The sequence below is a fragment of the Nonomuraea sp. B10E15 genome (assembly GCF_039871615.1).
Lineage (GTDB): Bacteria > Actinomycetota > Actinomycetes > Streptosporangiales > Streptosporangiaceae > Nonomuraea.
On record NZ_JBDPMB010000021.1, the window covers coordinates 114,398 to 172,068 of the forward strand.

At 70.9% G+C, this 57,671-nt stretch carries 50 protein-coding genes (2 of these 50 running past the window's edge); 25 read left to right on the forward strand and 25 right to left on the reverse strand.

The window, feature by feature from the left end; translation table 11 throughout:
- From ABGB14_RS39200 to pgsA, 9 genes are all read right to left on the reverse strand, one after another.
- Window positions 1-575: the 5' portion of a YebC/PmpR family DNA-binding transcriptional regulator gene (locus ABGB14_RS39200; protein WP_132503667.1), read on the reverse strand. 175 nt of this gene lie to the left of the window's left edge; only the first 575 of its 750 coding nucleotides appear in the window; the start codon lies at window positions 573-575; its stop codon lies beyond the left edge, outside the window.
- 3 nt (window positions 576-578) lie between these two features.
- Window positions 579-1,157: a pyridoxal 5'-phosphate synthase glutaminase subunit PdxT gene (gene pdxT / locus ABGB14_RS39205; protein WP_347648924.1), complete on the reverse strand. Its 579-nt coding sequence runs from the start codon at window positions 1,155-1,157 to the stop codon at window positions 579-581.
- A gap of 149 nt (window positions 1,158-1,306) precedes the next feature.
- Complete coding sequence (locus ABGB14_RS39210) at window positions 1,307-2,998, reverse strand: alkaline phosphatase D family protein (RefSeq protein WP_347648925.1); 1,692 nt, start codon at window positions 2,996-2,998, stop codon at window positions 1,307-1,309.
- Window positions 2,999-3,140: 142 nt separating this feature from the next.
- Complete coding sequence (pdxS, locus tag ABGB14_RS39215; protein WP_132336510.1) at window positions 3,141-4,049, reverse strand: pyridoxal 5'-phosphate synthase lyase subunit PdxS; 909 nt, start codon at window positions 4,047-4,049, stop codon at window positions 3,141-3,143.
- A 121-nt stretch (window positions 4,050-4,170) separates the two neighbouring features.
- Window positions 4,171-5,187 (reverse strand): DUF3048 domain-containing protein, encoded by a 1,017-nt coding sequence (locus ABGB14_RS39220; protein WP_347648926.1) that lies wholly within the window; start codon window positions 5,185-5,187, stop codon window positions 4,171-4,173.
- A 62-nt stretch (window positions 5,188-5,249) separates the two neighbouring features.
- Window positions 5,250-5,792 (reverse strand): hypothetical protein, encoded by a 543-nt coding sequence (locus ABGB14_RS39225; protein ID WP_347648927.1) that lies wholly within the window; start codon window positions 5,790-5,792, stop codon window positions 5,250-5,252.
- Complete coding sequence (locus ABGB14_RS39230; RefSeq protein ID WP_347648928.1) at window positions 5,789-6,919, reverse strand: glycosyltransferase family 4 protein; 1,131 nt, start codon at window positions 6,917-6,919, stop codon at window positions 5,789-5,791. The genes ABGB14_RS39225 and ABGB14_RS39230 overlap by 4 nt, the downstream gene beginning before the upstream one ends.
- On the reverse strand, window positions 6,916-7,824 hold the full coding sequence (locus ABGB14_RS39235; protein WP_347648929.1) for a phosphatidylinositol mannoside acyltransferase: 909 nt from the start codon (window positions 7,822-7,824) through the stop codon (window positions 6,916-6,918). Before ABGB14_RS39235 ends, ABGB14_RS39230 begins: the two co-directional genes overlap by 4 nt.
- Window positions 7,821-8,444 (reverse strand): phosphatidylinositol phosphate synthase, encoded by a 624-nt coding sequence (pgsA, locus tag ABGB14_RS39240; RefSeq protein ID WP_347648930.1) that lies wholly within the window; start codon window positions 8,442-8,444, stop codon window positions 7,821-7,823. The genes ABGB14_RS39235 and pgsA overlap by 4 nt, the downstream gene beginning before the upstream one ends.
- A gap of 144 nt (window positions 8,445-8,588) precedes the next feature.
- Between pgsA and ABGB14_RS39245 the strand changes: the two genes are divergently transcribed.
- The 3 genes from ABGB14_RS39245 (at window position 8,589) to ABGB14_RS39255 (ending at window position 14,960) form a co-directional block, all read left to right on the forward strand.
- The gene (locus ABGB14_RS39245; RefSeq protein ID WP_347648931.1) at window positions 8,589-10,727 is read left to right on the forward strand and encodes an elongation factor G-like protein EF-G2; all 2,139 of its coding nucleotides are present in this window, start codon (window positions 8,589-8,591) and stop codon (window positions 10,725-10,727) included.
- A gap of 302 nt (window positions 10,728-11,029) precedes the next feature.
- Window positions 11,030-12,580, forward strand: a complete 1,551-nt coding sequence (locus tag ABGB14_RS39250) for a family 10 glycosylhydrolase (RefSeq protein WP_347648932.1) — start codon at window positions 11,030-11,032, stop codon at window positions 12,578-12,580.
- Window positions 12,581-12,890: 310 nt separating this feature from the next.
- Window positions 12,891-14,960: a hypothetical protein gene (locus ABGB14_RS39255; RefSeq protein WP_347648933.1), complete on the forward strand. Its 2,070-nt coding sequence runs from the start codon at window positions 12,891-12,893 to the stop codon at window positions 14,958-14,960.
- Window positions 14,961-14,979: 19 nt separating this feature from the next.
- On the opposite strand, the gene ABGB14_RS39260 is transcribed toward ABGB14_RS39255, so the two are convergent.
- On the reverse strand, window positions 14,980-15,510 hold the full coding sequence (locus ABGB14_RS39260; RefSeq protein WP_347648934.1) for an HIT domain-containing protein: 531 nt from the start codon (window positions 15,508-15,510) through the stop codon (window positions 14,980-14,982).
- 120 nt (window positions 15,511-15,630) lie between these two features.
- On the opposite strand from ABGB14_RS39260, the gene ABGB14_RS39265 reads away from it, so the two are divergent.
- Window positions 15,631-16,353 carry a PIG-L deacetylase family protein gene (locus ABGB14_RS39265; protein ID WP_347648935.1) on the forward strand — a complete coding sequence of 241 codons (723 nt, stop codon included), beginning with the start codon at window positions 15,631-15,633 and terminating at the stop codon, window positions 16,351-16,353.
- 245 nt (window positions 16,354-16,598) lie between these two features.
- Here the strand turns inward: ABGB14_RS39265 and thrS are convergent, their stop codons facing one another.
- From thrS to ABGB14_RS39280, 3 genes are all read right to left on the reverse strand, one after another.
- Window positions 16,599-18,563 (reverse strand): threonine--tRNA ligase, encoded by a 1,965-nt coding sequence (gene thrS / locus ABGB14_RS39270; protein ID WP_347648936.1) that lies wholly within the window; start codon window positions 18,561-18,563, stop codon window positions 16,599-16,601.
- A 139-nt stretch (window positions 18,564-18,702) separates the two neighbouring features.
- Window positions 18,703-19,317, reverse strand: a complete 615-nt coding sequence (locus ABGB14_RS39275) for a GH25 family lysozyme (protein WP_347648937.1) — start codon at window positions 19,315-19,317, stop codon at window positions 18,703-18,705.
- Between the two features lie 30 nt (window positions 19,318-19,347).
- A complete protein-coding gene (locus ABGB14_RS39280; RefSeq protein WP_347648938.1) occupies window positions 19,348-20,247 on the reverse strand; it encodes a TIGR03564 family F420-dependent LLM class oxidoreductase in 900 nt (299 codons plus the stop codon).
- A gap of 97 nt (window positions 20,248-20,344) precedes the next feature.
- Between ABGB14_RS39280 and pgm the strand changes: the two genes are divergently transcribed.
- The 8 genes from pgm to ABGB14_RS39320 all read left to right on the forward strand — a co-directional run bounded on the left by pgm (window position 20,345) and on the right by ABGB14_RS39320 (window position 29,514).
- On the forward strand, window positions 20,345-21,973 hold the full coding sequence (pgm, locus tag ABGB14_RS39285) for a phosphoglucomutase (alpha-D-glucose-1,6-bisphosphate-dependent) (protein WP_347648939.1): 1,629 nt from the start codon (window positions 20,345-20,347) through the stop codon (window positions 21,971-21,973).
- A 552-nt stretch (window positions 21,974-22,525) separates the two neighbouring features.
- Window positions 22,526-23,644 (forward strand): cytochrome P450, encoded by a 1,119-nt coding sequence (locus ABGB14_RS39290; protein ID WP_347648940.1) that lies wholly within the window; start codon window positions 22,526-22,528, stop codon window positions 23,642-23,644.
- A gap of 26 nt (window positions 23,645-23,670) precedes the next feature.
- The gene (locus ABGB14_RS39295) at window positions 23,671-24,051 is read left to right on the forward strand and encodes a hypothetical protein (RefSeq protein WP_347648941.1); all 381 of its coding nucleotides are present in this window, start codon (window positions 23,671-23,673) and stop codon (window positions 24,049-24,051) included.
- Between the two features lie 2 nt (window positions 24,052-24,053).
- Window positions 24,054-25,043 (forward strand): MvdC/MvdD family ATP grasp protein, encoded by a 990-nt coding sequence (locus ABGB14_RS39300; protein WP_347648942.1) that lies wholly within the window; start codon window positions 24,054-24,056, stop codon window positions 25,041-25,043.
- Between the two features lie 43 nt (window positions 25,044-25,086).
- Window positions 25,087-27,036: an ABC transporter ATP-binding protein gene (locus tag ABGB14_RS39305; RefSeq protein ID WP_347648943.1), complete on the forward strand. Its 1,950-nt coding sequence runs from the start codon at window positions 25,087-25,089 to the stop codon at window positions 27,034-27,036.
- Window positions 27,037-27,087: 51 nt separating this feature from the next.
- On the forward strand, window positions 27,088-27,486 hold the full coding sequence (locus tag ABGB14_RS39310; protein ID WP_347648944.1) for a PPOX class F420-dependent oxidoreductase: 399 nt from the start codon (window positions 27,088-27,090) through the stop codon (window positions 27,484-27,486).
- A gap of 195 nt (window positions 27,487-27,681) precedes the next feature.
- Window positions 27,682-28,860: a sensor histidine kinase gene (locus tag ABGB14_RS39315; protein WP_347648945.1), complete on the forward strand. Its 1,179-nt coding sequence runs from the start codon at window positions 27,682-27,684 to the stop codon at window positions 28,858-28,860.
- Window positions 28,861-28,869: 9 nt separating this feature from the next.
- Window positions 28,870-29,514, forward strand: coding sequence for a response regulator transcription factor (locus tag ABGB14_RS39320; RefSeq protein WP_347648946.1), 645 nt, complete (start codon window positions 28,870-28,872; stop codon window positions 29,512-29,514).
- Window positions 29,515-29,630: 116 nt separating this feature from the next.
- Here the strand turns inward: ABGB14_RS39320 and ABGB14_RS39325 are convergent, their stop codons facing one another.
- From ABGB14_RS39325 to ABGB14_RS39340, 4 genes are all read right to left on the reverse strand, one after another.
- Complete coding sequence (locus ABGB14_RS39325) at window positions 29,631-30,944, reverse strand: MFS transporter (RefSeq protein WP_347648947.1); 1,314 nt, start codon at window positions 30,942-30,944, stop codon at window positions 29,631-29,633.
- Between the two features lie 39 nt (window positions 30,945-30,983).
- On the reverse strand, window positions 30,984-32,003 hold the full coding sequence (locus tag ABGB14_RS39330) for an Ldh family oxidoreductase (protein WP_347648948.1): 1,020 nt from the start codon (window positions 32,001-32,003) through the stop codon (window positions 30,984-30,986).
- Window positions 32,004-32,125: 122 nt separating this feature from the next.
- Window positions 32,126-32,818, reverse strand: coding sequence for a DUF2786 domain-containing protein (locus tag ABGB14_RS39335; RefSeq protein ID WP_347648949.1), 693 nt, complete (start codon window positions 32,816-32,818; stop codon window positions 32,126-32,128).
- Between the two features lie 21 nt (window positions 32,819-32,839).
- Complete coding sequence (locus ABGB14_RS39340; RefSeq protein ID WP_347648950.1) at window positions 32,840-34,078, reverse strand: hypothetical protein; 1,239 nt, start codon at window positions 34,076-34,078, stop codon at window positions 32,840-32,842.
- A 422-nt stretch (window positions 34,079-34,500) separates the two neighbouring features.
- Here ABGB14_RS39340 and ABGB14_RS39345 point away from each other — a divergent pair, with 422 nt between their 5' ends.
- The 3 genes from ABGB14_RS39345 (at window position 34,501) to ABGB14_RS39355 (ending at window position 36,815) form a co-directional block, all read left to right on the forward strand.
- Window positions 34,501-35,679: a cytochrome P450 gene (locus ABGB14_RS39345; RefSeq protein WP_347648951.1), complete on the forward strand. Its 1,179-nt coding sequence runs from the start codon at window positions 34,501-34,503 to the stop codon at window positions 35,677-35,679.
- An 18-nt stretch (window positions 35,680-35,697) separates the two neighbouring features.
- Entirely contained in the window at window positions 35,698-36,468 is a 771-nt protein-coding gene (locus ABGB14_RS39350; RefSeq protein ID WP_347648952.1) for an HAD family hydrolase, read from the forward strand.
- An 83-nt stretch (window positions 36,469-36,551) separates the two neighbouring features.
- Window positions 36,552-36,815, forward strand: a complete 264-nt coding sequence (locus ABGB14_RS39355; RefSeq protein ID WP_347648953.1) for a DUF4031 domain-containing protein — start codon at window positions 36,552-36,554, stop codon at window positions 36,813-36,815.
- Here ABGB14_RS39355 and ABGB14_RS39360 read toward each other — a convergent pair.
- Window positions 36,768-37,397: a metal-dependent phosphohydrolase gene (locus ABGB14_RS39360; protein WP_347648954.1), complete on the reverse strand. Its 630-nt coding sequence runs from the start codon at window positions 37,395-37,397 to the stop codon at window positions 36,768-36,770. The genes ABGB14_RS39355 and ABGB14_RS39360 overlap by 48 nt on opposite strands.
- Before the next feature lie 109 nt (window positions 37,398-37,506).
- Between ABGB14_RS39360 and ABGB14_RS39365 the strand changes: the two genes are divergently transcribed.
- From ABGB14_RS39365 to ABGB14_RS39375, 3 genes are all read left to right on the forward strand, one after another.
- The gene (locus tag ABGB14_RS39365; RefSeq protein ID WP_347648955.1) at window positions 37,507-38,667 is read left to right on the forward strand and encodes an alpha-hydroxy acid oxidase; all 1,161 of its coding nucleotides are present in this window, start codon (window positions 37,507-37,509) and stop codon (window positions 38,665-38,667) included.
- 110 nt (window positions 38,668-38,777) lie between these two features.
- Window positions 38,778-39,197: a hypothetical protein gene (locus ABGB14_RS39370; protein ID WP_347648956.1), complete on the forward strand. Its 420-nt coding sequence runs from the start codon at window positions 38,778-38,780 to the stop codon at window positions 39,195-39,197.
- 181 nt (window positions 39,198-39,378) lie between these two features.
- Window positions 39,379-40,644, forward strand: coding sequence for a hypothetical protein (locus ABGB14_RS39375; protein WP_347648957.1), 1,266 nt, complete (start codon window positions 39,379-39,381; stop codon window positions 40,642-40,644).
- 1 nt (window position 40,645) lies between these two features.
- On the opposite strand, the gene ABGB14_RS39380 is transcribed toward ABGB14_RS39375, so the two are convergent.
- Window positions 40,646-41,224 carry a sigma-70 family RNA polymerase sigma factor gene (locus tag ABGB14_RS39380; protein ID WP_347648958.1) on the reverse strand — a complete coding sequence of 193 codons (579 nt, stop codon included), beginning with the start codon at window positions 41,222-41,224 and terminating at the stop codon, window positions 40,646-40,648.
- A gap of 182 nt (window positions 41,225-41,406) precedes the next feature.
- Here ABGB14_RS39380 and ABGB14_RS39385 point away from each other — a divergent pair, with 182 nt between their 5' ends.
- The 3 genes from ABGB14_RS39385 to ABGB14_RS39395 are packed head-to-tail and all read left to right on the forward strand — an operon-like array spanning window position 41,407 to window position 46,638.
- Complete coding sequence (locus ABGB14_RS39385) at window positions 41,407-42,111, forward strand: Crp/Fnr family transcriptional regulator (protein ID WP_347648959.1); 705 nt, start codon at window positions 41,407-41,409, stop codon at window positions 42,109-42,111.
- A gap of 22 nt (window positions 42,112-42,133) precedes the next feature.
- Window positions 42,134-43,435: an oxygenase MpaB family protein gene (locus ABGB14_RS39390; RefSeq protein ID WP_347648960.1), complete on the forward strand. Its 1,302-nt coding sequence runs from the start codon at window positions 42,134-42,136 to the stop codon at window positions 43,433-43,435.
- On the forward strand, window positions 43,432-46,638 hold the full coding sequence (locus ABGB14_RS39395) for an AAA family ATPase (RefSeq protein WP_347648961.1): 3,207 nt from the start codon (window positions 43,432-43,434) through the stop codon (window positions 46,636-46,638). Before ABGB14_RS39390 ends, ABGB14_RS39395 begins: the two co-directional genes overlap by 4 nt.
- Here ABGB14_RS39395 and ABGB14_RS39400 read toward each other — a convergent pair.
- The 6 genes from ABGB14_RS39400 to ABGB14_RS39425 all read right to left on the reverse strand — a co-directional run bounded on the left by ABGB14_RS39400 (window position 46,631) and on the right by ABGB14_RS39425 (window position 52,534).
- Window positions 46,631-47,497, reverse strand: coding sequence for a hypothetical protein (locus tag ABGB14_RS39400; protein ID WP_347648962.1), 867 nt, complete (start codon window positions 47,495-47,497; stop codon window positions 46,631-46,633). The two genes, ABGB14_RS39395 and ABGB14_RS39400, sit on opposite strands and share 8 nt — an antisense overlap.
- A 90-nt stretch (window positions 47,498-47,587) precedes the next feature.
- Window positions 47,588-48,331, reverse strand: coding sequence for an SDR family oxidoreductase (locus ABGB14_RS39405; protein WP_347648963.1), 744 nt, complete (start codon window positions 48,329-48,331; stop codon window positions 47,588-47,590).
- A 69-nt stretch (window positions 48,332-48,400) separates the two neighbouring features.
- Window positions 48,401-49,441: an ABC transporter substrate-binding protein gene (locus ABGB14_RS39410; protein ID WP_347648964.1), complete on the reverse strand. Its 1,041-nt coding sequence runs from the start codon at window positions 49,439-49,441 to the stop codon at window positions 48,401-48,403.
- Window positions 49,438-50,307: an ABC transporter permease gene (locus ABGB14_RS39415; protein WP_347648965.1), complete on the reverse strand. Its 870-nt coding sequence runs from the start codon at window positions 50,305-50,307 to the stop codon at window positions 49,438-49,440. Before ABGB14_RS39415 ends, ABGB14_RS39410 begins: the two co-directional genes overlap by 4 nt.
- The gene (locus tag ABGB14_RS39420) at window positions 50,285-51,106 is read right to left on the reverse strand and encodes an ABC transporter ATP-binding protein (RefSeq protein ID WP_347648966.1); all 822 of its coding nucleotides are present in this window, start codon (window positions 51,104-51,106) and stop codon (window positions 50,285-50,287) included. Before ABGB14_RS39420 ends, ABGB14_RS39415 begins: the two co-directional genes overlap by 23 nt.
- A 396-nt stretch (window positions 51,107-51,502) precedes the next feature.
- Window positions 51,503-52,534 carry a hypothetical protein gene (locus tag ABGB14_RS39425; protein ID WP_347648967.1) on the reverse strand — a complete coding sequence of 344 codons (1,032 nt, stop codon included), beginning with the start codon at window positions 52,532-52,534 and terminating at the stop codon, window positions 51,503-51,505.
- 444 nt (window positions 52,535-52,978) lie between these two features.
- On the opposite strand from ABGB14_RS39425, the gene ABGB14_RS39430 reads away from it, so the two are divergent.
- The 4 genes in view from ABGB14_RS39430 to ABGB14_RS39445 are tightly spaced (each overlapping or abutting the next) and all read left to right on the forward strand, a layout consistent with a single transcriptional unit that may run on beyond the window.
- Complete coding sequence (locus ABGB14_RS39430) at window positions 52,979-54,319, forward strand: glycosyltransferase (protein WP_347648968.1); 1,341 nt, start codon at window positions 52,979-52,981, stop codon at window positions 54,317-54,319.
- The gene (locus tag ABGB14_RS39435; protein WP_347648969.1) at window positions 54,316-55,491 is read left to right on the forward strand and encodes a pyridoxal-dependent decarboxylase; all 1,176 of its coding nucleotides are present in this window, start codon (window positions 54,316-54,318) and stop codon (window positions 55,489-55,491) included. Before ABGB14_RS39430 ends, ABGB14_RS39435 begins: the two co-directional genes overlap by 4 nt.
- Window positions 55,464-56,369 carry a glycosyltransferase gene (locus tag ABGB14_RS39440; RefSeq protein ID WP_347648970.1) on the forward strand — a complete coding sequence of 302 codons (906 nt, stop codon included), beginning with the start codon at window positions 55,464-55,466 and terminating at the stop codon, window positions 56,367-56,369. Before ABGB14_RS39435 ends, ABGB14_RS39440 begins: the two co-directional genes overlap by 28 nt.
- Window positions 56,339-57,671, forward strand: the 5' portion of a protein-coding gene (locus ABGB14_RS39445) for an ABC transporter ATP-binding protein (protein WP_347648971.1). The gene runs 581 nt beyond the window's last position; the window shows 1,333 of its 1,914 coding nt (coding positions 1-1,333); its start codon is at window positions 56,339-56,341; the stop codon falls past the right edge of the window. The genes ABGB14_RS39440 and ABGB14_RS39445 overlap by 31 nt, the downstream gene beginning before the upstream one ends.

Sequence of the window (57,671 nt, forward strand, 5' to 3'; positions counted from 1 at the left end):
CCGGCGTCCTGGAGGGCCTTGCGCACCGGCACCAGGTCACCGGCCTCGGACACGACCTCGAACGAGTCACCGAGGTCGTTGACCTCCTCGGCGCCCGCGTCGAGCACGGCCATCAGCACGGTGTCCTCGTCGAGGCCGTTCTTCGGCACGATGACGACGCCTTTGCGGTTGAACATGTAGGAGACGGACCCGGGGTCGGCCAGCGAGCCGCCGTTGCGGGTCAGCGCCACGCGCACCTCGGAGGCGGCGCGGTTGCGGTTGTCGGTGAGGCACTCGATGAGCACCGCGACGCCGCCCGGCGCGTAGCCTTCGTAGGTGATGGTCTGCCAGTCGGCGCCACCGGCCTCGAGGCCGCCGCCGCGCTTGCGGGCCCGCTCGATGTTGTCGTTGGGCACGGAGTTCTTCTTCGCCTTGAAGATGGCGTCGAAGAGGGTGGGGTTGGCATCAGGGTCAGGGCCACCTGTCCGGGCCGCCACCTCGATGTTCTTGATGAGCTTCGCGAACAGCTTGCCGCGTTTGGCGTCGAGCGCGGCCTTCTTGTGCTTCGTCGTCGCCCATTTGGAGTGGCCGGACATTGGCTAGAGCTCCCTCAGCATGTCTACGAAGTAACGGTGCACGCGAGCGTCTCCGGTCAGCTCGGGATGGAACGACGTCGCGAGCAGCGGCCCTTGTCGGACCGCGACGATCCTATCCCCAGGCTCGCACTTGCCCAGCACGTCGACGCCCGCGCCGACGGATTCGACCCACGGCGCGCGGATGAAGACCGCGTGCACCCGCTGCCCGGCGAAGTCGATGTCCTCCTCGAACGAGTCGACCTGGCGGCCGAACGCGTTGCGCCTGACGACCATGTCGATGCCGCCGACGGTCTGCTGGCCGGAAACGCCGTCCTCGATCCGGTCGGCCAGCATGATCATGCCGGCGCAGGAACCGTAGGCGGGCATGCCCTCCTTGATCCGCATGCGCAGGGGCTCGAACATGTCGAAGGCCTCGGCCAGCTTCCACATCGTCGTCGACTCACCGCCGGGAATGACCAGGCCGTCGACCGCCTCCAACTCGGCGGGCCTGCGCACGGCCGTGGCCCGCGCTCCCGCCTCCTGGAGCATGCGCACATGCTCGCGCACGTCGCCCTGCAGGGCGAGTACACCGATCGTGGGCACGGCAGATCCTTCCGTCCGGGTGCGGGTTCAGACAATTCAACACCACGACCGGCCGGGATCTTCCTGGCAGGGTCCGCGCCTCGGGGCCGGGGAGCCGCGGAGCGCGCCGGCCGGGACACGGCGGGGTGTCCCGGCCGGCGCGCGAGAGTTCACGGACGCTCGGTCTCCAGGCGGACCGTCTCCTCCACGGTCATGGGCTGGCTGCGCAGGGCCGGGTCGACCGGGCGCAGGTACGTCTGCTGCACCCCGGGCGTCCGGTCCTCGATCACGAACGTGGCCCGCGTGTACACCTCGCCTCCGGGTGTCTGCACCTGCGGCACCACCTTGAAGTCGGCCGTCATCTGATCGCGCTCGACCTTCGTCAGCACGTAGCCGCGCTGGTTGTTGTAGAACTTCAGATGCGGGTTGATCTTGAGGAACGGGTGCGTCGCCGGGTCGGAGTCGGCCCCGTTCCCGCCGGTCGAGATCGAGGTGGCCACCAGTTCCGACCCGACGGACGGGCCCGTCGGGTCGTCGTAGTCAAGCTTGAGGTCGCTGGCCCAGTGGGCGTGCACGTCGCCGGTCAGCACGACCGGGTTGCGCACCTTCGCGTCGAGCCAGCCCTGCGTGATGCGCTTGCGGGAGGCGACGTAGCCGTCCCACGCGTCCTGGCTGGTGATCTTGGCCGGGCCGTCGTTGTTGTCGCGCTGGGCGAAGAACACCTGCTGGCCGAGGATGTCCCACTGCGCCCGCGAGTGCCGGAAGCCGTCCAGCAGCCACGCCTCCTGCTCGGCGCCCGTGATGGAGCGGGCCGGGTCGATCGAGGCGGGGCAGTCGCGGTAGCCGTCGCCGCAACCCTGGTCGTCGCGGTACTGGCGGGTGTCGAGCATGTGGAAGGTGGCCATCCTGCCCCACCGGACGCGGCGGTAGAGCTGCATGTCGATGCCGCGCGGGATGGAGGTGCGGCGCAACGGCATGTTCTCGTAGTAGGCGCGGAAGGCGGCCTCGCGCCTGCTCAGGAAGTTCGGCTGGGGGTTCTCGGGCTTCTCGGGCACCTCGTCGGCCCAGTTGTTGTCCACCTCGTGGTCGTCCCACACCACCAGCCACGGCGCGGCGGCGTGCGCGGCCTGCAGGTCGGGGTCGGTCTTGTACTGGGCGTGGCGCTGGCGGTAGTTGGCGAGGGTCTCGGTCTCGGGGCCCTCGTGGTCGCGGACGTTGCCGCCGGGGATGGTGTAGGTGTCCTTGGTGTACTCGTACTGGTAGTCGCCCAGGTGCAGGATCACGTCGGGGCGCTCCTCGGCCAGCCGGCGGTACGCCGTGAAGAAGCCGTGCTCGTACTGTGAGCAGGAGACGAACGCCATGGCCAGGGCGCCGCCGTACGACAGGGGGTGCGGGGCGGTGCGGGCGCGGCCGAGCGGCGAGACGTACGGGCCGACGCGGAAGCGGTACCAGTAGTCGCGGTCGGAGCCCAGGTTCGCAAGCTCCACGTGGACGCTGTGCCCCCATTCCGGCGCGGCCACGGTCACGCCGCTGCGCACGACGCGGCGGGCGCGCTCGTCGGAGTACACCTGCCACAGCACGGGGAACGGCCGCTGCGGCATGCCTGCGAGCCCGTCCTCGGCCATCGGCTGCTGGGCGAGCCTGGTCCAGATGACGAAGCCCTCGTGGTCGGGGTCGCCCGACGCGACGCCGAGGGTGAAGGGGTCGGTGCGCAGCCCGCGCGAGGCGAGGCTCCGGGCGGTTTCCTTACTGGGGTCCGCGGCGGGGTCTGGGTCGGCGTGCGCGCCGGTCGCGGGGATCGCGGCGGCGGCGCCCGCCGCTAAACCGGTGACGAGGAAGTGCCGGCGGTTCAGCTTGGACACGTGAGGCTCCCGGACGATCAAGGGTGAGGGACGTCCGTAGCTTGACTCAGGATCATGACCAGAGGGTGAACAGCAGGACAGAAAAAGGCGACATCCTTCACGGATGCCGCCTTTCTGACGATTTTCGTCGTACGGAGTGTGACTACCAGCCGCGCTCGGCCAGCCGGTGCGGCTGCGGGATGTCGTCGACGTTGATGCCGACCATGGCCTCCCCCAGGCCGCGCGAGACCTTGGCGATGACGTCGGGGTCGTCGTAGAAGGTGGTGGCCTTGACGATGGCCGCCGCGCGCTTGGCCGGATCGCCCGACTTGAAGATGCCGGAGCCCACGAAGACGCCCTCGGCGCCCAGCTGCATCATCATGGCGGCGTCGGCCGGGGTGGCGATGCCGCCAGCGGTGAACAGCACGACCGGCAGCTTGCCGAGCTTCGCGACCTCCGCGACCAGCTCGTACGGCGCCTGCAGCTCCTTGGCGGCGACGTACAGCTCGTCCTCGGGCAGCGACGTGAGCCGCTTGATCTCGGCGCGGATCGTCCGCATGTGGGTGACGGCGTTGGAGACGTCACCGGTGCCCGCCTCGCCCTTGGAGCGGATCATCGCCGCGCCCTCGGTGATGCGGCGCAGGGCCTCTCCCAGGTTGGTCGCCCCGCACACGAACGGCACGGTGAACTGCCACTTGTCGATGTGGTTGGCGTAGTCGGCCGGGGTGAGCACCTCCGACTCGTCGACGTAGTCGACGCCGAGCGCCTGCAGCACCTTCGCCTCGACGAAGTGGCCGATGCGGGCCTTGGCCATGACGGGGATCGACACGGCCTCGATGATGCCGTCGATCATGTCGGGGTCGCTCATCCTCGACACGCCGCCCTGGGCGCGGATGTCGGCGGGGACGCGCTCGAGGGCCATGACGGCGACCGCCCCGGCGTCCTCAGCGATCTTGGCCTGCTCGGGCGTGACGACGTCCATGATGACACCGCCCTTGAGCATCTCGGCCATGCCGCGCTTGACGCGGGCCGTTCCGGTGACGGGGCTGCTTTCTGGCGTGCTGCTGGACACGGTCTTCCTCACGGGCTCTCACGACGAATCGGTATGTTCTCAAGCCCATCGTAGGTCCTGACGGACCCCTCCCCCGACATGCCAATATGTCAGGGTTTATCGCCTTACTTATACAGAAGGACTAGGGGATGACGGGCTTGCGGCTGGCGAGGGCGACCCAGACCTGGCCGGGTGCGAAGTTCATCGGCTCGCCGCTCTCCGTGGTGAACGTCGTGCCGTCCTTCTCCGATTCCCGCTCCCAGTTCGCCTTGAACGCCTTGCCGTCACGCAGCACGATCGCCTTGCCCTTGCCCGTGGTGTGCACGAGCGGCGTGTAGCTGTCGTTCTTGTCGTGGAACTGCGAGCGCTCGGTCTTGGTGTACTGGATGACGACCGTCGGCGCGCCGAGCTGCCCGCCCTCCGCGGCCACGTCCTTCTTGCCGTCCTGCCAGATCATCCACTTCTTCCTCGCCTCGGACCAGGCGAAGGTGAAGCGGGCCGCGGGCCACTTGACCGTGTACGACTTGCGCTCCACGCCGCCCTCGGCCGGAGCGTCGCCGAAGGTGAAGCCGATGTCCTTGGCCTTGCTCGCCTTCGGCGCCGCGGCCAGCAGCCGCTTGGTGTTGGCGAACAGGTTGTAGGGGGCGAAGCGGCCCGGCTGGCGGAAGTACGCGTTGGGGTTGCGCGTGTCGCCGACGTCGAACAGGGACGCCTCGGCGATGAACGGCAACATCTTGCTCTGCGCCCCCGAGTAGGAGAAGGCGGGCTTGCCGAACTGCGGCGCGATGTGCAGGTCGGAGATGCGGGCGCTGCGCACCGGCCCCACCTTGGACGGCAGCTTGGACGAGAAGATCGCCATGAGCCGGGTCAGACCGGCCTCGACCTGCTCGACGTAGACGATGTCGGCGCTCTTCAGGCCCTGCTGCGGCTTGCCCGCCGCGGTGTTCTCGATCTTCACGGCGAGCACGGGCTTGAGGCTGTCGTACGGCCTGCCGGTGAAGGGGTGGGTCTTGACCTCGACGGGCTCCTCGCTCGGCGCGACGGAGGCGGCCGCCTGCGGCACCTTGCCCGGCGCCGGCTCCTCGGAGGAACAGGCCGAGACGGGCAGGAGCACGGCCGCTCCGGCCAGCCAGATCGTGATCGTCCGGGATAGCCGCACCAGTAACACTCCTCGCTTCAGCCGTGAAACGGGATGAAGCTTACTGGCTTCACCAAATTAGGTCATTCAGTTGCCATAGCCGCTGGTGGATTGTCATCGATCTCGAAGAATCGGGGGTACTCGGTGTGGCCGGCCAGGCGGAGGGTCCTGGCGAGCCAGCGGCGCTGCGCCGTACGCGTGACCGCGACCGCGTTGTTGTAGAAGCGGCGGGAGTAGACCACCTTGGCCACGGCGGCGTCGAGCTCTTCGAGCAGGTCACGCCCCCCGGGCGCCTCCGACAGCTTCTCCCTGAACCGCTCCTGGTCGACGACCGCCCGCAGCGCCCGCGACAGGTCGCTCTCGGCGTGCTCGCGCTCGTCGGGGCCCGCCGTCCTCGCCTCGTGGGCGGCGGCGGCCAGCACCAGGGACGTGGCGGGATCGAGCAGGCGTGACCCGGCCAGCTCCAGCACCACGGCCCTGCGCCGCATCAGCGCGGCGTCCAGCGACTCCTGAGCCAGCTCCAGCCGGATGTGCAGGCGGTCGAGCCGGCCCGCGCGCCAGGAGATGTAGACGGCCACGAGCACCACGACGATGCCCACGATCAACACGATCATGGTGGATGTCACAGGTCTTCCTCCACACGCCCCGCGCCGCTCGTGGTGACCGTCTCGTAGACGCGCACGACGTCGCGCGCGACCGTGGACCAGTCGTATTTCCTGACCGCGACCAGCGCCTCGGCGGCCAGCTTGGCCCGGCGTTCCGGAGCGTCGAGCAGCGCGCCCGCCTCGCGTGCCAGCGCGCCCGGGTCGCCGTTGGAGAACAGCGCGCCCGCCTGCCCGTCGCCGAGCACCCTGCGGAAGGCGGGGATGTCGCTGGCCAGCACCGTGGCCCCGGACGCCATGGCCTCGGCCAGCACGATGCCGAAGCTCTCGCCGCGCGTGTTGGGCGCGCAGAACACGTCGACCGAGTGGTAGGCGCGGATCTTGTCGGCCTCGCTCACCATGCCGAGCACGGTCACCCGGTCGTGGAAGCGTTTGGGCACCCGCTCGTAGACGTCCTTCTCGTCGCCTGGGCCGGCGATGAGCAGCTTCACCTCCGCCCGCTCGGCCGCGAGCTTCGAGAACGCGTCGAGCAGGATGGGCAGCCCCTTGCGCTCTTCGTCCATCCGGCCGAGGAAGCCGAGCGTGGCACCGTCGGGCCCCCAGCCGTCGAGCGGCTCGGCCTCGGTGTAGCGGGAGACGGTCACGCCGTTGGGGATCAGCACGGTGTCGCCGCCGAACTGCTCCACCAGGCTCTTACGGGCCGCGTCGGAGACCGCGATGCGCCCGCTGAGCTTCTCCAGCGCGCTCTGCAGCACCGGCTCGGCCACCGCGATCGCCCGCGAGCGCACCCACGAGGCGTGGAACGTCGCCACGATCGGGCCCTTGGCGGCCCAGCAGGCCAGGATGCCCAGGCTCGGGATCAGCGGCTCGTGGATGTGCAGCACGTCGAACTCGCCCGTGCGCACCCATCGCCGCACCCGCGCGGCCGACAGGAAACCGAACGACATCCTCGCCACCGACCCGTTGTACGGCACGGGGACGGCCCGGCCCGCGCCCGTCACGTAGGGGGGCAGCTCGTCGTCGTCGGCCGCCGGCGCGATCACCGACACCTCGTGGTCCTGCGCCATGAGCGCCTGGGCCAGGTCGTCGATGTGCTGCTTGACCCCGCCCGGCATGTCCCACGAGTAGGGGCAGACGATGCCGACCTTCATGACCGCAGGTCCTCCAGCCAGAGCCGCTGCAGCATGTGCCAGTCCTCCGGGTGCTCGGTGATCCCTTTCTCGAACACCTCGGCCATGCGCTGCGCCACCGCGGCGACCTTCTCCTGCCGGGTGCCCTCCTCAGGGACCGGGACCTCCTCGTGGATGTGGATGCCCCAGTCGTCGCCCACGAAGTAGACGGTCGCGGGCAGCAGCGCGGCCCCGGTCTGCACGGCCAGCAGCGGCGGTCCCGCGGGCACCTTGGTGGTCGCGCCGAAGAAGCGCACCTCGACGCCGCTCCTGGTCAGGTCGCGCTCGGCGGGCAGGCACACGACCCCGCCCCTGCGCACCCGCGTGGCCAGGGTGCCGAAGTTGTGCCCGTCGCCTCCGGTGAGCGGCAGCACCTCCATGCCGAGCCCTTCGCGGAAGGCGACGTAGCGGCGGAACAGCGACTCCGGCCTCAGCCGCTCGGCCACGGTGGTGAACGGATGCCCCACGCCCACCAGCCACGCGCCCGCCTGGTCCCAGTTGCCCATGTGGGGCAGGGCCAGCACCACGCCCCGCCCGGCCGCCACGGTGTCGTGCACGTGCTCGGCGCCGATGACGTGGGTGCGGCGCACGATCTCCTCGGTGCGCATCGACGGCAGCCGGAAGATCTCGTGGAAGTAGCGGAAGTAGGAGCGCATGCCGGCCCTGGTGAGCTCGCTCAGCTCGAGGCTGCCCGCCTCGAGGCCGGTCACCCTGGCCAGGTTGGACTCCAGCCGGCGGACGGACCTGCCTCCCCTGCGCCAGACGCGGTCGGCCATGAAGCGGAAGACCGCCGCCGTCGGGCCCTGGGGCAACAGTGGGACGAGCTTCCAGCCGGCCGCGAAGCCCGCGGCCACGATGCGATCGCTGACGGACGCCTTCTCGCTCATGTCTCCCTCGTCTGATGGTAGACCGCCACCACACGCTGCCCCACGGTGATCAGGCTGGTCACCGCGAGCAGCCACATGCCCGCCGGCAGGACGTACGGTACGCCGAGGCCCGAGAAGAAGGCCGCGACCAGCGCCACGACCAGCCGCTCAGGACGCTCGGCCAGCCCCACGTCAGCCGTGAGCCCGAGCCCCTCCGCCCTCGCCTTGGCGTAGGAGACCACGGCGCCCGCGACCAGGCACACCAACGTCACCGCGGCCATCAGCGTGTCGCCTCCGGCGACGAAATACAAGATCAGGCCGGCGAAGATGGCGGCGTCGGCGACCCGGTCGAGCGTCGAGTCGAGGAACGCCCCCCAGGCGCTGCCGCCCTTGCCGCCGAGCCTGGCCACCACGCCGTCGAGGAGGTCGAACAGCACGAAGACGGTGATGACGAGGGCGCCCACGGTCAGCAGCCCCAGCGGGAAGAAGAGCAGGGCGGACACGACGGTGCCGAGGGTGCCGATCGCCGTGACGGCGTCGGGGCCGATCCCGCGGCCGGCGAGAGCCCTGCCCAGCGGGGTGAGTATCCGGGTCATGGCCGGGCGCAGGAGTTTGAGCATCGCCGTCCGATCGTAGGCCATCACGGACCTGACAACTTTCTTTGCCCTGCCCCTCTTGTGATATCCGCCACAGGGGTATTTGGTGAACACACCGCGTCCATGCGGTTTCTGTCACCTTCCGCGCGGGCGCGGCGTTGGGAAACATCCGACGACGCGGGAGGCGATGTGGCGGAAAGACACTCAGGCGGCGCCGTGGGAGCCGCGGGCAGGGCACCCGCGGCCGACCGGGCGGACGCGATACGCAATGTCGTGCTGGTCGGCCACTCGGGAGCGGGCAAGACGACCCTCGTCGAGCAGCTGCTGGCCGCCACGGGCACCATCCAGCGCCCGGGCCGCGTGGAGGACGGCAACACGGTCAGCGACTTCGACGAGGTCGAGGTCCGGCAGCAGCGCTCCGTCAACCTCGCGTCGGCACCGCTCATGTTCAACGGAATCAAGATCAACCTTCTCGACACGCCCGGTTACGCCGATTTCGTGGGGGATCTGCGCGCGGGGCTGCGCGCGGCCGACGCCGCGCTCTTCGTGGTGTCGGCCTCCGAGGGGATCGACGGCCTCACCCGCATCCTCTGGGAGGAGTGCTCCCAGGTCGGCATGCCGCGCGCGGTCGTGATCACGAAGATCGACCACCAGCGGGCCGATTTCGACGAGGTGCTCACCACCTGCCAGGACGTGTTCGGCGACGGCGTCGCGCCTCTCTATCTCCCGGTGATCACCAACGGCCACGTCAACGGCCTCATCGGGCTCCTGTCGCAGAAGTTCTTCAACTACGCCACCGGCACGCGCACGGAGAAGGACCCTGGAGCCGAGTACGCGTCCCAGATCGAGGACCACCGCGGCGTCCTGATCGAGGGGATCATCCAGGAGAGCGAGGACGAGTCGCTCATGGAGCGCTACCTCGAGGGTGAGCCCATCGAGACCAAGGTCCTCATCGACGACCTGGAGAAGGCGGTCGCGCGCGGCAGTTTCTACCCGGTGCTCTGCAGCGGGCTCGGCGTCGGTGCGACGGAGGTGCTCGAGCTCATCACGCAGGGCTTCCCGTCCCCCCTCGAACATCCCATGCCGGAGATCACCGATCTGTCCGGCAAACCGGTCAAGGACATCACCTGCGACCCGGACGGCCCGCTCGTGGCCGAGGTCGTCAAGACCACCAGCGACCCGTACGTGGGCCGCATCAGCCTCGTACGCGTCTTCTCCGGCACGCTGCGCCCCGACATGACCGTGCACGTGTCCGGGCACGGCCTGGCCGAGCGCGGCCACGAGGACCACGACGTCGACGAGCGCATCGGCACCCTGACCTGCCCGCTGGGCAAGCAGCAGCGCGGCGCGGCCAAGGGCCTCGCCGGCGACATCGTGGCCGTGGCCAAGCTGTCGCGCGCCGAGACCGGCGACACGCTCTCGGACGTCGAGCGGCCGCTGCTGATGACGGCCTGGCAGATGCCCGACCCGCTGCTCCCCGTGGCCATCAGGGCCAAGTCGAAGGCCGACGAGGACAAGCTGTCACAGGCCCTCGGCAGGCTGGTGGCCGAGGACCCGACGCTGCGCCTGGAGAACAACGCCGAGACCAGGCAGCTCGTCCTGTGGTGCATGGGCGAGGCGCACACCGACGTGCTGCTCGACCGCCTGTCCAAACGGCACGGCGTCGAGGTCGAGCGGGTGGACCTGCGGGTGCCGCTGCGCGAGACGTTCGGCGGCAGGTGCCAGGCGATGGGCCGCAACGTCAAGCAGACCGGCGGCCACGGCCAGTACGCCATCTGCCACCTGGAGGTCGAGCCGCTGCCGTCGGGAGGCGGCTTCGAGTTCGTCGACAAGATCGTGGGCGGCGTGGTGCCGCGCCAGTTCATCCCGTCGGTCGAGAAGGGCGTGCGGGCCCAGATGGAGCGGGGCGTCGTCGCCGGCTACCCGATGGTGGACGTCCGTGTCACCCTGTACGACGGCAAGGCCCACTCCGTCGACTCCTCCGACATGGCCTTCCAGATCGCGGGCCAGCTCGCGCTGAAGGAGGCCGCGTCCAAGGTGCCGACCCTGCTGCTGGAGCCGGTGGACGAGATCTCCGTGCTGGTGGCCGACGACTATGTGGGCTCGGTGATGTCCGACCTGTCGTCGCGGCGCGGGCGGGTGCTCGGCACCGAGCCCGTGGGCACGGGCCGCACTCTGGTGAAGGCGGAGGTGCCGGAGCTGGAGATAACGCGGTACGCCATCGACCTGAGATCCATGTCACACGGTACCGGCAGCTTCCAGCGCACGTTCCTGCGCTACGAGCCGCTGCCGTCCAACCTCGCGAGCAAGGTGGCGGCAACCGGCTGAGGAACAGGCGGGGCGGCCGGGCTGGCGTCCCCGGCCCCCGTCGCCGCGAACCGCCTCAGCTCCCCCGCCGCGGTGACGGACGCCACCGCGCCCGCGACCCGGGGACCGAGGGAGTCGGCGTACGACAGGACGATGCTGCGGGCGTACGAGAAGGTCCGGCGCACCTCCGGGTCGCGGGCGCGGTGGCGTGATGGGCTTTGTCCCTTCCGGCCGGCCCTACCCTTTAATCACAGAAGCATCACGAGTACATTTCTTTTTTTGGTCCCGAGCATGTCAGGGCAACTGCCACACTGGGTGGCACTATGCGAACTGGACGCCCACTCCTAGCCGCTGCCACGCTCGCCGTCGCCACCACGGCCGCCGCCTACGTGTTCGGCCCCGGAGCCGGAGAGAGCCCCGCAGCGAGCCAGAAGAAGACGGCCATGGCCGCCCCCGCCGCGGCATGCAAGGCCGACGCCCGCTTTCCCAAGCGCGAGCTGCGCGGGGTGTGGATCGCCACGACCCAGAACATCGACTGGCCGTCCAAGGCCGGGCTGAGCCCCGCCAAACAGCGGGCCGAATACGTGAAGATTCTGGACAGCGCCGCCCAGCGCCACCTCAACGCCGTCTTCGTCCAGGTCAGGCCCGCCTCCGACGCGCTCTACAAGTCGTCGCTCGAGCCGTGGTCGCAATATCTCACGGGCACGGCGGGCAAGGACCCCGGCTGGGACCCGCTGCCGTTCCTCATCGACGAGGCGCACAAACGCGGCATGGAGTTCCACGCCTGGTTCAACCCCTACCGCGCCTCCTACGGCGACAGCACCGCCAAGCTGCCCGCCGGTCACCCCGCGCGCAAGCACCCGGGCTGGACCGTGAAATACGGCGGCCGCCTCTACTACAACCCCGGCCTGCCCGCCGTGCGCCACCACGTGACCAAGGTCATCACCGACGTGGTCAGCCGCTACGACCTGGACGGCGTGCACTTCGACGACTACTTCTACCCCTATCCCGTGGCGGGCGCGACGTTCGACGACAGCGCGGCCTTCAAGAAGCACGGCAAGGGCAAGAAGCTCGCCGACTGGCGGCGCGACAACGTCAACACCCTGGTCGCCGAGGTCGACAAGGCCGTCCACGACGCGAAGAACCACGTGAAGTTCGGCATCAGCCCGTTCGGCATCTGGCGCAACACCTCCAACGACCCGAGCGGCTCCAAGACGTCGGGCATGTCGGCGTACGACTCGATCTACGCCGACGCGCGCGCCTGGATCAAGTCCGGCACGGTCGACTACGTGCTTCCGCAGCTCTACTGGCCCCGCGGGCACCGGCTGGCCGACTACAACACGCTCGCGCGCTGGTGGGCCCGCGAGGTCAAGGGCACCGACGTGCAGCTCTACATCGGTCACGGCCTCTACCGCGTCGGCGCCAACGACGACAAGGCCTGGAGGAAGCCGGGCGAGCTGGCCGCGCAGGTCGGCGTCAACCGCAAGCTCAAGCAGGTCGACGGCTCGGTCTACTTCAGCGCCAAGCAGGTGCTGAGCGACCCGCTGGGCTCGGTCGACCGCCTGGCCAGGTCCCGCTACGCCCGCCCGGCGCTGCCGCCCCTGATGAAGGAGCGCGGCGGCGAGGCTCCCGCGCCGCCCGCCGGCGCCCAGTCCTCCGACGGCACGCTGACGTGGACTCCTTCCGAGAGCGCCCGCGCGTACGCCGTCTACCGGGTGCCGAAGTCGGGCAAGGACTGCCGCACCACCGACGCCCGCGACCTCGTCGCCGTCGTCTCGCAACCGTCGTACGCGGCGAAGGAGGGCACCTACCTGGTCACCTCGCTCGACCGGCTCTACCACGAGAGCGAGGCCGTCAAGGTGAAGGCCGGCTGACGCCCGCTCCCGTACGCGTCGCAGGAGGACCCGCCGCAGGGCATCGCGGCGGGTCCTCCCGCATGACGTGGGAGCACGCGCCCGAACGGGGAAGGAGAAGAGGTGCATCACACCCGGTGGAGGGAGTGCCGGGCGCGGGACGAGACAGCGGCACGAGACAGGGGCGCGAGACAGGGGCGCGACGCCCGCGCCGGGCGGCCCGGAATCGCACCGAGCACATCCGCCGCGTGAGAGGGTAGTCGGGTCCGGTGGCGCCGGGACGTGAGCTGATGCGTCGTGCCACGGAACATCGACCGCGGGAGGTTCTCGGGTGAGGCGCGCGCTAGTGGTGCTGGCCGTGCTGGCCGTTCAGATGCTGGCGGGGCCGGGGTTGTTCACCGGGGCGGCGCGGGCCGACGACAGCGCAGGCCGGGTGGCCCTCATCGGCGTGTCGGGCCTGCACTGGAACGACCTCACCCAGGCCGACACCCCCAACCTGTGGGAGCTGGCCAGGGCGAGCGCGATCGGCTCCATGTCGATCCGCACGGTCGGCACCGTGACCTGCCCCTACGACGCGTGGCTGACCGTGTCGGCGGGCACCAGATCGGCCGTCGGCTACCGCTGCGGCGCGCCTCCCACGCCCGAGCCGCAGGGCGCGGGCGCCGTCATCCCCCACTACCGCTACCTCATCGACGTGGCCGGCCAGCGCAACGCGGGCGTCCTGGGCGAGTCGCTGAAGGCCGCAGGCCAGTGCTCGATCGCCATCGGCCCGGGCGCCGCCCTGGGGCTGGCCGACCGGCAGGGCGCGGTGCGCCACTACCACTCCTCCCCGCTCCAGGTGAAGACCGCCGACCTGGAGAAGTGCCGGGTGATCGCCATGGACGTGGACGACCTCGTTCTCCCCTACCTCACGAGCGGCCAGCTGCCCAGGGTGCCCGACCAGCTCAGCGCCACCGAGCGCCGCGACGCGCTGCGCCTGGCCGACGCCAAGGCGGGCGCGCTGCTGTCGGTCCTGCCCGTGGACACCACTGTGGTGCTCGCGGGCCTGTCCGACCACGGCTCCGTGCCGCACCTGCGGGTGACCGCGCTGCGCGAGCCCGGGGCGGCGGGCCACCTGCTCGGCGCGACCTCCACGCGCCGCGAAGACCTCTCGATCACGCCCGACCTGACCGCCACCGTGCTGACCAAGCTGGGCGTGCCGGTGCCCGCCACGGTCGTGGGCGGTCCGCTGCAGGTCGGCGGCCAGGGTGCGACGGTCGACCGGCTGCGTGACGCCGACGCCGACGCGCAGGCCGTGCGCTCGGTGAAGGGCGTCTACTTCACGGTCATGGCGGTGCTGCAGGTGCTGTTCTACCTGGTCGCGTTCCTGCTGCTGCGCCGCCGCAAGGGCCTCGTGCCCGTACGCGTCGCGGGCGCCGCCCTGGCCGCCGTGCCCGCCGCCAGCTTCCTGGTCAACCTGCTGCCGTGGTCGAGTGTGCCGCAGATGGTCGCCGGGGTGCTCGCATGGACGGCGGCCATCACCGCTCTGGCGTTCGCGGGGCCGTGGCGGCGCGCGCCGCTCGGCCCGCTCGCCGTCGTGGCCGGCGCCACGGCCCTGACGCTCGTCGGCGACCTGCTGACCGGCACGACCCTGCAGGTCAACAGCGTCATGGGCTACAGCGCCGACGTCGGCGCCCGCTACTACGGGCTCGGCAACATCCCGTTCGCGCTGCTGGCGACCGGCACGCTGCTGACCGCCACGGTCATCGCGCACCGCTGGCCCGGCAGGGCGGGCGTGGCCGCGATCGTGCTGCTCGGCACGTTCGCGATGGTGCTCGGCGGGTCGGGCATGGGCAGCGACTTCGGCGGCGTGATCGCGTTCGTGCCCGGCATCGCGGTGACCACCCTCGTCCTGGCGGGCAAGCGCGTCTCGCTGGTGAAGCTGGGCGTGTTCTGCGTGGCGGGCGGGGTGATCGTGATGACGTTCGCCTGGCTCAACTACCTGCGGCCGCCGGATCAGCAGACGCATCTGGGCAGGTTCGTGGGCCAGGTGCTGACCGGAGAGGCGTTCGACGTCATCTTCCGCAAGCTGCAGGCCATGCTCGGCACCCTGCTCAGCCCCAACCTCATGCCGATCGTGCTCGCGGCCGTCGCCTTCCTCGTCTACGCGATCCTGCGGCCCGAGCAGGCCTCGGCCGGCGTGGTGCCGGCCGCGTTCGAGCACTCCCCCGCCCTGCGCGCCGGGCTGATCGGCACGCTCGTCAGCGGCGTGCTCGGCATGCTCGTCAACGACTCCGGCGCGGCCGTGTTGTCCATGGCGCTGGCGCTGGCCGTGCCGCTGCTGCTGGCCACCGGCATCGGCGTGCTACGCGCGTCCGCGTCCGCCGGCGCTCTGGGAGACCTGGCGAGCGCGCGAAGGTGAGCCGTGGGCAGCGATCGGGTCAGTCCCAGGCGTCGGCGAGCAACCGCCGCGTGTCGCGCAACAACTGCGGCAGGACCTTGGTCCGGCCGACGACCGGCATGAAGTTCGTGTCGCCGCCCCACCGGGGCACCACGTGCTGGTGCAGGTGCGCGGCGATGCCCGCGCCGGCGACCTGGCCGAGGTTCATGCCGACGTTGAAGCCCTGAGCGCCGCTGGCCTTGCGCAGCGCCCCCAGCGACTTCTGGGTGAACTGCCCCAGCTCCACCAGCTCGGCGGGCCGCAGCTCCGCGTAGTCGGCCACGTGGCGGTAGGGCACCACCATCAGGTGCCCCGAGTTGTACGGATAGAGGTTGAGCACCGCGTAGACGGTGTCGCCCCTGGCGACGATCAGGCCTTCCTCGTCGCTCATCTTGGGGATCGCGTCGAACGGGCACCCGTCGCCGGGGCCGGTGCCCGTGGGTTTGTTCTCGCCCTTGATGTAGGCCATGCGATGCGGGGTCCACAGACGTTCGAAATTGTCCGGATCCCCTGCCCCTGCCTGATCGTGCATACCTAGCAGCATAGGACCAGGAACAATCGGGGTGCTCCCCCCGGTACGAACCCCGGGCGCCGCCCGGCGGCGGGCCTGGAGCCCGCGCGGCCCGCCGTCTGGTTTGCCAGGATGTCACCCATGACCTCTCAGCTCGAACCCATGCCCGAAGACTGGCAGCGGGCCCTGGCGATCGTGGCCCATCCCGACGACCTGGAGTACGGCTGCGCGTCGGCCGTGGCGACCTGGACCGACGCCGGCCGCGAAGTCTCCTACGTGCTCGCCACGAAGGGAGAGGCGGGCATCGACACGCTCGAACCCGTCAAGTCCGCCGCCGTGCGCGAGCGCGAGCAGCGGGCCAGCGCGGCCGTCGTCGGCGTGACGAACGTGGAGTTCCTCGGCCACGCCGACGGGGTGATCGAGTACGGCACCGCGCTCAGGAAGGATCTGGCCGCCGCCATCCGCAGGCACCGTCCGGAGCTCGTGATCACGCTGAATCCGGACGACACCTGGAGCGGCACGTACTGGAACACGCCCGATCATCGTGCGGTGGGCCGGGCCGTGCTCGACGCGGCCGGTGACGCCGGAAATCGGTGGATTTTTCCTGACACGGAGGCGGAGCCGTGGGACGGCGTCCGCTGGGTCGCCGTGGCCGGATCCGACTCCCCCACCCACGCCGTGGACGTCACCTCCGGCCTGGAACGCGGCGTGCGCTCGCTCGTCGAGCACCGCGCCTACATCGAGGCCCTCACCACCGAAGACCCGCAAACCTACGCCCGCAACCTCATCGAGGGCTTCGCCACGGAGACGGCCGAACGCTTCGGCGGCCGCCCCGCCGTCTCCTTCCGCCTCTTCCCCCGCTGACCCCGCTGGCCCTCGCCGTCTCCGTGCCCCCGTCACCGCGGTGGCCCCGCCGGCTCCGTACGCCTGGCCCCTGCCGGCTCGGTGACCGCGCCGGTCACTGACCTGGCCGGCAGGGCCCGTCCGGCAGGGCCCGTCCGGCAGGGCGCGGTCAGTACGGGCTGGCCACGGCGCGGCAGCGAGCCGGTGCGGGGAAAAACGGTGAGGCGGCGGCCCGGTGCGGGGTCGCCTCACCGCGGTGTACGGGGTCAGACCTGGACCCGGCGCTCCACGGCGTTGACGATCTCGGCGATCGCCTCGTCGATGGGGACGCCGTTCTTCTGCTCGCCGCTGCGGTAGCGGAACGACACCGCGCCGCCCGAGATGTCGTCGTCGCCGGCCAGCAGCATGAAGGGCACCTTGGCCTTCTGCGCGTTGCGGATCTTCTTCTGCATGCGGTCGTCGGAGGCGTCGACCTCGACCCTGATGCCGCGCTCCTTCAGCCGCTTGGCGACGTCCTGGAGGTAGGGCACGTGGGCGTCGGCGATGGGGATGCCGGCCACCTGCACCGGGGCCAGCCAGGGCGGGAACGCGCCGGCGTAGTGCTCGGTGAGGACGCCGAGGAACCGTTCGATCGAGCCGAACAGCGCCCGGTGGATCATGACGGGCGTCTGGCGGCTGCCGTCGGCGGCCTGGTATTCGAGCTCGAAGCGCTTGGGCTGGTTGAGGTCGAGCTGGATGGTGGACAGCTGCCAGGTGCGGCCGATCGCGTCCTTGGCCTGCACCGAGATCTTCGGGCCGTAGAAGGCCGCGCCGCCCGGGTCGTCGACCAGCTCGAGGCCCGACTCCTCGGCCGTCTGGCGCAGCGCCTCGGTCGCTTCGTCCCAGTCGGCGGGGTCGCCGATGAACTTGTCGGAGTCGTCGCGGGTGGACAGCTCCAGGTAGAACTCCGACAGGCCGAAGTCGCGCAGCACGCTGAGCACGAAGGTGAGCAGGCTCTTGATCTCGCCGGCCATCTGCTCGCGGGTGCAGTAGATGTGGGAGTCGTCCTGCGTCATGCCGCGCACCCGGGTCAGGCCGTGGACCACGCCCGACTTCTCGTAGCGGTAGACCGAGCCGAACTCGCACAGCCGCAGCGGCAGCTCGCGGTAGGAGCGCCCGCGCGCCCGGAAGATCAGGTTGTGCATCGGGCAGTTCATCGGCTTGACGCGGTATTCGATGCCCTCCAGCTCGAAGGGCGGGAACATGTCCTCGGCATACCACGGCAGGTGGCCGGAGGTCTCGAACAGCGTCGACTTGGTGATGTGCGGGGTGTTGACGAACTCGTAGCCCGCCTCGCCCTGCCGCCGGCGCATGTAGTCTTCCATCTCCTTGCGGATGATCCCGCCCTTGGGATGGAAGACCGGCAGGCCGCTGCCCAGTTCGGGCGGGAAGCTGAACAGGTCGAGCTCGGCGCCGAGCTTGCGGTGGTCGCGCTTCTCGGCCTCCTCCAGCAGCTTGAGGTAGTCGTCCTGCTTGTCGCGCGACTCCCACGCGGTGCCGTAGATGCGCTGGAGCTGCGGGTTCTTCTCGCTGCCCCGCCAGTAGGCGCCGCCGGAGCGCATGAGCTTGAACGCGGGGATCGACCGGGTGGACGGCACGTGGGGGCCGCGGCACAGGTCTTTCCACGCCCGCTCGCCGGTCTTGGGGTCGAGGTTGTCGTAGATGGTGAGCTGACCCGCTCCCACCTCGACCGACTCTTCGTCCCCGGCCCCGCCTTTGAGCCCGATAAGCTCCAGTTTGTACGGCTCGCCCGCGAGCTCTTCGCGCGCCTCGTCGTCGGAGACGGCCCGGCGGGAGAACAGCTGCCCCTGCTTGACGATCTCGCGCATGCGCTTCTCGATGCGCTTGAGGTCGTCGGGGTGGAACGCCTGCTCGACGTCGAAGTCGTAGTAGAAGCCGTTGTCGACGGGCGGGCCGATGCCCAGCTTGGCCTCGGGGAAGAGCTCCTGCACGGCCTGGGCCATAACGTGGGCGGTGGAGTGGCGGACGATCGCCCGGCCCTCCTCGCTGGAGATCTCGATCGGCTCGACCGAGTCGCCCTGCTCCAGGGGGTGGGCCAGGTCGCGCGCCTCCCCGTTGACCCTGGCCGCGACGACCGTGCGGCCGTCGGCCTCGAGGGCCTGCCCCGCCGTCGTGCCGGCCGCGACCACACGCTCGGCTCCGGCGAGGGTGATGCGTAGCTCGGCTGACACGGTGACTCCTCAGGGATCGCGCTCGATGCCCGGCACCGAGGCTGCTTCGATGGTGTTCACCGATGCTATCGCGGGCGATGGGCGTCCCCGGCCACCGTGCCCGCGCCCCGCACGGTCCTCGGGGCGGAGCGGCTGCGGGTCAGCGCCGCCGGCGCGGGCGATACCCCAGCTTCGTCAGCTCCTTGCGGGTGCCGTGGAAGATGTTGCGGTCGATCGGGCTGTTGGAGTACTGGTGGATGGTCCAGTCGGCCCAGGGACGCGGCACGTCGGGCCGGCCGCGCGGCTTCGCCGGGCTCGCGATCCACAGCGGATATTCGGCCAGGCCCGCGCAGTGTCCTCCGTTGGCGAAGGCGTGGAAGGTGTAGATGAACGGCCGCACGCCGCCGTGCCGCTCGACGTGGTGGCACCAGCGGCGCGCGAAGCGGGCGACCCGCTCGGGGCGCGCGCCGTCGTTGGTCTCCAGGTCGAGCGCGACCAGGTCGCCGCGGCGCAGCCCGCCCGCCTGACCGATGGTGCGCAGGAAGTGCCGCGCCTGCTCGATGGGGTCGCCCTTGGGCCGGGCGAAGTGGTACGCGCCGCAGACGATCCAGCTCTCCCGCATGCCGTTCCAGTTGCGCGCGAACCACTTGTCGACGTAGTCGCCACCCTCGGTGGCCTTGGCGAAGGCGAAGGACACGCCGGTTTCCGCGTGGTCGGCCCAGTCGACGGTGCCCTGCCAGTTCGACACATCTATGCCCAGGAGCAAGCGCTTCACCTTGTCGGAGTTTATTGAGATGTCTCCTGATCAGCCCTTCGCCGCGCCGATCAGCAGGTTCAGGGTACGTTCCCTGCCGGAGTACGCGGAGCCCACGAAATCGGTCACTCCGGCCTGCCTGAGCTCGTCGAGCTTGGCCAGCACCGTGTCCTCGTCGCCGACGACCGCCACCTCGCCAGGGGTGGCCGCGCCCTCCCTGTCGAGCATCGCACGGTAGGACGGGAGCCGCCCGTACGTCTCGAAGATCTCGTTGGCGCGCGCGACCGCGGCCGCGGGGTCGTCGGTCACGCAGACGGGCAGCGCGCACACGATCCTGGGCGGCTCGCGGCCCGCCTCGGCGGCGGCAGCCTTGATGGTGGGCGCGATGTGCTCGGCGATCGTCCTGGGGCCGGTCATCCAGAGCACGGTGCCGTCGGCCACGGTGCCGGCGAGCCTGAGCATCCGGGGGCCGAGCGCGGCGACCAGCACGGGGAATCCGGCGCCGGGGGTGCTGAGCCGGATGTCGGCCTTGAGCGTCTCGCCCTCGTACCTGACCTGCTCTCCCCTGCTCGCCGGGATGAGGATGTCGAGGTATTCCTTCATGTGGCGGCCTGGCCGGTCGAAGCTGTAGCCGTACATGTCCTCGATGACGACCTTGTGCGACAGGCCGATGCCGAGGGCGAGGCGCCCGCCGAGCGCGGCGTTGACGGTCATGGCCTGCTGGGCGAGCGCGGCCGGGTGGCGCGGGTAGGTCGGCACGACGGCGGTGCCGAGCTCGATGCCGGGCACCTGGCCGCCGGCCGCCGCCAGGGCGGTGAGGGCGTCGAGGCCGAAGATGTTGGACAACCAGGCCGAGGTGAAGCCGTCCCGGGCCGCCCCGGCGATCTGGTCGCGCAGGTCGCCGATGGGGTCGTCCGCGTTCCGCTCGGACAGGAAGAAGCCGTATCGCATAAGAACAGAACTCCGTTCTGGTGACTGACGCGAATCTATCTCCCGACCCCGGCGGGGGGCATCAGCCGTGCCGGACAAGATTTGTAAAGTGGCGAACATGACGCACGAACGCGCGGGAAAGCCCGCCCGACCAGCCGACCTCGTCGACGTCGCCCGGCTGGTGACGTCCTACTACGCGCTCCGCCCCGACCCTGACGAGGTGGAGCAGCGGGTGGCGTTCGGCACCTCGGGGCACCGGGGGTCGGCGTTCGACGCTGCGTTCAACGAGGGCCACATCCTCGCCACGAGCCAGGCCATCTGCGAATATCGGCGCGCGCAGGGCACGGACGGGCCGTTGTTCCTCGGCATCGACACGCACGCGCTGTCGGAGCCCGCGCGGGTGTCGGCGCTGGAGGTGCTGGCGGCCAACGACGTCACGGTCATGATCGACACGCGCGACGGCTACACGCCGACCCCCGCCGTGTCGCACGCCGTCCTGCGGCACAACCGGGGGCGCACGTCGGGGTTCGCCGACGGCGTGGTGGTCACGCCGTCGCACAACCCGCCCGGCGACGGCGGCTTCAAGTACAACCCGCCGCACGGCGGCCCCGCCGGCACCGACGCCACCAAGTGGATCCAGGACCGCGCCAACCGGCTGCTGGCCTCGGGGATGGAGGGCGTGGCGCGGATCCCCTACTCCAGGGCGCTGGACATGGCGGAGCGTTACGACTTCCTCGGGACGTACGTCGATGACCTGCCGTCCGTGCTCGACCTCGACGCGATCAGGGCGGCCGGGGTGCGGGTCGGGGCCGACCCGCTGGGCGGGGCGAGCGTGGCCTACTGGGGGGAGATCGCCGAGCGGCACCGCCTCGACCTGACGGTGGTCAACCCGGTGGTCGATCCGACGTGGCGGTTCATGACGCTCGACTGGGACGGCAGGATCCGCATGGACTGCTCGTCGCCGTACGCGATGGCGTCGCTGATCGCCAATCGCGAGAAGTACGACATCTCCACCGGCAACGACGCCGACGCGGACCGCCACGGCATCGTCACCTCCGACGGCCTCATGAACCCCAACCACTACCTCGCCGTCGCCATCTCCTACCTCTACACGCACCGCGACGGCTGGCCGGCCGGCGCCGGGGTCGGCAAGACCATGGTCAGCAGCGGCGTCATCGACCGCGTCGCGCAGTCGCTCGGCCGGCGGCTCTACGAGGTCCCGGTGGGTTTCAAGTGGTTCGTGCCCGGGCTGCTCGACGGGTCGCTGGGGTTCGGCGGCGAGGAGAGCGCGGGGGCGTCCTTCCTGCGGCGCGACGGATCCGTCTGGTCCACCGACAAGGACGGCCTCATCCTGGCGCTGCTGGCCTCCGAGATCCTCGCCGTCACCGGCCGGTCGCCGAGCGACCACTACAGGGAGCTGGTGGAGCGGTTCGGCGAGCCCGCGTACGCCCGCGTGGACGCTCCCGCGACGCGCGAGGAGAAGGCCGTGCTCGGAAGGCTCTCCGCCGAGCAGGTGACGGCCTCGTCGCTGGCGGGCGAGCCGATCACGGCGGTGCAGACGTCGGCGCCCGGCAACGGCGCGGCGCTCGGCGGGGTGAAGGTGGCGACCGAGAGCGCCTGGTTCGCGGCCCGCCCTTCCGGGACCGAGGACGTCTACAAGATCTACGCCGAGTCCTTCCGCGGGGCCGACCATCTGGCCAAGGTCCAGGAGGAGGCCCGCTCCCTGGTCTCGTCGGCCCTCGCCTGAACAGCGGAGCGTGGTGTCGCAGGCGCCGTGACTCCCGGGGCAGGAGCTCCCGGCCCGGCCCACGAGCGGCGGCCGGCGCGTCACGAATTCATCGGCGCACCGGGACTGCTGCCGTCAGCGAACGCATCACAGTTGCCCGGCGACCGACACCGTCTATACCGCCGGTCGGAGACGGCTCAGTGACTGCTGCAAAAGTTTACCGCCGAATTCAGCCCTCCGATTGACTACGGCATCAGGCCACCGTGGTTTCATCGTCACGAACGTAGCAGTTCGCAAGCAAGCCAACGTGAATGAGCTGGGCCGGTCTGATCCGACGGCCGATGGCGACGAACCCGTTCGGTGCCGGCGACCGCGAGGAGCCGGATTCGCGTCGAGGCTTGCCGGCACCATGCCTGGTCGCGCTTGCCTGCCGTATCGCCCGCAGAGCCGTCCAGCCGAGCGAGGAGACGAGCTCACATGAGTCGAACCAGGAATTTTCCCTTCGAGCCTGGCCCTTTCGGCGCTCCTCCGCCAGAGCACAGGAGACGTCAGGCGGACGACCCCCTGGGGCGCGTGATCTTTCCCACGACGGACGAGGTGGTCCTGGCCGTCCGCTATGACGATGTCCGCGCCATGCTGGGCAGTGCCTCCTTCAGCGTCGAGGCGTTGCAGCTCGGGCATGCGGACGCGCCATTGGCGCTCGCCCGCAGCGCACCCCTGCGCATGGTGGGTTCCTTGATGAATACGGATCCCCCGGACCATACGCGCTTGCGGCGCATCGTCATCGGATTGTTCACGCCCGCCCGAATAGAAGAGCTTCGTCCTCGCGCCCTCCGGCTCGCGAACGACCTCATCGACGATATGGCAGCGCCTCCGGCCGACTTCATCGAGGAATTCGCGGCACCGTTCTCCGCCCACCTTCTTCTGGACATCCTCGGTACGCCCGACCACGGCCGCGAAGAGGTCATCAGGCACTTCGGCAGCTTCATGTTCACCAGTTCACTCACTCTGGCCGAACGCATGAAGCAGGCCGGCGAGTTCAACAAACATGTGATCGCGTTGCTCATGAAGGCACGGTCGGCCAGATCCGGGCGAGGCCTTGTCGGCGTCCTGGCGAACGCGCGCGAGGAGGAAGGCAGGCTCACCGAAGAGGAACTGCACGGCCTGATCTACGCGATCGTCACAGTGGGGCACGGGACCGCGGTCGCCATGATGGCCAGAGCGGCATGCACGCTCCTGCGCCACCCGGACCAGTTCAGCCTGCTCAGCGACCCCTCCCGGGTGCCGTCCGCCGTGGAAGAACTACTCCGGCTGGATATTCCAGGTGAGGGCGGACAGCCTCGTGTCGCCACCGAGGACGTCGCGCTGCCTTCGGGCACCATCCCCAAGGGGGCGACGGTCGTCCCGTCCATCGCCTCCGCCAATCGCGACGAGAGCCGCTTTCTCGATCCGGACGCATTCGACATTCACCGCTCACCCAACCCACACATGGCCTTCGGCTACGGCCACCACCATTGCCTGGGCGCGAGTCTGGCCAGAATGCAACTGCAGGTCATGGTCCAGCAGTTCGCCGGGCGCGTACCGACATTGCGCCTGGCCGTTCCCGCCGAGGAACTCGTCTACGCGAACAACGGCGCCACCAGAGGGCTGACCTCGCTCCCTGTCACCTTCGACGCTCCCCGCCCACAGTGAGCGGGGCAACAGAGAGGAAATACACCATGTCAGCGACCACGACCATCGGCGACTTCTTCGACCGCGAGCTGATCAAGGAGAATTTCGGGGCGTCCCGCTCATTCCTCGATCTGGAGGAGGAGCTCAAGGACACCCGAGAGGCCGACGAGCTGAAAGCCGGAGTGTCCGACGACTCGAAGCCCTTCGGCTACGCCTTCGAACTCGACGGAACCCTCGACGTGAACATGATCACGCAGTTCCACTCGATGGAGGACGAGATCGCGGGGCACAGCTACGACCCCGAGGCCCAGATCTGGACGAGCTCGCACGACTCCACGCAGATCCGTTCCGCCTTGACGTTCTGCTTCAGGGGAACGTGTGGCTACTTCTGGGGATTCGACAACAACGTCGACGATGGGTGGCAATAGTAATGCCCGACCCGATCGTGCTTGTGCTGACCCAAGAATTCGATGTCACCGCCGACAGTGTGGTCAAAATTCTCAGCGAGCGCGACGTGGCGGTTTTCCGCTACGACACCAGCTACTTCCCGCAGAATTCGACGCTGACCTACCAGTCCACCGACGCCGGCTGGCACTCGACGCTTGTGGACACGACGCATGGTCATCGATCGCTCCGCCTCGAAGAGGTCACCTCTGTCTGGTATCGCCGTCCGACGCCCTTCACCGCCGACCCTTCCTTGGGGAAGGCGCACCAGGAATTCGCGGTAAAAGAAAGCGCCCATGCCATGGGCGGGGTGTTCACCGCGCTTCCCGCACGATGGATGAATCTTCCGGCCTTCGAGCTGCGGGCGCACTACAAGCCGCTCCAGCTGAAGGTCGCGCGCGAGGCAGGGCTGCGAATCCCGAGGACACTCATCACCAACGACCCGGAAGAGGTCCCTCCTTTTCACCGCGAATGTGGCGGGGCCATCGTCTACAAGGCGCTCAACAGCGGTCTTCTCCATCAGCCCGGCGGCTGGCCACGAGGGCTGCTCACCACTGCCCTGCCCGACATTCCGCCGGACATCCTGCCACGGGTGCGCTATTCTCCGTGCATTTTCCAGGAGCTGATCGACAAGGCGTACGAACTGCGGATCACCGTCATAGGCAAGAAGATCTTCGCCGTCCGCGTCGACAACAGGAACGACGACGGCGAGCCGCACGTCGACTCCCGGAACTTCCGGGGCACCAGCCGATACACGCAGGTCACGCTCCCCGACGAGATCGAGGAGCGGATCAGACGGCTGATGGACACCTTCGAGCTCGTCTACGGTGCGATCGACGTCGCGGTCGACCGCGCCGGCGAGCACTACTTCCTGGAGGTGAACCCCGCCGGCCAGTTCGCCTGGCTCGACGACGAGACACCCGGCCTGAACCTGGCCTCGGCCATGGCCGACTACCTGTCCGGCGTGTCGGACTAGCACTGCGGGCGGCTTGTGCGGAGGAGAGAGGAAGGCAGCGAACGTGCCACATGAACCCTCGCAGGCTGCGACCACGCCACAGCAAGAAGACGTCGACGGCGCGCCGGGGCAGGAAGCACCGAAGGACGTCGGCGCCGTCGAACTCGCACCCCACTCTCTCTGGTACCACGAGGAGGCCCTGCCCCAGACAAGGCTCAGCACGATCGTCAGGCGACTGCCCGCCCTCGTGGGGACGGCCCTCAAGCTGGCGTGGAAGGCCTCCCCCGCCGACACCGCCGCGACCATCGGGCTCAATGTGATCGTGGGCCTCCTCGGCGCGGTTGGGCTGCTCGCCACCACAGGTGCCCTTGACGCCCTTCTCACCGGCGGCCCCGCACCGGACAGGCTCCGCGCGGCCATGCCCGCATTGATCGGAGTGGCCGCGGCACTGACCGCGCGTTCGCTCCTGCAATCGGCTGCCGCGTGGACGCAGTCCAGGCTCAAGCCGAGAGTGGACCGGCTGGCCGAGCGCCGCCTGTTCGAACTCACCACGGCCGTCGCCCTCCGAGCGATGGACGACGCCGACTTCTACGACGCCATGCAACGAGCCCGCAGCCGCGGCGCACGGGGAGCTGCGTTGGTGGTGGACGCAGGCGTCGGGCTGATCACGTCAGCCGCAGGCATCGCCGCGGCAGCGGGCACGCTGGCCGTCCTTCACCCGGTTCTCCTCCCTCTGCTCATGGTCAGCGTGCTGCCGGCCGGCTGGGCGACAGCCCACTCAGCTCGCATGCAGTACCAGGTCATCTACAAGCTGTCGACCAGCATGCGACGGCAATGGATCCTCTCGGATCTCATGGCCGACCGCCGTCCGGCTCCGGAGATCCGCGCTTTCGGCATGCGGGACTTCCTGCTCAAGCAGTACGACGACGTCGCCCGTCTGTCCGAGAACGCGCATGTCGATCTGGCCCGTCGCCAGGCACTCGCCCGGTTCGCTGGAGAGGCGGCGAACGGCGTCGTGGCCGTGCTCGTCTATGCCGCCCTGGGTGTGCTGCTCATGGCAGGAGCCGTTCCCCTGGCGATCGCAGGGGGGACGATCCTGGCCATCCGCATGGGCAGGTCGTCGTTGTCCGCGCTGGTCGGCGCGGCGAACGACGTCTACGACGAGGGCCTTTACTTCTCCGACTACCTGGATTTCTGCAAGGAAGCCGAACACCGTACGTCGCAACACCGCCTCGACCTGCCGGCACCGGAATTCGCCGGTGTCGAACTGCACGAGGTCTCCTTCACCTACCCCGGTGCGGAGAGGGCCGCGCTGAGGGACATCTCGCTCAAGATCGGAAAGGGCGAGGTCATAGCCTTGGTCGGCGAGAACGGCTCGGGCAAGACCACGCTGGCGAAGATCATCGCTGGTCTGTACGAACCCGGCTCCGGCACCGTCCTATGGGATGGGGCCCCGATGGCCCTGCTCGACCGCGATGCCGTACGGGAGAAGATCGCGATGATCCCTCAAGATCACACCCCGTGGCCGCTCACCGCCCGGCAGAACATCACCGCCGGGGTGGACATTGACGACGACGCAGTCATCGGCGCAGCCGAACTCGCCGGGATCCACCGCACCATCGAGGAACTGCCTGAAGGGTACGACACCCTGCTCGATCCACGGTTCAAGACGGGCCACGAGCTCAGCGGGGGGCAGTGGCAACGAGTGGCCGCAGCCCGCGGGTTCTGTCGCCGCGCTCCCCTCCTCCTCTGCGACGAGCCCACCGCCGCCCTCGACCCGCGAGCCGAGCACGCGTTCTTCGAGTCCATCCGCCACTTCGCCGAGACGGATCCCGCCGCCCCACAGACCACCGTCCTGATCACTCACCGGCTCACCAGCGTCCTCATGGCGGACAGGATCTACGTCTTGGCCGGCGGACGCCTCGCCGAGAGCGGGACGCACCCGGAGCTCATGGATCTCGGCGGCCTCTACGCGTCGCTGTTCAAGCTCCAGGCCGAGGCGTACACACCGTAACGTGGACCGCCCTTCGCCCGCGCCGACACCAGTGAAAGGTCTTCCTCGCTCATGCCTCGCACGGATCTGCCCGAGCACCTCGTCTCAGCCCTGACACGGCCGAACCCCTGCGTGATCAGCACGATCCGCCCGGACGGCGCGCCCGTCTCCGTGGCCACCTGGTACCTGTGGGAGAGCGGTAACCTCCTGGTCAGTATGGATGCCCAGCGCAAGCGGCTGGACTATCTGCGTGCCGACCCCCGGGTCTCACTGACCGTCCTGGACGCCGACAACTGGTACCGGCACATCAGTCTTCGAGGGCGCATGGTGTCCCTGACGGATGATCAAGGGCTGGAGGACATCGACCGTATCTCACGTCATTACATGGGCGTGCCGTACGGCGACCGCGAGCGACCGCGGGTGAGCGCCCGGGTCGAGATCGACGCCTGGCACGTGTGGAACCTGTCCTGACCCCCCGTGGCGCGGCGAACGACCAGGCCGATCTCCCGTCGGCCACGCCCCTGCGCGCCCCGGGCCACGAGCGGAACCCCCTGTGAACGCGACTGTTGCAACGGTTGCCCCAACAGTGCATCGTGGCGTCACGAGGATCTCTTCGCCGGAGACCAGACCCATGACCCTTGCTCGATCGCGGCACCGGTGTGAGCCTTGCGCATAAGCCTCGTGCTCCTCGCCCGGCAGTTGTCCGCGCTGGACTCCCGGCTGCTCGACGGCACGCTCGCGACCGCGCTCGTCGTCGGCAGCTGGGCATGGGAAACCCTCGAGCAGGGCAAGGGACACCCGCCCACGCCCCTGTCCATGACACTGACCGTGCTGGTGAACGCCCCGCTGACATGGCGCAGGCGAGCCCCGTTCACGGTCCTGATCGTCTCGGTGGGAGCGTCGCTGACGTATCACTTCCTGGGCTACCACCTGGGGCTCAACAGCATCGGCCCGCTGGTGGCGCTTTACTCCGTGGCCGCGCATGCCTCCCGGAAGGCCACCGGGGTGGGGGCGGTGCTGGTGATCGCCGAGTGGACGCACAGCTCGGCCGGCCAGCCCGGTGTGGCGCTGTGGTCGGCGCTGGGCCAGTCGATCATCGTGGCAGTCTGGGCGGTCAGCACAGGAATCGTCGTGCACCTGCTGGTCGAGCGCGGCAGGCAACTTGCCGAGGAACGCGACGCCGCCGCTCGACGAGCAGTCGTCTACGAGCGCGTACGCATAGCCCGCGAGTTACACGACGTCGTCGCCCACCACATGTCAGTCATCTCCGTGCAGGCCGGGCTCGGCCGTTACGTCGCCCTGTCGGACCCGGCCACCGCGCACACCACGCTGGGCGTCATCGCCGACGCCAGCCACGAAGCGCTGGCCGAAGTACGGCGTCTGCTCTCGATCCTGCGCCCCGAGGCCCCCGACCATGATGACGAAACGCCGTACACGACGATGCCCGGGCTGCGCAGCCTGGACGCTCTGGTCGAGCGTATGCGCGCAGCCGGGCTCACCATACGCTTGACCGTCGACGGGGAGCCGAGGGCGCTCCCTCCTGGACTGGACCTGTGCGCCTACCGCATCGTCCAGGAGTCACTGACCAATGTCCTCAAACACGCAGGGCCCGCGCACGTGGACATCCGCCTGACGTACGAGACCGACGCGCTGAACCTGCGTGTCACCGACGACGGCCCGGGGGCGATGCCCGGCGCTCGACCTGATGGACATGGGTTGATCGGTATGACGGAACGTGTCACCCTCTACGGGGGAGTGATCCACGCGGGATCGCCTCCGGGGGGAGGGTTCGATGTGCTTGCGACTTTCCCGCTCTTCCCTTCTGAGGAGGGCCCACTGACCTGAGGCGGGGCGATGGTCGACGTCATGGTGGTGGACGATCAGGTGCTGATCCGAGCCGGCCTCGCCTCACTGCTGCGGGCCGCAGGGCTGAACGTGGTGGGCGAGGCAGCCGACGGTGAACAAGCCGTACGCATGGCCGCCGAGCTCAGGCCCGAGGTGATCCTCATGGACATCCGTATGCCCGGCATGGACGGCATCACCGCCCTGGAACACATCCTGGCGGGTGAAGGACCGCCGCCCAAGGTACTCATCCTGACCACGTTCAACCTGGACGAGTACATCTACAACGCGTTGCGCCTGGGCGCCAGCGGCTTCCTCCTGAAGGACACCGCTCCAGAGCGGATCATCTCCGCCATCCACGTCGTCGCCGCGGGCGACGTGCTCCTGGCTCCCAACGTCACCAGACGTCTGATCGAGGCGTTCATCGTCCCGTCCGCACCCGCCGCGCCGCTCCACGCCCTGACCGCCCGCGAGACAGAGGTGCTGCGCCTGGTGGGGCACGCCCTGTCCAACAAGGAGATCGCCGAACGGCTGTCGGTGAGCGAGGGCACGATCAAGACCCATCTCAACCGCGTGATGGCCAAACTGGGCCTGACCAGCCGGGCCCAGGCGGTCGTGCTGACCTACGACAGCGGCCTGGTCAGACCCACCCGCTGAAGCGGCCGAGGGCAGGTCACCTCTGACGCCATACGCGCGGCGAGCATGCCATGAACCGCCGCCGTCGGCAGGCCCGCACGGCCGGCGACACCGCCGTCGGTGTCCGTGCCGGTCCCTCACTCCCCGACCGGTCGCCGGCGCAGCGGGTCGAAGGCGGTGATGTCCATGTCCTTGCTCTCGACCGAGGCGTGGAAGGCCGCGAACGAGATCGCCGCGGTTCCGACGAGAAACGCCGCGACCAGCCACGGCGCCCCGCCCAGCTGAGCCGCGAGCGCCGCGCCGATCAGCGGCGAGAACCCGGCCACCGCCGCGCCCAGCTCGCGCGAGGCCGCGAACCCGGTGTAGCGCACCCGCGCCCCGAACAGCTCGGCGTAGAACACCGGCTGCACCGCGACCTGCGGGGCGAACCCGAACGCCCCCATGATCATCATCGCCAGCCACACGAGCCAGGGCACGCCGGTGTCGACCATGAGAAAGTACGGGAAGGCGAACACCGCGACGAACACCACGCTGAACAGGTTGAGCGGGCGCCGCCCCACCCGGTCCGACAGATGGCCGTAGATCGGCTGCAGCACGATGACGGTCAGCCCGAAGAAGATCACCCCCAGCAGCGCCGTGTGGCTGTCCAGGCCGAGCCGGCCGGTGGCGTACGCGACGCTGAACGTGGCCAGCGTGTAGACCACGGCCGTGTCGCAGATGTGCGCCCCGACGCCGACGAGGAAGTTGCGCGGGTAGCGGGCCACGGCGTCCTTGATCGGCAGCCTGACGATCTCGCGGTTCCGTTCCATCTCGCGGAACACCGGCGACTCGGCCACCCGCAGCCGCACGTACAGCGCCACCCCGATCAGCGCGAAGCTCACGAGGAACGGCACCCGCCAGCCCCACGAGAGGATGTCCTGCTGCGGCAGGAGCTGCACGAGCAGGAACGCCGAGGTGCCGAGCACCAGCCCGATCTGCACGCCGGTCTGCGCGTAGGAGGCGTAGTAGCCGCGCCTGCCCTGCGGGGCGTGCTCGGCGAGCAGCGTCGCCGCGCCGCCGAACTCGGCGCCCGCGCCCAGCCCTTGGCAGACCCGCAGCAGGGTGAGCAGGATGGGCGCCCACACGCCGATCGACGGGTAGGTGGGCAGCAGGCCGATGAGCCCGGTCGACACGCCCATGATCAGGGTGGTGATGATCAGGGTCGAGCGGCGGCCGATCTTGTCGCCGAGGTGGCCGAACAGGATGCCGCCGAAGGGCCTGACCACGAATCCCACGCCGAACGTGGCGAACGCGGCGATCGTGCCCGCCGCCGGATCGGCCTCGGTGAAGAACAGCTGGTTGAAGACGAGCGCGGCGGCGGTGCCGTAGATGAAGAAGTCGTACCACTCCAGCGCGGTGCCCACGAGGGCGCCCGCGACGACGCGCTTCAGTTCGGGTGTGGGGGCGGACATCTGACCTCCAGGGGCTCAGGGTGTGGCGGGCCGCGGAGCTCACGGCTGCGGAACGCCGAGCCGTGCGGCGAGGACGCCCAGCTCGGCCCAGACGGGCGCGGGCACGGGGATCCCCTCCTTCAGCCGCGTCGCGCGCGCCTCGGCCTCCGGCTCCCCCGGAACGACCACGCCGGGGCCCGATGCGCGCAGGGCTTCGCAGAAGGATTCGACCTGGGCGACGTAGTCGTCCAGGGGGACGAACGCGGACAGGTCCACCGCGGTGATCACCGTGCCGAACGTGCCGTCGTACCCGGGTGAGCAGGCGGTGCCGGTGCCGGTGAGCAGGCCGCCGACCAGCTCGATGAGGACGCTCAGGCCGTACCCCTTGTGGCCGCCGAACGGCAGCAGCGCCCCGCCTCGGTAGAAGTCGGCCGGGTCGGTGGAAGGGCGGCCCTCGGGATCGACGACCACCCCCTCGGGTGCCGTCGAGCCGCCGGCGAGCAGCAGGCCCAGCTTCCCTTCGGCCATGGCGGCCGTCGCCCAGTCCATGACCACGGCCGCGCCCCCTGCCCGGGGCACGGCCCAGGCCATGGGGTTGGTGCCGAGCATCCTGCGGCGCCCGCCGTACGGGGCGACGGTCGGGTCGGCGTTGCCGACCACCTGGGCGACGAGTCCCCGGGCGGCCAGCGTCCCGGCGTACTCGCCGAGCCTGCCGACGTGGTTGCACTCCCTGATGGCGACCACGCCGGCGCCGTGCTCGGCGGCGAGCCGCGCGGCCTCGGCGGTGGCCAGCCGGGCGGCGGCCTGCCCGAAGCCGCGCCGCCCCGACACGACGGCGGTCGCGCCACGGCGCGAGACGACGCCGGGGCGGGCGTCCGGCACGATCACACCGGCCTCGATGCTGTCGACGTACGGCACGAGCCGGCGCACGCCGTGCGAGCCGTGCCCGGCGAGATCGGCCTCGACCAGGGAGGCGGAGACCGTCGCCGCCGTGTCGGCGGGGACCCGTGCGGCGGTCAGGAGGTCGCGGGCGAGATCGCGTAGCTGGTCGGCGGTGATGAGACGGGAGGATGCGTTCACGGTGACCTGTCTCGCTTCCGCGGATCCTGCGTTCCGTGCGCGCTTATGCCCGCGGTGAGCCCGCCCAAACGGATCTGCGGAAAGGGCTTACCCCAAGCGCTTGCTCCGAGTGGTGGGTGGGGTCAGCGGACGAGCTCGGGGGCGGTGGCGGTGCTCATGCCGGTGCGGCCGATGTCCGCGTGGCGGCCCGCGGCGACCCCGTCGCGGTAGCCGGTGCCGCTCGTCCTGGGCACGCTAATCCGGATGTCCGGGTAGCGGGCCGCCACCACCCGCTCCACCTCGGCCCTCCGGTCGGCCAGCACCACCGCCGTCCCGGTGCCGGCGGACTCGGCCTCGGCGCGGGACTCGGCCTCGCACAGCAGCCGGTACACCTCGTCGGTGAACCCGAGCAACCACGACCGCCGGTAGGCCCGCACGGCCGTGACCCCCTCGGGAAGCCGTACGCGTGCGAGCCCCGAGGCCATCTGGAGCAGCAGCGAGGTGGCCAGCAGGTCGGCGCGTTCGAGGTCGGCGGCGAACCCGAACACGTGCACCCGCTGCCCGCCCTCACCCCGCCCGATGAGCAGGGGCCGGCACCGCACCGCCTGGGCGACCAGGCTCACGAGGCGGGCCTTCTCCCTGGCCCACGGGTGGGGCAGGGAGACGATGCGGTCGCCGGGCGTCTGGCGGGTGCCCGCGGGAGGAAGCGCGTCGATGCCGTGCCTGGCCATGAGCGCCGACGCGGCCGCCATGAACGTCGCCCGCTCGTGCTCGTTGTCGGTGCGTTCGGCCTTGGCCAGGAGTTTCCTGACGCGCTCCAGCGTGCGCTCCCGCAACGGTGCTCCTCCAACGACGCCTCAGGACTTCGTCAGCACCCTCCCGTCGGCCCCCAGCGCGGGGAAGGCGCCTGTGTCGACGATGCCGTGCTGGTGGTACAGAGCCTCGATGAGGGCGTGCGCCTGCGGCTCCAGCTTCCAGAGAGCACGATACTCGCGCGCCGTGGCCAGCGAGATGCCGATCTCCTGGGCGATGTCGACGGTGCGCGGCACGATGCCCTTGGCGATCTGCCGGTCCCAGTAGTCGCGCGCGGCCCGCATCAGGGCGGCCCGCTCGGCCGTGCTGACCACCTGCGGGGTGGCGTCGAGCACCTCGACGTCCTCGTCCTCGTCCTCGACGAGCTCGGCCAGCGCGGGCGGCAGGGCGGGGCGGGCGGGCACCGGCCGGTGGTCGGCCTCCGGCTCCCAGGGGACGCGGGGGTCGGCGTCGATGAGGGCGGAGGTGTTGTACAGGGCGGCGATCTGCGCCAGCAGGGCCTCCTGGCGGCCCTGGTCCACGGCCAGCCCGGTGTGCTCGACGGCCTGGTCCATGGCCTTGTCGAGCTTGCTCAGCGCGCCGCGCATCTTCCGCTCGGACGCCCCTCCCTCGCGCAGCGCCTTGGCCCGCTTGGCTGCCAGCGCGACGCGGGTCAGCCTGCGGTGGGCGTCGACCTCGCTGGCCGTACGGTCGCTGACCTCGGCCAGGCCCATCCTGACCATCAGCCGCTCGGGCGTCAGCCGCCAGTTGATGCGGCCGGTGCCGCGGATGCGGTGGCGTTCGATCGCCATGCCGCGCTCCCACAGCCAGGCGGCCACCAGCGGGGCGGCCAGCCTGAACAGCGCCTCGGGCACGCTGCGCGCGTCCATGCTGGACAGGACGGCGGTGAGGCAGGTCAGCGCCCACACGGCGATGCCGTCGATCCCGGCGGAGAAGTTCTCGCGCATGTTGCGGCGGGCGCGCACGGCGGAGGTGATGATCGCGACCTCGATGAACGCGAACAGCAGCAGCCGCAGCGGCCCGTCGAGCCCCAGCACGTCGCCGGAGAAGCGCCACATGCCCTGCGCCGACACGCCTGTGGCGATGGACGCGGCCACGATGGTCAGCACGTCCTCGACGGGACGCTGGGCCACGTATCGGGCGAACAACCAGGCGGCCGCGCGCCAGACGACCCTGATGACCAGGAACGCCAGCGCGAGCCCGGCAAGGCTGAGCAGCGCGATGACAGCGGTGGCGAGCGGCTTCTCTGTGACGAAGGCTGCTATTTCCTCGAATGTCGGCATCAGTCACTATCCGTGGGGGCTCTGGCTCCGGCTCTATGCGACGAGATCATCGCAGAATGTCGCCATCTTGTACGCCAAACGGCATCTGCGGCCCCATTTTGCCCAGCTTTCCCCCCAGTTCCAACGCTTGATCGACTCCGGAAAACCGGTTCGAGGCGATCGGTGACACTCCCGGCAGCCCTCTCCCCGCCACCGTCCGTACGGTCCGTCCAGCCCACGATCGGGTGACCCGGCGGTCACAAAAGGTGAGCGCCGGGAGCAGCGGTTCCGCCCGCGAGCGGGACCGTAGGGTGAGGACGACCTCCACCGGGTCGAGGACAAATTCCTCCTTTGGGAGGGCAACAGTCCCCTTCGCGGGTGAGACCATCTATGGAGGGGTTTATCCCGACATAGTGTGATGCATCCCAGCAGGACGGATATCGATGGCAGACAACGAGTTCCCTCTCGTCCAGTTCATGCGTGACGGGTTCGATCCCGTGGGTGAGCTCGGCCGCATCCGGGCCGAGCACCCCGTCTTCCCGATGGAGATCCCCGGCGGTCAGACCGTTTACCTGGTCACCCGCTGGGAGGACGTGCGCGGCGTCCTCGGCGACCACGAACGCTTCAGCAACGACTTCGCCGGAGTCGTCGGGCTCGGGTCCAACCAGGAGGACCCGGGCGGCCTCGGCTTCCGTGACCCGCCCGAGCACACCCGGCTGCGCAAGTTCCTGACGCCCGAGTTCACCATGCGGCGGCTGCGCAGGCTGGAGCCGCGGATCGAGGCCATGGTCGAGGAGGCCCTCGACCGCATCGAGGCCAAGGGCGCCGAGAGCATGCCGGTCGACCTGGTCGAGGAGTTCGCGCTGCCGATCCCGTCCCTCGTCGTGTGCGAGCTGCTCGGCGTCCCGTACGACGAGCGCGCCGACTTCGTGAAGCTCAGCAAGGACCGCTTCGACTTCACCGCCGGTCCCGAGGCGTCCCTGCAGGCGATCAACGACGCGATGGCGTACCTCACCGACCTCGTGGCCAGGGAGCGCCGGCAGCCGGGCGAAGGGCTGCTCGGGCAGTTGCTGCGCGACCACGGAGACGAGCTCGACGACCGCACTCTGGCCAGCATGGCCGACGGCCTGTTGACCGGCGGCCACGACACCAGTACGAGCATGCTCGCGCTCGGCACCCTCTGGCTGCTGCGCAACCCCGAGCAGGCCGCCAAGGTGCGCGAGGTCGACGGCTACGTCAACGACGTCGTCGAGGAACTGCTGCGCTACATGACGGTCGTGCAGGTCGCCTTCCCGCGGTTCGCCCGCGACGACATGGAGCTGCACGGCGTGCCGATCAAGAAGGGCGAGATGGTGCTCTGCTCGCTGACCGGCGCCAACCGCGACCCCAGCCTGGGCGACGACATCGACGTCGTCCGGCCCGGCCGCGACGTCGCGGGCTCGCACATGGCGTTCGGCCACGGCATCCACCGCTGCATCGGCGCGCCGCTGGCGCAGATGGAGATGCGCATCGCCTTCCCCGCGCTGCTGCGCCGCTTCCCCGGCCTGCGCGTGGCGGGCGAGGTGCCGTTCAGGGAACTCGCCATCGTCTACGGCGTGAAGGAGCTACCCGTCGCCTGGTAGAGCGGTTACGTTCGCACTGTGAACGAACGCAGCGCGAACGAGCCCGTCATCGACCTGGGCGTGATCAGCGCCGTCGTGTTCGACACCGACGGCGTGGTGACCGACACCGCCCGGGGGCACGCGGCCGCCTGGAAGCACGTCTTCGACGCCTTCCTGCGCGGCCGCTCGGCGCCCTTCGACATCCGCGACGACTACCTCCGCCACGTCGACGGGCGTCCCCGGCTCGACGGCATCCGCACCTTCCTGGCCGCGCGCGGCATCACGCTGCCCGAGGGCGCGCCCGACGACGAGCCAGGCGCGCCGACCGTGCACGGGCTCGGCCTGGCCAAGGACCAGATCTTCATGGCCCAGGTGGACAAGTACGGCGTGGCCGCCTTCCCCTCCACGGTCGCGCTGCTGCACGAGCTGCGGCGGCGAGGAGCGCGTACGGCGGCCGTGTCGGCCAGCCTGCACGGCCGCAGGCTGGTGACCGCGGCGGGCGTCACGCACCTGTTCGACCTGCTGGTCGACGGCAACGACGCGGCCCTGATGAACCTGCCGGGCAAGCCCGATCCCGCCCTGTTCCTCGAGGCCGTACGCCGCCTCGACCTGCCCGCCGCCAGGGCCGCGGTGGTCGAGTCCGCGCTGCCCGGCGTCGAGGCGGGCAGGAAAGGCGGCTTCGGGCTGGTGATCGCGGTCATCAGGGACGGCGGCGGCGCGGCCGAGCTGCACGTGCACGGCGCCGATATCGTGCTGCCCGACCTGGGCGAGCTGGCCGTGCGCGGCCGGGTCCTGCCCGTCCGGCGCTGAGGCGGCGGGCCCGGCCCGGCCGCCCATGGTGGCCTGGCCGTCCGGCGCCGGCCCGGCCGCGGCGCCCTTCTATTCTTGGGGTCGTGACCGTCCTCATCGACCCGCCCAACTGGCCGGGGCCGCGCGGCCTCATGTGGTCGCACCTGGTCAGCGACAGCTCGCTGCGGGAGCTGCACGACTTCGCGCTGCGGCTCGGGGTGCCGGAGCGGGCGTTCGACCGTGATCACTACGACGTGCCGGAGACCGTGCACGCCCGCGCGGTGTCGCTGGGCGCCCAGGCGGTCAGCTCCCGCGAGCTGCTACAGCGGCTCGTCGCCGCCGGCCTGCGCCGCCGCAAGCGCCGCTAGCTCGGCGGCCAGGTTGGCGCGGGCGGCCTCCTCCCACCACTCGCGCGCCCGCGCCGTCCGGTAGAGGGACGGCCCGGCCAGCAGCCGGCGCAGCACCTCGGAGCGCCCCTTGGCGAACAAATCGTCGGGCACGTGGGCGTACTCCTCGCGGACGGCCGCGGCGTAGCCGGCGTAGTCCGGGCCGCCGAGGACGGCGAGGTCGGCGTCGCACAGGACGGCGCCGTCGCGGTCCCCGTCGGCCGGCGCGTGGGCGGCCGTCAGGCGTACCAGTCTGGCCACCTCGGCGACGCGGCCGGCGGGCACGCCGCACCTGGGCAGCCTCGACTGCGCGAGCTGGGCGCTGCGCTCCTCGTCCCAGCCCGGCCTGCCGTCGTAGACGGCGTCGTGGAACCAGGCGGCCAGCAGCACCGCCGCGGGATCGTCCGCGTCTCCTGCCAGCCGGCCGGCGGCCGCGAGCACGGCGGCCAGGTGGCCGAGGGTGTGGTAGCGGCGGTGCGGCTCCGACCAGCGGGCGACCAGTTCCGCCCCGGTGGCGAGGCTCGCGGGCGAGCCGCCCGCGAGCGCGGTCCAGTCGTCGATCACCATCCCACCGTACGCGGTTCGTCCAGGATCGTTTGGTAACGTCCTGGTCATCGACGCCACACCGAAGCAGCCGCGGCGCCTGCCCCGCTGGCGGGAGCTGCGGGCCGTGATGCCCGGCCGGCCCCGCTGGTCCGCGGCCCAGCGCATCGCGGGCGCCGCCGACGTGGCCGGCCTGCGGCTGCTGGCCAGGCGGCGGGCTCCGCGGATGGTGTTCGACTACGTCGACGGCGCGGCCGAGGGCGAGCGGTCGATGGCCAGGGCGCTGGAGGCGTTCGAGCGCGTGGAGTTCAGGCCCCGCGTGCTGCGGGACGTCGCCGAGGCCCCGACCGCGGTCGAGATCCTGGGGCGGCGGATCGCGATGCCGGTCGTGCTCGGCCCCACCGGCTTCACCCGCATGATGCACCGCGAGGGCGAACCGGCGGTGGCGCGGGCCGCCGCACGCGCGGGTGTCCCGTACACGCTGTCCACCATGGGCACCACCAGCGCCGGCGACGTGGCCGCCGCGGCCCCCGGCGGGTGGAACTGGTTCCAGCTGTACGTCGTCCGTGACCGCGCCCGCAACCTGGACGTCCTGTCCCTGGCGCGGGAGGCGGGCATGGACGTGCTGGTGGTGACCGTGGACGTGCCCGTGGCGGGGGCCCGGCTGCGCGACGTGCGGCACGGCCTGACCGTCCCGCCGTCCCTGCGCTGGCGGAGCGCGCTCCAGGCGGTGCGGCACCCGGCGTGGTGGTTCGACTTCCTGACCAGCGAGCCGCTCAGGTTCGCCACCGTGGACGGCGCGCCCGACGACCTGGCGGGGATCACGAACCTGATGTTCGACCCCTCGGTGACGATCAGGGACCTCGGCTGGATCCGGTCGGCGTGGCGGGGCAAGCTGCTGGTCAAGGGTGTGCAGCGGGTCGACGACGCCAAGGAGCTGGCCGCGGTGGGAGTGGACGGCATCGTCGTGTCCAACCACGGCGGGCGGCAGCTCGACCGCGCCCCCACGCCGCTGGAACTGCTGCCAGCGGTGGTGGCCGCCGTCGGCGACCGCACCGAGGTCTTCCTCGACGGGGGCGTCCGCACGGGCGCCGACGTGGCCGCCGCGGTCGGGCTGGGCGCGAAGGCCTGCTTCATCGGCCGCGCCTACCTCTACGGGCTGATGGCGGGCGGCGAACCGGGCGTGCGCCGGGTGCTCGACCTGCTGCACGCCGAGCTCGTACGCACCCTGCAGCTGCTGGGCGTCGGCGACGTCACCGAGCTGGGCCCCGACGCGGTCCGCCTGCGCTAGACGGACGGCCAGAAGTCCGTCATCCATCACCAGAAGGGTGCGTATTTCCCCGCCATCGGCGGCGCTCTGCACCTTCGCACGGGGCACCGCCCCGCGGAGAGGAGAGCGACATGGCGACCGGGGAATTCCACGTGATGAAGGTGCCGGCCGAGCAGCTGACCGGGACTCTGCACGGTCAGGTGGTCGATCCCGGTGCTCAGCCCACGAAGGTCGTGCGGCGGGGCGAGGGCTGGACCGTGGACGTGAGCTGGGAGGTCACCGGTGAGCTGGTCGACTGGCTGGCGGGCTGCTGGAAGCTGGAGATCGTCACCGACCGGCCGGGAGGCGGTGAGTCACGGCATCCCACTCCGCCCATGGAGTTGACCTTCACCCCTGGCTCGGGCCGGTACACCGCTTCCGTCCCGATGCGCGGCCGGCTCAGCGCCGGCACCTATGACCTCGTGGTCAACCTCACCACGGCGACCGCCGCCGGCAGCGCGGGGGCGCTCGGCGGGTACGTCGTGCTCAGCAGGATCGTGGTGCTGGACTGAGGGCGCCGCCCCGGGAGTGCCGCCCGGGGCGGCGGATCGACGATTCGTCTGCAAGCCCGTCGCAAGCGGCGGCTCCTACGCTCCTGGCTGGCGGCCACGGGGCAGAGCCGGCCGCCGACCGTATCCGACGCCCCCGGAGCACGCTCTCCGAGGCGACGGGACCAGCAACACGGGAGACCCCATGTCCGACACTCCGATGACCGCGGACGACGTGCTGCGCATCGCGGCCTACAAGGACCGGAGCCCGGCGCTCGAAGCGATGGTCATCGCCCACAGCTACCACCGCGTCGCCGGTGACCTGGCCGCGCACCTCGGCAGGGACGCGACCAACTGGTACTGCTACGCCACCTGGACGTCCAAGGCGGTCGGGGAGAGCCTGGACCTCAGCCCCGGCTCGCCGTTCATCGAGGACGTCGGGCGCCGGCTCGGAGTACCGCAGCGGTTCATGCGGGTGTTCAGGGCCGCGCTGCTCACCCTGCTCGGCCCCAGCTACCGGCTCGGGCTGGCGCTGGCCAACCGGGCCATCTTCCTGGAGACGGCCAGCCTCGCGGTCAACCTGTGGAACGACACGCCCGACCGCTACCTCAAGGTGAGCCCCGAGTCCGGCCTGACGCCGACGCCGCCGCGGTTCCTGACCGACCTGCTGGCCGACGCCGACGAGCGTTACCTGAAGGACGCCGCGCAGCTGCTGGTGGAGGCTCGGGAGGCCACCGACCCGGCGGACCGGGCCGAGCTGATGCTGGGCGCCAACATCGCGCTGTCCGCCTACGAGCAGGCACGCGCGCAGAAGGCCCTGGAACTCGTGCTCTACCGGCCCGTCAGGTGGCTGACGCGGGTGTCGTGGCGGTCGTTGCGCTCGCTGGTGACCCGGCGGCCCTTTCCCAGGTTCCGGCTCTACAGCGCGCGGCACGAGGACCAGCCGTGGCTGACGCGCCTGCTGGAGTCGGCGTGGTCCTCCCTCTACACGCGCCACATGTTCGCGGTGCGCACGCCGCTCAGCGATGTCAAGGTCGGCAGGCCGCTCACCGCGCCCGCCGGCGTCGACCTGGCCGAGGTGTGGGCGCCGATCAGGAACGAGAAGGTGCGCAAGCTGGCCGAGGAGTTCATCACCGAGGACCAGGAGGCGTCCATGGCGGGCGTCACCGACTGGGTGTCCTACCGCGACCGGATGCGCTTCATCGTCAGCTATTTCCGCGTCTACCAGACCGTCTCCGCGCTCTACGACGCCCCGTTCGCGAAGGAGATCTCCGAGGGCCTGGCGGAGGAGATGAAGCGCGGCCTGGTCCCCCAGGCGGTCGGCGACATGTTCGCCGGCAACCCGGGGCTCGGCCGTCCGCGCGGGGTCTACCGCTATCCGTCGGAGACCGATCCCGACGCGTACGAGATGGAGCACTTCGACTTCGAGCCGTTCCTGGAGGCGATCCCGCTCGGCCCGGACACGAAGTGAGTCAGTCAAGGAAGTCGCGGGTGATCTCCCGAGCCTGGAGCAGCCCGCGCAGCTTCGCGAAACAGCGGGCTCGGGTGGGCCCGATGCTCCCGACCGGCCTGCCCAGCCTGCGTGCCACGTCCACGTAGTGGGGCTCGGAGGTTTCCGTGAGCGCTCTGAACAGGACCCGCTGCGCCGCCGGCAGCTCCTCGACCAGCTCGGCCAGCGTGCCCGCCAGCCAGATCCTGGCCAGTTCCCTGTCGACGTCGTCCGTGCTGCCCAATGAATCGAGGTCGGGCGTGCAGATCTCCTTCGTCCGCCTGGTGAGCTTGAGACACTCGCGGAAGGCGATGGTCGCCAGCCAGCCCGCCATCCGCTGGCCGTCGCTCACGCTCTTCAGGTTCTGCCAGGCCAGCAGCCAGGTGGTCTGGAGCACGTCCTGGGCGTCCTCGTGGCTGAGCCTGAACCTGCGGATGCGCGCCCTGAGCATGGGGCTGAACTCCTCGACCAGCCGCTCCCACGCCGCCGCGTCGCCGTCCTGCGCGGCCGACACCAGCGCGGCCGTGGCCGTGCCGGGACGCTCGATGGTCTCCACGTGCATGTCTGTCTTCTCCCTGCCGGTCCGGGTACTCGGGGGGCCAATCCCGTCCGGCAGGTCCACCGTGCGTCGAGTGATCTGTCCGGTCTGTTCCGGACGACACAGTACGGCTGTGTTCCTCGTCACATTCCAGGCATCGGCGGCGGCTCCCTGTCCAGGCGCGGAATGCGGCCTAAAGTTCTTGCATGAAAGGGCATCTCCCTCACGACGCCGAGGCGATCGCCACCGTGCTGGCGGAGATCCCCTTGTTCCGCGTGCTCGGAGAGAGCGGCATCCGGAGCACGGCTCAGGCGGGGCTGGCGCGGAGATACCGCTCGGGGCAGATCATCTTCCACCAGGGCGACCCGGGAGAGTCCCTCTACGTCCTGCTGGACGGCCTGGTGAAGGTGGTGTTCACCACCGAGCACGGCGACGAGATCGTGCTCAACATGCTGGGCAGGGGCGACACCTTCGGCGAGATGGCGCTGCTGGACGGCTCGCCGCGCTCGGCGTCGATCGTGACGGCGCGGGCGGCGTGGGTGTTCGCGCTGCCCAGGGCGCGGCTGCTGGAGCTCATGCGGGAGCACCCGGGGCTGGCCGACGAGTTCCTGCGCATGCTCGGCCACATGGTGCGCAGGCTCACCGACCAGGCGGCCGACCTGGCCTTCCTCGACCTCGGCGGGCGGCTGGCGAAGCTGCTGCTGCAACTGGCCGACAAGCACGGCCACGCCGACGGCGTGGTGGAGATGCCGGGGCTGACGCAGTCCGACCTGGCGGCGCTGATCGGCGCGTCGCGACCGGCGGTCAACCGGGCGCTGCAGTCGCTCGTGTCGCGCAATCTCATCGCCGTCAAAGGCCGGACCATCACGCTGCTGGATGTCGCCGCTCTGCGCAAACGGGGCGGCCTCTGACCGAATCTGGAGTACGGGGCACATGACGGAACAGGACGAGCGCTGGCCGGAAGAACGGTTCCGGCAGCTGAGGCAGCAGGCGGATCCCGACATCGACAAGGTGGTCGCCGACTATCTAGAGGCCCAGCCCGAGGGGAGCGGCCCGCTGGAGCTGCTCAAGGCCGTGGTCGCCGAGCTGGGGCAGGCCAAGCGGGAGGCGAGGGCGCCCTGGGGCGAGCCGCCCGCCTCCGAGATCTTCGACGCCATCGACTTCGCCAGGGACCTGCCCGGCTGGGGCGACGACGAGGAGTTGCTGGCCAGGGGGCAGGCCGTGTTCGCCGACTACGGGCTCTACCAGTCGGCCGCGCTGTTCTGCAAGTGCCTGCCGATGGCGTACGTGGAGGTGTCCAGCGCCAAGGTGCTGGCCGGCGTCTCCAACCTGGCCACGCACAGCCTCACCCGGAGGGTGGCCGAGACGGGGCAGATGCTGATCGACGTGATGGGGCTGCGGGCGACCGGCAGCCTGCGGCCCGGTGGCCCCGGGCACACCACGGCGATCGGGCTGCGCATCCTGCACTCGTTCGTGCGCGCCGTGGTCGACGAGCGCTACGCCGACCGCTGGGACACCGCGAGATACGGGCCCCCGGTCAACCAGGAACTGCTGCTGGCCACCATCTTCGACTTCTCGGTGGTGACGTGGGAGGCTCTGGAGCGCATGGGCGTCGTGCTGACCGAGGAGGAGCGCGCCGCCCACCTCTACACGTGGAGCGTCTTCGGCCATCTGATGGGCGTCGACGCCTGCCGTGACAGGCCTCTCACGCTCGCCGACGTCGAGCCGGTCAGCGAGCGTCTCGGCCGCCTCTACGAATCCAGCGAGGAGGGCCGCCGGCTGATGGCCACGCTGCTGGCGGAGATGGAGGAGTTCATGCCCCTCGGGTGGCGCAAGCTGCCGCGCAGCCTGGTGCACTGGGTCTTCCGCGACGCCGCCCACCGTGCCGACCAGGTGCCCGAGCTGCTCCAGGTGCCGAAGCCCGCATGGTGGTTCACCGCCCTGTTCGCGGCGGCACGTTCGGCGCACCGGCACTCCTGGCTGGCGGGCCCCGTCGACGGCGTGGCCCGCCGGCTGACGCGCAAAGCCGGCAGGCACATCGTCATCGCGCTGATCGACCGCCACTCCGACGGCACCGCGGCGTTCCGGATCCCCGAAGAGCTGGCCCGCGCCTGGCGGATCAGGCAGTCGCGCCCCGCGGTGGCGACCCGGGTGGTCCGCCGGGAGGTCCGCGGCAGATTGCGGGCGCCCGTGCGGGCCATGAAAGGGCGGACGCCGCAAGGGCCGGGCACGTGACTCCCCCGCACGCGCCCGGCGCGCTCACCACGGCGACCATCCTGTTCACCGACGTGGTGAGCTCCACCGCCCTGCGCGTCAGGCTGGGCGAGGAGCGGGCCAACGTCGTCTTCCGCCGGCTCTACCAGCTGCTGCAGTCCGTCGTGACCGCCAACGGCTCGACGTTCACCAAGAGCCTGGGCGACGGGCTGATGGCGGTGTTCGACTCGGCCACGGCCGGGCTCGACGCGATCATCGCGGTCGAGCAGGCGGTCGCCGACGAGAACGAGCGCGCCCCGGAGAAGATCTCCATCCGGGCCGCGCTCTCCGCCGGCGACGTGTGCTGGGGGCGCGACGACGTCAGCGGACTGCCCACGGTGGAGGCGGCACGCCTGGTCGCGCTGGCCGAGGGCGGCCAGGTGCTCTGCACCGACCTGGTACGCCGGCTGGCGCAGGGGCGGGGCAGGCACGAGTTCAAGGACCTGGGGCGGCTGCCCGGCAAAGGGCTGCGGGAGCCGCTGCACACGTACGAGCTGCACTGGCAGAGCGCCGAGCACCACCAGAGCGGCGGGCCGGCGCCGTGGCTGGACGAGAACCACGTGCTGCCCTTCGTCGGCAGGGAGGAGGAGCTGCGGGCGCTGGACGGCGAGCTGGCGGCGGCCGAGTTCGGCAGCGGGCTGGTGATCCTGCAGGGCGAGCCGGGCGTGGGCAAGACCCGGCTGGCCTCCGAGGTCGCCAGGCGGGCGCTCAAGCGGCAGTTCACGGTGCTCGCGGGGCGGTGCACGGATCCGGCGCGGCAGGCGTACGAGCCGATCGCGGGCGCGGTCGAACGGCTGGCCCGCACCTCACCCGCGCTGCTGCTGCGGGCCGGGGTCGACCAGCAGTGCGGCCAGCTCGTCCGGCTCGCTCCGTCGCTGGCCGCGCCGCCGCTGTCGCTGGAGGTGCCGCCCGCCACCGAGCCCGTCTCGGAGCGCTACCACCTGATGGCCGCGGCCCGCACGCTGATCGAACGCCTGGCCACCGTACGACCGGTGCTGCTGGTGATCGACGACCTGCAGTGGGCGACGCTGGAGTCGCTGCAGATGCTCAACGCCCTCATGTGGGACGCCGACGCCCTGCCCATGCTCGTCCTCGCCATATCGCGGCCGTTGCCGGTCGAGTCGGCGATGCCGGAGCTGCACAAGGTGACCGCGGAAAGCCGGGTCATCCCGGTCCCCGCCTTCGGCCTCGACGAGGTCGGTCACGCGCTGGCGCAGCTGCGCACCGGCGGCGACGCCGAGCGGCTGCACCGGATCACGGGCGGCAACGCGTTCCTGGTCAGCGAGGTGGTGAGGGAGCTGGCCGCGGGCAAGGACCTCGACGCGCTGGCCGTGCCCGACTCGGTGTCCAGGATGGCCGTGGCCCGCATGGCGCAGCTCCCTCCGGACGCGCGTGACCTGGTCAACCTGCTGGCCGTCGGCGAGCGCATGGAGCCGGCCGAGTTGCGGGCCGGGCTCGACCTCGACGAGGCGCGGTTCGTGGCCGCCGTCGAGGAGGCGATGGGCGCGGGCCTGGTGAGCATGTCCGACGGCGGCTCCTGCCACTTCACGCACGAGCTGACCAGGAACGCCCTCTACGCCAACCTGTCCGTGCCGCGCGCCGGGCTGCTGCACGGCCGGGTGGCCGACGCGCTGTCGCGGACCGACCCGGGCGCCATGGAGGCCCGGCCGTACGTCGTGGCCGCTCACCTGCTGGCCGCCGCCGAACACGGCCGCGACCCCGCCCGGGTGCGCGCGGCGGCGGAGGCGGCGGTGCGCGCGGCGCAACACGCGCTGGCCGGGCTGGCCCACCGCGAGGCCGTCACGTGGTACCAGCGGGTGCTCGACCTGCTCGGCGACTTCCCCGGCACGACGCGGGAGCGGCGCGCGGAGCTGCTCATGGAGTGCGGCAGGGCGATGTGGCTGGCGGGCGACCCGGAGGCCAGGCAGACCCTGGTGCGGGCGGCCGACCTGGCCAGGGAGTGCGAGCGCCACGACCTGATCGTCATGGCCGCGCTCGGCGGCGACCGCGGCTTCTCCACCATCTCGGCGGCGCCCGACACGCAGCGCATCGCCCTGCTGACCGAGGCGCGCCGGCTGGTCGACTCCACCGACGTCAGCACCAGGGCGCTGCTGGCGGCCCAGCTCGCCTCGGAGCTGATCTGGGCGCCCGACGGCGAGCGGCGCTTCGCGCTGAGCGACGAGGCGGTGGCGCTGGCCCGCAAGTCCGGCGACCCGCGCACGCTGGCCGGCGTGCTGGGGTTGCGCAGCCTGACGATCATCCCCGCCGACCCGCTGCACCAGCGGCACCGCGACGGCGACGAGATGCTGGAGGCCGCCCGCATGACGGGCGACGACCTCGCGCTGTTCCACGCGTACGTGCAGCGCACGCCCCCGGTGCTCGACAGCGGCGACGCGGCCAGGGCGGCGACGCTGCTCGACCAGGCCGACGAGCTGGCGCGCCGGCTGGCGCAACCCCAGCTCAACTGGGTGATCGGCTATTCCAGAGCCGGGCTGACCCTCATGCAGGGCGACCTGGCGCAGGCGGAGGCCGAGGCGGAGGCCGCCATGCGGCTCGGTTCGGAGATCGGCCGCCGCCTGGAGGCCGTGGCCATCTACGCCGAGCAGATCGGCGAGATCCGGCGGTTGCAGGGGCGGCTGTGGGAGCTGGGCGACCGGCTGCGGCGGGCCGCCCAGGCGCCGCGCGTCGACCCGGTGCACGCGGTGCTGCGCTTCCTGTGCGAGCTGGGCGACGAGGGGGCCGCTCCCCTGCTCGACCGCATCCTGGCCGACCAGGGCGCCGAGCCGCCACGGAACATGGCCTACCGGCCCGCTCTCGACAACCTGGCCGTGGCCGCGTCCAGGCTGGGGCGGCCCGAGCTGGCCGGGCAGCTGTACGACGCGCTGGCCGCCGACGGCGAGACGTTCGGGCACGGCACGGTGGCGCACCACTGCGGGCACCACTATCTGGCGCACCTGCGCGTCGCCATGGGGGATCCGCGGCGGGCCGCCGAACATTTCGAGGCGGCGGCCGAGGTGCACGAGCGGCGTGGGGTGCCGCTCATGCTGGCCGAGTCCCTGCTCGACTGGGCCGGCCTGCTGGCCGGGGGCGAGGCGCGCGGGCCCGACCCGGCGGATCTGCGCGAGTGGTGCGGCTCGCTGCTGGCGGGCCGGGGAGCGCACCTGCTGGAACGCCGGCTCACGTGATCTCTAGGGTCTGGCCCGCTTCGATGGCGTCGCGGACGCTCCTGGTCAGGGTCTCCTGCAGCGTGTCTCCCTGGGCTTCGAGCTCGCGCAGCCCTTCGGTGTCGTCGGTGTGGGCCAGCAGGGCCCGGTACTTGTGGTTGTTGCCCAGGGCGTCCATGGCCCGCAGGGCGGCGTCGGCCTCCTGGACCCGACCGGCGTACCGCTCCAGGCTCTCCACTCTGGCCGTCACCGACGCGACGGAGCGGCGCAGGGCCTCCTGCTGGGGTTCGAGCACGGCCAGCAGTTCGGGGGTGACGCGTCCCTGGCGGGCCTCGTCCTGCTCCTCCTGCAGGTGCGTCTGCACCCGCAGGAGCATGGCGATCTCCCAGAGCTGCCTCGGTAACAGGGTCTCGTTGGCCAGGTCGTCCAGCAGCCGCCGCCGCATGACCTGGGAGGTGTAGACGGACATGACGGCCGCTCTGGCCCGTTCCAGCAGGGCGCGTGACGGCGGGGACAGCTCGTCCACCGCCACGAACCTGTCACGGTACGGCGACCGCGCCGGGTTCCGTCCCAGCCTCGGAACGAAGCAGTCGATCACGGCCAGGCGCTCGACGTCGGTGAGGGAGGGGTCGGTGACGAGGTCGACGGTACGCCGGACCCGGTCACGCTCGCGGGCGAGCCGCTGCCGCTCGCCAGCGTTGACGGCCCGGTGGTTCATGACGTCGTGCGCGACGACCAGTCCGCACAGGCCGATGGGCGCCATCAGCAGGGCGAGGAGCAGGACGCCTGATCCGAGGTGGACGTAGGCGACGAAGCCGATCACGACGAGCGCCGCGCATCCCGCGCCGGATGCCAGCGCGTACAAGCACCCCTTGGCCACGCCGTCCCCCTCGAAACGAGTTTCCGAAGTGTCCCTAGAAATTCACAATAACCGCCTGATTAACGGAGATCATGAGATTGGGGTGGCTTGTCAGCGAAGGTATGAGGCGCCGTTCAGATCGAGCACCGTGCCGCTGGCCCACTCGGCGGACGGCGACGCGAGGTACAGCACGGCCGTCGCGATCTCCTCCGGCCGCGCCACCCGCCCAAACGGGCTCTGCGACCTGATCGCGTCGCCGCGCGGCGCCTTGAGGTGCTCGTTCGTCATGTCCGTCTCGACGAATCCGGGCGCCACCGAGGCCACCGCGATGCCCCGCGGGGCGAGCGCGATGGCCAGTGACTGGCCGAAGGCGTTCAGCCCCGCCTTGCTCGCGCCGTAGGCCGGGCTGTCGGGCTCGCCGCGGAAGGCGCCGCGCGAGGAGACGTTGACGATCCTGCCGCCGGCGGGCATGTGCTGGACCGCGCACCAGGTGGCGTTGGCCGCGCCCGTCAGGTTGACGTCGAGCGTCCGCCGCCAGGCGTCCTGCCACTGCTCGTAGGACATCTCGGTGACGGGGTGGTGGAGGAAGACCCCGGCGTTGTTGACCAGGACGTCGATGCCGCCGAAGGCGCGCGCCGCCTCGTCGGTCATGCGCCGCACGCCGTCGGGGTCGGCCAGGTCGGCCTGGACGACCACATGGCCCCGGCCCGGCAGCTCGCCGAGCAGGCTCCGGGCCTCCTTCGCGGAGTCGCGGTGGTGGATCGCGACCCGATCTCCCTGGGCGGCGAAGGCCGCCGCGATCGCGCGTCCGATGCCTCGCGACGCTCCGGTGACAAGAACTCCACGTCCGCTCATCCGCCGCACCCTAGCAGCCCGCCACCGGTACGCCCCGCCTGCGGTCCTGTCCGCGGCGCCTGGTGACGCTCAGGAGCCGTCCTCCTGCTTGACCGTGTCGAAGACCACGTCACGCCAGTCGGCGGGCGTCTTCTTGACGACGCCGACCTCCTTCATGAAGGCGCCGAGCTTCAGCAGGGCGTGCGGCGTCGTGGTGAACTCGATGCCGTCGAACGTCAGGTACTCCTCGTACCGGGCCGGGGAGACCTTCCCCCCTTCGGCCTCGGAGAGGATCTGCGCGGCCTCGCCGGGAGAGTTCCTGATGAGGTCGCTGGCCCGGGCGATGTTCCTGTGCACCGCCTCGATCACGTCGCCGTTCTGCTCCGCGTACTCCTGGGTGGCGACCATCATGTTGAACCCGTGCGGGCCGAACAGCTCGTAGCTGTCGACCAGCTTGCGCGCGCCCTGCTCCACCGCCTGGAACTGGAACGGCGGCGAGGTGTAGGCGGCCGCGATCTGCCCGCCGACCAGGGCCTGCAACGCGTCGGGGTGGGCCATCGCGACGATGTTCCCGTCGAGCGCGTGGGCGTCGCCGAGCTGCTGCCGCGCGGCCTTCTGCAACATGACGGACTGGATGGAGCCCGGCGAGACGGCGGCGATCTTGTCGGTGGGCTCGAAGTCCCGCAGCCCGCGCAGGCGCGGGTCCTTGGCCACCAGCCACAGGGGCATGTCGTTGAGGGAGCTGACGATCTTCCAGGGGATGCCGGCGTCCCAGCCGATGAGGTAGGGGCCGACGCCGCTGGAGCCGACGTGCAGCTGGCCGGCCAGCAGCCCGTCGCGGGTGGCCGCGCCGCCGCTGACGAGCTTCCAGTTGATCGTACGTCCCGGGAGATCCTTCTCCAGCCAGCCGTTGGCCTGCATGATGGTGAGCGCGGCGTAGCTGATCCCGGAGCCCTGCGAGATGTTGATCTCCTCGCCGGAGCCACCCGAGCCGCCCCCTTCGCCGCACGCGGCGGCCAGCGCCGCCAGCCCGGCGCCGGCCGCGCCGACGCGCAGGGCGTCGCGGCGGCTGTAGCGTCGCGGTGCGAGCCGGTTCGCCGGCGTACGCGAGCCTTGCGGAGTCCAGATCATGCCGTGCCCTCCCTCATGCCCCAGCGGGTCACCGTGTACCGCTCGACCAGGTTGAACACCAGGTCGAGCGCGATGCCGATCAACGCGATCGTCACCAGCCCGGCGAACACGTCCGGGATCCGGGCGTAGTACCGGGAGTTGTTGATGAAGAAGCCGAGCCCGCCGTCGGCGCCGGCGGCCCCGAACACCAGCTCCGCCGCGATGATCGTGCGCCAGCCGAACGCCCAGCCGGTCTTCAGGCCGGCGATGGCGTGCGGCAGCGCGGCCGGCATCATCACGTCGCGGGCCAGCCGCCAGCCGCTCAGGCCCAGGTTGCGGCCGACCATGACGAGCGTGGCGGGCGTGGTCCGCAGGCCCATGCTGACGTTGACGGTCATCGGCCACAGCACGGCGTTGGCCGTGACGAAGATCAACGCAGTGTCGGTCAGCCCGAACCAGAGCATCGCGAGGGGCAGGATCGCCACCGACGGCAGCGGGTTGACCATGGACGACACCAGCGTCAGGACGTCGTTCCCGATCGTCGTGGTGACGGCGAGCACGGTGAGGACGACGGTCAGCACGACCCCGATGCCCACGCCGGCGCCGAGCAGCCTCATGGTGGTCAGGGTGGAACCGGTGATCTCCCCGCCGGCCCAGCCGTCGGCGAACGCCGTGGCCACGTCCCAGGGGCCGGAGAACACGAACGGGCTCACCCCGGACAGCGAGGTGTAGAGCTGCCAGGCTCCGACCAGCGCGACGAACACGATCGTCCGGCGGGCCCAGCTCGGCAGGCGTGACCAGAGGCGCGGCGACCGGCGATGGGTGACCGGCTCCGGCCGCTCCCTCCTGGCGGGCTCCAGCACGTCACTCGAAGACGGCGCCGTCAAGGTCCTCCCCTTCCTCCGCGAGCAGGGCACGCAGCCGGCGCCGGGCCTCGGCGAACCCCGGCGAGTCCGGCTGCAGGCCGGAGACGTCGACGATGTCCTCGACGCGCGAGGGACGGCCGCCGAGCACGACCACGCGGTCGCCGAGCAGCACGGCCTCGTCGATGCTGTGGGTGACGAACAGCAGGGTCACGTCGGTGCGCGCGGCGATCCCGGCGAGCTCGCGCTGCAGCCGTCCCCTGGTCTGCGCGTCGAGCGCGCCGAAGGGTTCGTCCATGAGCAGCATCAGGGGGTCCATGGCCAGCGCCCGCGCGATCGCGACGCGCTGTTTCATGCCGCCCGACAGCTGGTGGGGATGGCTGTCGAGGGCGTCCCCCAGCCCCATGAGCTCCAGGTGCTCGACGGCCCGCCGCCGGGCCTGCCGCCGGTCGGCGCCTGTCACCCGCAGCGCGTGGACGACGTTGCCGAGCACCGTGCGCCACGGGAAGAGCTGGTCGAACTCCTGGAAGACGAAGGCGCGGTCCGGGCCTGGCTCCGGGGTGTCGCGCCCGTCGACGAGGATGCGGCCGGCCGTCGGGCGGAGATATCCCCCGACGGCCTTGAGCAGGGTGGACTTGCCCGAGCCCGAAGGGCCGAGCAACATGATCTTCTCGCCGCGCCGCACCTCGAAGCCGGCCTCCGCCACCGCCGGCACGTGGCGGCCCTGCCGCTGGTAGCCGATCGCGACCCGGTCGACGAGCAGCAGCGGCGGCTCACCCCTCGTTCCGTCGCGTGGGGTGGCGTCCGTCGTCGCGGATGTCACGGAAGTCTCCTTCGGTCCTTCTGCCCGTAAGGAGATTAAAGCTACCAACAAACAGGGGAATATGTCAGACCAGGTGCGCGTCCACCTCCAGGGCCGCGACCTCCCTTGGCTCGGCCAGCAGCTCGGCGTTGGTGACCGTGACCGCGGTGCCCGTCGCCGGCGGGCTTGGGCACGCTGATGCCGGACGCCACCGCGACCAGCTCGCCGACCATCCGCCCCGCGTCGCTGATCAGACCATCCACCAGGTGCAGGTCCGTGCCCGACGCCACGCACTCGCGCCGGGTGATCTCCGGCCGCAGCCCGGGAGACGCCGACCGCGGTCCCTGACCGGCGGCAGCTCGTGGTAGCGCCACAGGTCGGGCCCGCGCCCCGGGAGCTCAGCGAGGTGCGGACCGGTCAGCGGAAGTCGGAGACGCGCAGCACCGCCAGCATGTCCGTGGCCCGGGAGCCGGTCGAGAAGGAGGCCTCCGCGCCGACCCAGCCGCGAAAGGCTCCCCGGTCGTCGATGATCTGCATGAGCGGTTTGACGTGGGAGTTGCCGGTGTAGCAGAACTCACGGCGCTCCATCGCCAGGCAGGTGCACCAGTGCCACAGGGTGTCACGGCGGTCGGACTTGGAGATCATCGTCAGGTAGTACTGGATGGAGCTGATGTTGGGGCGCGTCCCGCCTCCGTACTTGGGGCAGCCGCCGGACTTCTGGCACGCGCCGCGCGAGGACGGCTGCAGGTAGGTCAGGCATGAGGTGGTGCCGGTGCAGGCGCGGAAGGCGGAGTGGCCGAACGGCTGATCGGCGGAGTTCACGAGCTTGCCGCTCGCCCAGCTCGTCAGGTCCTGCCTGAGCGAGCCGCGGAACGCCTTGACCGAGCTCATCGCGCGACGGGTCCCGAGCGCGGCGTTGCTGCCGTAGGCGTACCCGTGGGTGGCCAGCGTGCTCCGCTTGAGGTCCAGGCGGGCCAGCCTGCCGTCGGGCGAGCGCCGCACGTACCACTGCTCCGTCCACGTCTGGGCGATCTTCCACCGGATCGTGAGCACGTCGCCCGCCACGGTGTACGTCCCCGTGCGCTTCTCGCTCGGGCCGCCGGTGAAGCCCCCGGCGGTGAGCACCTCGCAGGCGCGGGGCCGCGACGCGGCACCGCCCGCCTTGGTGGTGCAGCTGGGGTCGGGGACGGTGCCGGTGCGCTGCCTGGCCTTGGGATGACGTTGCCACCACAGGTACAGGGCGGCGCTCACCGTGCCGTTGGCGGCGAAGCGGTAGCTGCCCAGGCGGACCCAGTTCTGCCGGGAGGCGGCCTTCAGATGACCTTGTGAGACGACATAGGAGGTCTTGCCGCCCGGCAGCGGCGAGGCGGAAACCGCGGCGGTGGCGGGCCGGACGGGCAGGATGGTGATGGCGAGCACGAAGGAGAGGACTGCGGCTGCGGTGCGCATGAAGTGACCCCCGAAGGCTTACGGGCTTGGCCGAATGTCAACGAGTCACCGTATTCGGACCGGACCGGATGTGTCCCGCGAAACCGCGGTCTCGACGCACCTGGCGCACCGGGTGCCTGTCGGCGCATCTCGGATCCGTCCGCGGCGAACCGGCATCCGCCGCCAACTCATCACCCCCGGCTCTCTATTCCGCCTGACGGAATCCGGTCTTGCGGGAGCGCTCCCACGACATTATATTGCGCTCGAAACGCGACTAACAATCATTGTTATGCATCTCAACCAGCTTGAGTCGGGGCGCAATGGCGTGCGTCCGGCCCGCATGGCCGGCGCCCCTTCTCGGGCACCGGGCCGGGGCTCGCGGCGCGAACGCCCCTGGCCGACGGAGAGAACCGCTGCCCCGATGCACCGACCAGTGCCGCAAGTCCCCGCACTCCTGGAGCCCCGATGGCGAAAGTCCTGTTCGCGGCGACACCCTTCCACGGTCACGTAACCCCCTTGCTCACGGTCGCGAAAAACCTCCGCACCCGCGGCCACGACGTGCTCTTCGTGACGGGTTCACGTTTCGAGGAGGCCGTGATGTCCGGCGGGACGCGTTTTGAAGCGCTCCCCGAGGAAGCGGACTTCGACGACCGGCACATGTCCGCCGCGTTTCCAGAATTCGCCGACGCGGGCACGGGATACGAGCATCACACCTTCTTCTGGAAGCGGGTGTTCGCGGACGCGGCGGCCGCGCAATACCGTCAGATCCAGGCCCTGCTCGAACATTTCCCCGCCAGCGTGCTCGTGCACGACACCGTCTTCCTCGGCGCCCTGCCGGTGTCCCTGCGACCGCCGAGCGCCATCCGGCCGACGACGATCTGCCTCGGCGTCCTTCCCCCCATGCTGCTGAGCGACGACGTTCCCCCGTTCGGGCCCGGGATTCCGTATCTCGGCGGCCCCGAGGGACGTGCGCGGAACCGCCGGCTCAACGCCGAGACGCTCGACGCGTACGCGGGCCTGCAGAAGGACGTCGCGAGCGTCTTCGGGGCCATCGGCTGTGACCTGCCCGGGTTCATCTTCGACTGTGCGGTCACCGGGCCCGATCACTATCTCCAGCTGACCGTGCCCGGCTTCGAGTACCCGCGTTCGGACGCGCCCGATTCGTTCCGGTGCGTCGGGGCGCTGCCGCAACCGTCGAGCGACTCCTTCGTGACGCCGGAGTGGTGGCCCGAGTCCGCCGCGGCGGGCCGCCCGGTCGTGGCGGTGACCCAGGGCACGCTGGCCAACGAGGACCTTTCGGAGTTGATCCTGCCGACGGTGCGAGGGCTCGCCGCCACCGACGTCACGGTCGTCGCGGCGACGGCCCGCCCTGACGGCCCGGAGGACGTCGCTCGCCTGCTCCCCGAGATCCCCGGCAACGCCGTCATCGCCGGCTACGTGCCGTTCGACCGGCTGCTGCCGCTGGCGAGCGTCCTGGTCACCAACGGCGGCTACGGCGGCGTGCATGCCGCGTTGCGGAACGGGGTGCCGCTGGTCGTCGCCGGCGACACGGAGGACAAGCCCGAGGTGGCGGCCCGGGTGCAGTGGAGCGGCGCGGGACTCGACCTGCGTACCGGGCGCCCCCGGCCGGAGCAGGTCCGTCGGGCGGTCACCACCGTGCTCGGCGACGCCCGCTACCGCGCGGCGGCCGGGCGGCTGCGCGCGGAGATCGCCGAGTTCGACCCGTTCGGTGCGGTGGCCGGCCTCGTGGCCGCGTCGAGCCCCGTGCGCGAGCAGGCCGCGCTCCGCCCGAAGGGCCCCCGGTGACCACCCTGAGCAGCAGCGACCCGCTCGCGGACACGGTCGCCGACCGGTTGCGCCGGCTCGCCGCCGCCGAACGCCACAAGGTCGGCTTCCCGGGCTGGTCGGCCGCCTTTCCCCAGTCGCTCGTGCCCTTCCTGTCGCATGAGCTCAACAACTACGGCGACCCCGAGGTCGACCCGGTCTTTCCCTGGCACACCAAGGACCTCGAACGCGAGCTCGTCGAGGACCTGGCCGACCTGTTCGGCGCCGGCCCGGCCCGGCGGTGGGGCCACGTGACCTCTGGGGGCAGCGAAGGCGTCCTGCACGGCCTGTGGCTCGCGCGGGCGGCGCATCCAGGGGCGAAGGTCTACCACTCCAGGGCGGCGCACCCCTGCGTGGCCCGCAGCGCCGGCATGCTGCGCATGGAGAACGTCGCCGTGCCGACCGACATCCAGGGCGAGATGAACTACACCGCCCTCATGCGGCGGCTCGTGGCCGACCCGCACCCGTCGGCGATCGTGGTGGCCACGATCGGCACCACGCTGACCGAGGCCGTGGACGACGTGCGGAGCATCCGGGTCACGCTGTCGGCCGCCGGCAAGCAGTCCCATCTCCACGCCGACGCCGCCATGTCGGGCATCCCGCTGGCGCTGCACGCCGAGGGCCGTCCCGTGTTCGGGCTGCACGCCCAGGGGGCCGACAGCCTGTCGATCAGCGGCCACAAGTTCCTCGGCGCGCCGTTCCCCTGCGGAGTCGTCCTGACCAGGATCGACCCCGGGCGGAGCCCGAGCGCCTCGGACCTGCTGTGCGGCGCCTCCGACTCGCTGACCAGCTCCCGCAACGGGCATGCCGCCCTGATCCTCTGGTACCTCCTCAAGGAACGTGGGATCAGCGGCCTGCGGGAGCTGGCACAGGCCGGGCAGGCCACCGCCGAGTACGCCCAGCGCCGGCTCGCCGCCGCCGGGTGGCCGGCGTGGCGCGCGCACCGCCGTGCCCGCACGGTGGTGTTCCCGACGCCCCATCACACCGTCCTCGAGACGTGGGCGCTTCCGGTGGTCCGCGGGATCAGCCACATCGTCTGCACCCCGGGCGTGACCCGTACCCGCGTCGACCGCTTCGTCACGGCGATCAGCGCCGCGATCCCCGAACCGATCAAGGACGGACAGCCATGGACCACTCCCTCACGTGTTCTGTGATCATCCCCACGTACAACCGCGCCCGCCTGCTCGACTGGACCCTGCACGCGCTGACCCGCCAGGACCTGCCGGCCGACCGGTTCGAGGTGGTGGTCGTGGACGACGGATCCAGCGACGGCACGGCCGCGGTCGTCGAGCGGTACCGCGACCGGCTCGCGGTGACCTACGACTACCAGGAGGACCAGGGCTACCGGCTCGCCGCCGCCCGCAACGTAGGGATAGCACACGCGACCGCCGACATCTGCGTCTTCATCGACTCAGGGGTACTGGCCCACTCCCGCTGTCTCAGCGCCCATCTCGACAGCCACGCCTCCGCTCCAGGCCCGACGGCCGTCGTGGGGTACGTCTACGGCTTCAACCTGGACAACGAGGACGCCGAGCTCATCGAGCGGAGGGTCGACGTCACCGACCCCGACGCCAGCATCGTCCGGCTCGCCGAGGACGGGCGGCTTGATCTCCGGGAGGAGTTCTACGTCCGGCACGACGACAGGATCGGCGACCTGCCCGCGCCCTGGACGGTGTACTGGAACTGCAACGCCTCGGCCCGGACGGCCCAGTTGCGCTCGGTCGGGGCGTTCGACGAGGCCTTCCGCACCTGGGGCGGGGAGGACATCGACCTCGCCTACCGGCTGCACCGCGACGGAGCCCGGTTCGTCGTGAACCGGCAGGCGAGCTCCATCCACTACCCGCACGAGAAGAAGGCGGACGACAACATCGCGAGCTGCGCCCTCAACTACCGCTACATCGCCGACAAGTACGGCACGCCACTCACCCGGCTCCTCCTGCCGCTGCCGACCATCAACCCGTTCAACCTCAACGACGTCGCCCGCTTCCTCGACGTGCCGTCATGCGCGGACTACCTGGCCGGGAAGGCGTGAGCGGGGCGCCGCACCCGGGTTCGCAGTGGCGGGTCGTCCGGCTGGTGCCGCGCGTGGGGCCGGCGCTGCTGTCGGTGATGGTGCCGGTGAACCTGGCGCTCGGCGCGCTGCCCGTCGTCTTCGTCGTCGCCGCCGGCCACCTGCTGGCGGAGGTGCCCGCAGCAGTGTCCGGCCCTATGTCCGGCGCTGTGTCCGGCCCTGTGTCCGGCGGCACCGGGTCACCCGCGTTCGACCGGTTGCCGGCCGCGTTCGCGGTCGCCACGGCTGCGTTCCTGCTGCGCGAGGTCCTCTCTCCGCTGCAGGAATCGCTGGGTGAGCTCGCGGCGCGCCGGGTGGACGGCCTCATGTACGACCGGCTGATGGCGGCCGCCCTTCGCCCCCGGGGCATCGCGGCCCTGGAGGATCAGCGGGTTCTCGACGCGCTGCGGCTGGCGTCGCGGGAACTGGAGTACGGGGTCCAGAGCCCGGGGCAGGCCTGCGCCGGAGCGCTCGCCCTGCTCGCTCGCGCAACCGAGTTGTGCTGCTGCCTCGTGGCCATCGGCACGGTGTTCTCCTGGTGGGCCGCGCTCGGGCTGGCCGGGGTGGTGCTGCTGTTCCGCCACGGGCAGCGGGGCGGGCTGCGCCGCTACGCGCAGGCGCGGGTCGCGCTGGCGGACGAGGAACGGCGGATCGACTACCTTCGCCGGCTCGTGATCGAGCCCGCCGCCGGCAAGGAGATCCGGGTGTTCGGGCTCATCGGGTGGTTGTCCGGCCTGCTGGAGGACGCCTACCGCGCGTGGCTGCGGCCCCTGTGGGCGGCCCGGCGGCGCGCGTACGTGTGGCCCTTCGTCTGGTTCACGGCCGCGGGCGCCGCCGTCACCGTCGCCGTGTTCTGGGCGGTCGGGACGACGGCGGCGGACCGGCTCACCCTGGTCGGTTTCCTGATCGTCGTGCAGGCGGCCCTGGGCGCGGTGCGGCTCGGCGAGCACTACTCCGAGGCGGACCTGCAGACCGAGGTCGGCCTGCGGGCGCACGACGCCGTCGAGCGCCTCGTCGCCCGGCTCGACGCGTACCCGGCCGGCCCGGGGACGGTGACCGCGGCCGGGGCGGTGCCGGATCCGGTGCAGGCCATCCGGTTCGACCAGGTCCGCTTCGGCTATCCGGGAGGGCCGGGGCTCGTGTTCGACGGCCTGGACCTGACGATCCCGGCCGGCCGGTGCACCGCCATCGTCGGCATGAACGGCGCGGGGAAGTCCACGCTGGTGAAGTTGTTGTGCCGGCTGTACGACCCCGACAGCGGCACGATCCGCGCCGACGGCACCG

Coding starts and splice junctions, on each gene's coding strand:
- pgm (WP_347648939.1), top strand. CDS start 20,345: ATGACGCACGAACGCGCGGGAAAGCCCGCCCGACCAGCCGACCTCGTC.
- ABGB14_RS39440 (WP_347648970.1), top strand. CDS start 55,464: ATGGACCACTCCCTCACGTGTTCTGTGATCATCCCCACGTACAACCGC.
- ABGB14_RS39250 (WP_347648932.1), top strand. CDS start 11,030: ATGCGAACTGGACGCCCACTCCTAGCCGCTGCCACGCTCGCCGTCGCC.
- ABGB14_RS39280 (WP_347648938.1), bottom strand. CDS start 20,247: ATGCGATACGGCTTCTTCCTGTCCGAGCGGAACGCGGACGACCCCATC.
- ABGB14_RS39295 (WP_347648941.1), top strand. CDS start 23,671: ATGTCAGCGACCACGACCATCGGCGACTTCTTCGACCGCGAGCTGATC.
- ABGB14_RS39235 (WP_347648929.1), bottom strand. CDS start 7,824: ATGAGCGAGAAGGCGTCCGTCAGCGATCGCATCGTGGCCGCGGGCTTC.
- ABGB14_RS39230 (WP_347648928.1), bottom strand. CDS start 6,919: ATGAAGGTCGGCATCGTCTGCCCCTACTCGTGGGACATGCCGGGCGGG.
- ABGB14_RS39430 (WP_347648968.1), top strand. CDS start 52,979: ATGGCGAAAGTCCTGTTCGCGGCGACACCCTTCCACGGTCACGTAACC.
- pgsA (WP_347648930.1), bottom strand. CDS start 8,444: ATGGCCTACGATCGGACGGCGATGCTCAAACTCCTGCGCCCGGCCATG.
- ABGB14_RS39340 (WP_347648950.1), bottom strand. CDS start 34,078: ATGCCGACATTCGAGGAAATAGCAGCCTTCGTCACAGAGAAGCCGCTC.
- ABGB14_RS39410 (WP_347648964.1), bottom strand. CDS start 49,441: ATGATCTGGACTCCGCAAGGCTCGCGTACGCCGGCGAACCGGCTCGCA.
- ABGB14_RS39425 (WP_347648967.1), bottom strand. CDS start 52,534: ATGCGCACCGCAGCCGCAGTCCTCTCCTTCGTGCTCGCCATCACCATC.
- ABGB14_RS39370 (WP_347648956.1), top strand. CDS start 38,778: ATGGCGACCGGGGAATTCCACGTGATGAAGGTGCCGGCCGAGCAGCTG.
- ABGB14_RS39375 (WP_347648957.1), top strand. CDS start 39,379: ATGTCCGACACTCCGATGACCGCGGACGACGTGCTGCGCATCGCGGCC.
- ABGB14_RS39320 (WP_347648946.1), top strand. CDS start 28,870: ATGGTCGACGTCATGGTGGTGGACGATCAGGTGCTGATCCGAGCCGGC.
- ABGB14_RS39365 (WP_347648955.1), top strand. CDS start 37,507: ATGCCCGGCCGGCCCCGCTGGTCCGCGGCCCAGCGCATCGCGGGCGCC.
- ABGB14_RS39390 (WP_347648960.1), top strand. CDS start 42,134: ATGACGGAACAGGACGAGCGCTGGCCGGAAGAACGGTTCCGGCAGCTG.
- ABGB14_RS39405 (WP_347648963.1), bottom strand. CDS start 48,331: ATGAGCGGACGTGGAGTTCTTGTCACCGGAGCGTCGCGAGGCATCGGA.
- ABGB14_RS39325 (WP_347648947.1), bottom strand. CDS start 30,944: ATGTCCGCCCCCACACCCGAACTGAAGCGCGTCGTCGCGGGCGCCCTC.
- ABGB14_RS39385 (WP_347648959.1), top strand. CDS start 41,407: ATGAAAGGGCATCTCCCTCACGACGCCGAGGCGATCGCCACCGTGCTG.
- ABGB14_RS39345 (WP_347648951.1), top strand. CDS start 34,501: ATGGCAGACAACGAGTTCCCTCTCGTCCAGTTCATGCGTGACGGGTTC.
- ABGB14_RS39380 (WP_347648958.1), bottom strand. CDS start 41,224: ATGCACGTGGAGACCATCGAGCGTCCCGGCACGGCCACGGCCGCGCTG.
- ABGB14_RS39310 (WP_347648944.1), top strand. CDS start 27,088: ATGCCTCGCACGGATCTGCCCGAGCACCTCGTCTCAGCCCTGACACGG.
- ABGB14_RS39265 (WP_347648935.1), top strand. CDS start 15,631: ATGACCTCTCAGCTCGAACCCATGCCCGAAGACTGGCAGCGGGCCCTG.
- ABGB14_RS39260 (WP_347648934.1), bottom strand. CDS start 15,510: ATGCACGATCAGGCAGGGGCAGGGGATCCGGACAATTTCGAACGTCTG.
- ABGB14_RS39300 (WP_347648942.1), top strand. CDS start 24,054: ATGCCCGACCCGATCGTGCTTGTGCTGACCCAAGAATTCGATGTCACC.